General features: G+C 72.4%; 52 protein-coding genes (2 of these 52 running past the window's edge). 7 read left to right on the plus strand and 45 right to left on the minus strand.

The features are described from left to right. The 8 genes from argH to argC form a co-directional block, all read right to left on the minus strand. On the minus strand, nucleotides 1–173 hold the beginning of the coding sequence (gene argH, locus TBIS_RS10025) for an argininosuccinate lyase (protein WP_013132269.1). It extends 1,276 nt beyond the left edge of the window; the window shows 173 of its 1,449 coding nt (coding positions 1–173); it begins with the start codon at nucleotides 171–173; its stop codon lies beyond the left edge, outside the window. A gap of 182 nt (nucleotides 174–355) precedes the next feature. Next, nucleotides 356–1,555 (minus strand): argininosuccinate synthase, encoded by a 1,200-nt coding sequence (locus TBIS_RS10030; protein WP_013132270.1) that lies wholly within the window; start codon nucleotides 1,553–1,555, stop codon nucleotides 356–358. Next, entirely contained in the window at nucleotides 1,548–2,105 is a 558-nt protein-coding gene (locus TBIS_RS10035; RefSeq protein WP_013132271.1) for an arginine repressor, read from the minus strand. The genes TBIS_RS10030 and TBIS_RS10035 overlap by 8 nt, the downstream gene beginning before the upstream one ends. Further along, nucleotides 2,102–3,070: an ornithine carbamoyltransferase gene (gene argF / locus TBIS_RS10040; RefSeq protein ID WP_013132272.1), complete on the minus strand. Its 969-nt coding sequence runs from the start codon at nucleotides 3,068–3,070 to the stop codon at nucleotides 2,102–2,104. Before argF ends, TBIS_RS10035 begins: the two co-directional genes overlap by 4 nt. Continuing rightward, nucleotides 3,060–4,259, minus strand: coding sequence for an acetylornithine transaminase (locus tag TBIS_RS10045; RefSeq protein ID WP_013132273.1), 1,200 nt, complete (start codon nucleotides 4,257–4,259; stop codon nucleotides 3,060–3,062). The genes argF and TBIS_RS10045 overlap by 11 nt, the downstream gene beginning before the upstream one ends. Continuing rightward, a complete protein-coding gene (argB, locus tag TBIS_RS10050) occupies nucleotides 4,256–5,173 on the minus strand; it encodes an acetylglutamate kinase (RefSeq protein ID WP_013132274.1) in 918 nt (305 codons plus the stop codon). Before argB ends, TBIS_RS10045 begins: the two co-directional genes overlap by 4 nt. Further along, nucleotides 5,170–6,324 (minus strand): bifunctional glutamate N-acetyltransferase/amino-acid acetyltransferase ArgJ, encoded by a 1,155-nt coding sequence (argJ, locus tag TBIS_RS10055; protein ID WP_013132275.1) that lies wholly within the window; start codon nucleotides 6,322–6,324, stop codon nucleotides 5,170–5,172. The genes argB and argJ overlap by 4 nt, the downstream gene beginning before the upstream one ends. 55 nt (nucleotides 6,325–6,379) lie before the next feature. Continuing rightward, nucleotides 6,380–7,402 (minus strand): N-acetyl-gamma-glutamyl-phosphate reductase, encoded by a 1,023-nt coding sequence (gene argC, locus TBIS_RS10060; protein WP_013132276.1) that lies wholly within the window; start codon nucleotides 7,400–7,402, stop codon nucleotides 6,380–6,382. 176 nt (nucleotides 7,403–7,578) lie between these two features. Between argC and TBIS_RS10065 the strand changes: the two genes are divergently transcribed. Then, nucleotides 7,579–9,234, plus strand: coding sequence for a class I adenylate-forming enzyme family protein (locus tag TBIS_RS10065; protein ID WP_013132277.1), 1,656 nt, complete (start codon nucleotides 7,579–7,581; stop codon nucleotides 9,232–9,234). Between the two features lie 203 nt (nucleotides 9,235–9,437). On the opposite strand, the gene TBIS_RS10070 is transcribed toward TBIS_RS10065, so the two are convergent. Then, nucleotides 9,438–10,349 carry a MarR family winged helix-turn-helix transcriptional regulator gene (locus tag TBIS_RS10070; RefSeq protein ID WP_013132278.1) on the minus strand — a complete coding sequence of 304 codons (912 nt, stop codon included), beginning with the start codon at nucleotides 10,347–10,349 and terminating at the stop codon, nucleotides 9,438–9,440. A 130-nt stretch (nucleotides 10,350–10,479) separates the two neighbouring features. On the opposite strand from TBIS_RS10070, the gene TBIS_RS10075 reads away from it, so the two are divergent. Both TBIS_RS10075 and TBIS_RS10080 read left to right on the plus strand, forming a co-directional pair. Next, nucleotides 10,480–11,130 (plus strand): hemerythrin domain-containing protein, encoded by a 651-nt coding sequence (locus TBIS_RS10075; protein WP_013132279.1) that lies wholly within the window; start codon nucleotides 10,480–10,482, stop codon nucleotides 11,128–11,130. 268 nt (nucleotides 11,131–11,398) lie between these two features. After that, nucleotides 11,399–14,611, plus strand: coding sequence for a penicillin acylase family protein (locus TBIS_RS10080; protein ID WP_013132280.1), 3,213 nt, complete (start codon nucleotides 11,399–11,401; stop codon nucleotides 14,609–14,611). Between the two features lie 139 nt (nucleotides 14,612–14,750). Here the strand turns inward: TBIS_RS10080 and TBIS_RS10085 are convergent, their stop codons facing one another. From TBIS_RS10085 to TBIS_RS10160, 16 genes are all read right to left on the minus strand, one after another. Next, a complete protein-coding gene (locus tag TBIS_RS10085; protein WP_013132281.1) occupies nucleotides 14,751–17,330 on the minus strand; it encodes a phenylalanine--tRNA ligase subunit beta in 2,580 nt (859 codons plus the stop codon). Then, nucleotides 17,330–18,430 (minus strand): phenylalanine--tRNA ligase subunit alpha, encoded by a 1,101-nt coding sequence (gene pheS / locus TBIS_RS10090; RefSeq protein ID WP_013132282.1) that lies wholly within the window; start codon nucleotides 18,428–18,430, stop codon nucleotides 17,330–17,332. Before pheS ends, TBIS_RS10085 begins: the two co-directional genes overlap by 1 nt. A gap of 116 nt (nucleotides 18,431–18,546) precedes the next feature. Beyond that, the gene (locus TBIS_RS10095; protein WP_013132283.1) at nucleotides 18,547–19,638 is read right to left on the minus strand and encodes a sensor histidine kinase; all 1,092 of its coding nucleotides are present in this window, start codon (nucleotides 19,636–19,638) and stop codon (nucleotides 18,547–18,549) included. Between the two features lie 65 nt (nucleotides 19,639–19,703). Further along, nucleotides 19,704–20,537, minus strand: coding sequence for a TrmH family RNA methyltransferase (locus TBIS_RS10100; RefSeq protein WP_013132284.1), 834 nt, complete (start codon nucleotides 20,535–20,537; stop codon nucleotides 19,704–19,706). Between the two features lie 68 nt (nucleotides 20,538–20,605). Next, nucleotides 20,606–20,995, minus strand: coding sequence for a 50S ribosomal protein L20 (rplT, locus tag TBIS_RS10105; protein ID WP_013132285.1), 390 nt, complete (start codon nucleotides 20,993–20,995; stop codon nucleotides 20,606–20,608). An 18-nt stretch (nucleotides 20,996–21,013) separates the two neighbouring features. Beyond that, on the minus strand, nucleotides 21,014–21,208 hold the full coding sequence (rpmI, locus tag TBIS_RS10110; RefSeq protein ID WP_013132286.1) for a 50S ribosomal protein L35: 195 nt from the start codon (nucleotides 21,206–21,208) through the stop codon (nucleotides 21,014–21,016). A 162-nt stretch (nucleotides 21,209–21,370) separates the two neighbouring features. Further along, complete coding sequence (gene infC / locus TBIS_RS10115) at nucleotides 21,371–21,970, minus strand: translation initiation factor IF-3 (RefSeq protein WP_013132287.1); 600 nt, start codon at nucleotides 21,968–21,970, stop codon at nucleotides 21,371–21,373. A 320-nt stretch (nucleotides 21,971–22,290) separates the two neighbouring features. Next, nucleotides 22,291–23,118, minus strand: coding sequence for a shikimate dehydrogenase (locus tag TBIS_RS10120; RefSeq protein WP_013132288.1), 828 nt, complete (start codon nucleotides 23,116–23,118; stop codon nucleotides 22,291–22,293). Next, complete coding sequence (gene mltG, locus TBIS_RS10125) at nucleotides 23,115–24,272, minus strand: endolytic transglycosylase MltG (RefSeq protein WP_013132289.1); 1,158 nt, start codon at nucleotides 24,270–24,272, stop codon at nucleotides 23,115–23,117. The genes TBIS_RS10120 and mltG (TBIS_RS10125) overlap by 4 nt, the downstream gene beginning before the upstream one ends. 69 nt (nucleotides 24,273–24,341) lie before the next feature. Then, nucleotides 24,342–25,370: an endolytic transglycosylase MltG gene (gene mltG / locus TBIS_RS10130; RefSeq protein WP_013132290.1), complete on the minus strand. Its 1,029-nt coding sequence runs from the start codon at nucleotides 25,368–25,370 to the stop codon at nucleotides 24,342–24,344. Continuing rightward, the gene (gene ruvX, locus TBIS_RS10135; RefSeq protein WP_013132291.1) at nucleotides 25,367–25,858 is read right to left on the minus strand and encodes a Holliday junction resolvase RuvX; all 492 of its coding nucleotides are present in this window, start codon (nucleotides 25,856–25,858) and stop codon (nucleotides 25,367–25,369) included. The genes mltG (TBIS_RS10130) and ruvX overlap by 4 nt, the downstream gene beginning before the upstream one ends. A 25-nt stretch (nucleotides 25,859–25,883) precedes the next feature. Next, entirely contained in the window at nucleotides 25,884–28,553 is a 2,670-nt protein-coding gene (gene alaS, locus TBIS_RS10140) for an alanine--tRNA ligase (RefSeq protein WP_013132292.1), read from the minus strand. Nucleotide 28,554: 1 nt separating this feature from the next. Continuing rightward, nucleotides 28,555–28,818 carry a hypothetical protein gene (locus TBIS_RS10145; RefSeq protein ID WP_013132293.1) on the minus strand — a complete coding sequence of 88 codons (264 nt, stop codon included), beginning with the start codon at nucleotides 28,816–28,818 and terminating at the stop codon, nucleotides 28,555–28,557. Then, nucleotides 28,815–29,282: a DUF948 domain-containing protein gene (locus tag TBIS_RS10150; protein ID WP_013132294.1), complete on the minus strand. Its 468-nt coding sequence runs from the start codon at nucleotides 29,280–29,282 to the stop codon at nucleotides 28,815–28,817. The genes TBIS_RS10145 and TBIS_RS10150 overlap by 4 nt, the downstream gene beginning before the upstream one ends. A 231-nt stretch (nucleotides 29,283–29,513) precedes the next feature. Beyond that, on the minus strand, nucleotides 29,514–30,824 hold the full coding sequence (locus TBIS_RS10155; protein WP_013132295.1) for a replication-associated recombination protein A: 1,311 nt from the start codon (nucleotides 30,822–30,824) through the stop codon (nucleotides 29,514–29,516). A gap of 16 nt (nucleotides 30,825–30,840) precedes the next feature. Next, complete coding sequence (locus TBIS_RS10160; RefSeq protein WP_013132296.1) at nucleotides 30,841–31,314, minus strand: DUF2231 domain-containing protein; 474 nt, start codon at nucleotides 31,312–31,314, stop codon at nucleotides 30,841–30,843. A gap of 223 nt (nucleotides 31,315–31,537) precedes the next feature. Here TBIS_RS10160 and TBIS_RS19845 point away from each other — a divergent pair, with 223 nt between their 5' ends. Next, on the plus strand, nucleotides 31,538–32,455 hold the full coding sequence (locus TBIS_RS19845; protein WP_013132297.1) for a peptidylprolyl isomerase: 918 nt from the start codon (nucleotides 31,538–31,540) through the stop codon (nucleotides 32,453–32,455). 127 nt (nucleotides 32,456–32,582) lie between these two features. Here the strand turns inward: TBIS_RS19845 and aspS are convergent, their stop codons facing one another. Genes aspS through TBIS_RS10180 form a run of 3 tightly spaced genes read right to left on the minus strand, consistent with a single transcriptional unit; the run spans nucleotide 32,583 to nucleotide 36,279 of the window. Then, nucleotides 32,583–34,337, minus strand: coding sequence for an aspartate--tRNA ligase (gene aspS / locus TBIS_RS10170; RefSeq protein ID WP_013132298.1), 1,755 nt, complete (start codon nucleotides 34,335–34,337; stop codon nucleotides 32,583–32,585). Further along, nucleotides 34,334–35,590 (minus strand): histidine--tRNA ligase, encoded by a 1,257-nt coding sequence (gene hisS / locus TBIS_RS10175; RefSeq protein ID WP_013132299.1) that lies wholly within the window; start codon nucleotides 35,588–35,590, stop codon nucleotides 34,334–34,336. The genes aspS and hisS overlap by 4 nt, the downstream gene beginning before the upstream one ends. Next, on the minus strand, nucleotides 35,590–36,279 hold the full coding sequence (locus TBIS_RS10180) for an MBL fold metallo-hydrolase (protein ID WP_013132300.1): 690 nt from the start codon (nucleotides 36,277–36,279) through the stop codon (nucleotides 35,590–35,592). The genes hisS and TBIS_RS10180 overlap by 1 nt, the downstream gene beginning before the upstream one ends. A gap of 264 nt (nucleotides 36,280–36,543) precedes the next feature. Here TBIS_RS10180 and TBIS_RS10185 point away from each other — a divergent pair, with 264 nt between their 5' ends. Next, a complete protein-coding gene (locus tag TBIS_RS10185; protein WP_013132301.1) occupies nucleotides 36,544–37,383 on the plus strand; it encodes a peptidylprolyl isomerase in 840 nt (279 codons plus the stop codon). Nucleotides 37,384–37,443: 60 nt separating this feature from the next. Then, nucleotides 37,444–38,676, plus strand: a complete 1,233-nt coding sequence (locus TBIS_RS10190) for a DUF349 domain-containing protein (protein ID WP_041432151.1) — start codon at nucleotides 37,444–37,446, stop codon at nucleotides 38,674–38,676. A gap of 528 nt (nucleotides 38,677–39,204) precedes the next feature. On the opposite strand, the gene TBIS_RS10200 is transcribed toward TBIS_RS10190, so the two are convergent. From TBIS_RS10200 to pgsA, 17 genes are all read right to left on the minus strand, one after another. Further along, nucleotides 39,205–41,382, minus strand: a complete 2,178-nt coding sequence (locus TBIS_RS10200; protein WP_241019662.1) for a RelA/SpoT family protein — start codon at nucleotides 41,380–41,382, stop codon at nucleotides 39,205–39,207. A 291-nt stretch (nucleotides 41,383–41,673) separates the two neighbouring features. Beyond that, nucleotides 41,674–42,180, minus strand: coding sequence for an adenine phosphoribosyltransferase (locus tag TBIS_RS10205; protein WP_013132304.1), 507 nt, complete (start codon nucleotides 42,178–42,180; stop codon nucleotides 41,674–41,676). A 148-nt stretch (nucleotides 42,181–42,328) separates the two neighbouring features. Next, nucleotides 42,329–43,309 (minus strand): protein translocase subunit SecF, encoded by a 981-nt coding sequence (gene secF / locus TBIS_RS10210; protein WP_013132305.1) that lies wholly within the window; start codon nucleotides 43,307–43,309, stop codon nucleotides 42,329–42,331. Next, entirely contained in the window at nucleotides 43,309–44,952 is a 1,644-nt protein-coding gene (gene secD, locus TBIS_RS10215) for a protein translocase subunit SecD (protein ID WP_013132306.1), read from the minus strand. Before secD ends, secF begins: the two co-directional genes overlap by 1 nt. A 60-nt stretch (nucleotides 44,953–45,012) precedes the next feature. Beyond that, entirely contained in the window at nucleotides 45,013–45,354 is a 342-nt protein-coding gene (yajC, locus tag TBIS_RS10220; RefSeq protein ID WP_013132307.1) for a preprotein translocase subunit YajC, read from the minus strand. 210 nt (nucleotides 45,355–45,564) lie between these two features. Next, the gene (gene ruvB / locus TBIS_RS10225; RefSeq protein ID WP_013132308.1) at nucleotides 45,565–46,614 is read right to left on the minus strand and encodes a Holliday junction branch migration DNA helicase RuvB; all 1,050 of its coding nucleotides are present in this window, start codon (nucleotides 46,612–46,614) and stop codon (nucleotides 45,565–45,567) included. A 60-nt stretch (nucleotides 46,615–46,674) separates the two neighbouring features. Next, nucleotides 46,675–47,295 (minus strand): Holliday junction branch migration protein RuvA, encoded by a 621-nt coding sequence (gene ruvA / locus TBIS_RS10230; protein WP_013132309.1) that lies wholly within the window; start codon nucleotides 47,293–47,295, stop codon nucleotides 46,675–46,677. Beyond that, nucleotides 47,292–47,873 carry a crossover junction endodeoxyribonuclease RuvC gene (gene ruvC, locus TBIS_RS10235; protein WP_013132310.1) on the minus strand — a complete coding sequence of 194 codons (582 nt, stop codon included), beginning with the start codon at nucleotides 47,871–47,873 and terminating at the stop codon, nucleotides 47,292–47,294. Before ruvC ends, ruvA begins: the two co-directional genes overlap by 4 nt. Nucleotides 47,874–48,206: 333 nt before the next feature. Next, nucleotides 48,207–48,959, minus strand: coding sequence for a YebC/PmpR family DNA-binding transcriptional regulator (locus TBIS_RS10240; RefSeq protein ID WP_013132311.1), 753 nt, complete (start codon nucleotides 48,957–48,959; stop codon nucleotides 48,207–48,209). A 3-nt stretch (nucleotides 48,960–48,962) separates the two neighbouring features. Beyond that, nucleotides 48,963–49,553 (minus strand): pyridoxal 5'-phosphate synthase glutaminase subunit PdxT, encoded by a 591-nt coding sequence (pdxT, locus tag TBIS_RS10245; RefSeq protein WP_013132312.1) that lies wholly within the window; start codon nucleotides 49,551–49,553, stop codon nucleotides 48,963–48,965. A gap of 79 nt (nucleotides 49,554–49,632) precedes the next feature. Further along, nucleotides 49,633–50,061: a MarR family winged helix-turn-helix transcriptional regulator gene (locus tag TBIS_RS10250; RefSeq protein WP_013132313.1), complete on the minus strand. Its 429-nt coding sequence runs from the start codon at nucleotides 50,059–50,061 to the stop codon at nucleotides 49,633–49,635. Then, nucleotides 50,058–50,972 carry a pyridoxal 5'-phosphate synthase lyase subunit PdxS gene (gene pdxS, locus TBIS_RS10255; protein ID WP_013132314.1) on the minus strand — a complete coding sequence of 305 codons (915 nt, stop codon included), beginning with the start codon at nucleotides 50,970–50,972 and terminating at the stop codon, nucleotides 50,058–50,060. The genes TBIS_RS10250 and pdxS overlap by 4 nt, the downstream gene beginning before the upstream one ends. Nucleotides 50,973–51,146: 174 nt before the next feature. Next, the gene (locus tag TBIS_RS10260) at nucleotides 51,147–52,151 is read right to left on the minus strand and encodes a DUF3048 domain-containing protein (RefSeq protein ID WP_013132315.1); all 1,005 of its coding nucleotides are present in this window, start codon (nucleotides 52,149–52,151) and stop codon (nucleotides 51,147–51,149) included. A gap of 165 nt (nucleotides 52,152–52,316) precedes the next feature. Then, complete coding sequence (locus TBIS_RS10265; RefSeq protein WP_013132316.1) at nucleotides 52,317–52,862, minus strand: LemA family protein; 546 nt, start codon at nucleotides 52,860–52,862, stop codon at nucleotides 52,317–52,319. After that, on the minus strand, nucleotides 52,862–53,989 hold the full coding sequence (locus tag TBIS_RS10270) for a glycosyltransferase family 4 protein (RefSeq protein ID WP_013132317.1): 1,128 nt from the start codon (nucleotides 53,987–53,989) through the stop codon (nucleotides 52,862–52,864). The genes TBIS_RS10265 and TBIS_RS10270 overlap by 1 nt, the downstream gene beginning before the upstream one ends. Further along, on the minus strand, nucleotides 53,986–54,948 hold the full coding sequence (locus tag TBIS_RS10275) for a phosphatidylinositol mannoside acyltransferase (protein ID WP_013132318.1): 963 nt from the start codon (nucleotides 54,946–54,948) through the stop codon (nucleotides 53,986–53,988). Before TBIS_RS10275 ends, TBIS_RS10270 begins: the two co-directional genes overlap by 4 nt. Nucleotides 54,949–54,964: 16 nt before the next feature. Next, nucleotides 54,965–55,573: a phosphatidylinositol phosphate synthase gene (gene pgsA, locus TBIS_RS10280; protein WP_013132319.1), complete on the minus strand. Its 609-nt coding sequence runs from the start codon at nucleotides 55,571–55,573 to the stop codon at nucleotides 54,965–54,967. 251 nt (nucleotides 55,574–55,824) lie between these two features. Between pgsA and TBIS_RS10285 the strand changes: the two genes are divergently transcribed. Then, on the plus strand, nucleotides 55,825–57,671 hold the 5' portion of the coding sequence (locus TBIS_RS10285) for an elongation factor G-like protein EF-G2 (protein ID WP_013132320.1). It continues 280 nt past the right edge of the window; the window shows 1,847 of its 2,127 coding nt (coding positions 1–1,847); the start codon lies at nucleotides 55,825–55,827; its stop codon lies off the right edge, out of view.

The following is a 57,671-nucleotide window of genomic DNA, read 5'->3' on the forward strand; positions in this document are numbered from 1 at the left end:
TGGGTGAGCAGCCCGGCGCGATGGAGCACCCGGGCGTGCGCTCGTGACGCCAGCAGGTCGTAGGGGGCGAGGCGCCAGTCGAACTGCACGCTCACCGACAGGCGCGTGAGCGCGTCCGAGGGGGCGCCCTCGAACCTGCCGCCCCAGAGCCTCAACGGCTTGTTGTCCGCCACGGTCTTTCTCTCCCTCCGATCCGTTCAACCGGGACCTTAGCCGACGTACGCCCCGGCTCCGCGCACGGAACCGGGGCGTACGGCATCGCATGCGCCCGCGGTCACCGGCCTGTTCCGCGCTCCGCCGCGCCGGTGCGCGCGGCGGGGGCCTCAGGCCATGGCCGCGCCGCGGGCCTGCCGGGTCACGACCGGCGGGCGTCCCGGGCGGCCGCGATCTTGCTGGGCAGCGACCAGAGCTGGACGAAGCCCTTGGCCAGCGACTGGTCGAACGCGTCGCCGCTGTCGTAGGTGGCGAGCGAGTAGTCGTACAGCGAGTCCTCCGAGCGGCGGCCGGTCACCACGGCCCGCCCGCCGTGCAGGACCATCCGGATGTCCCCGGACACGTGCCGCTGGGTCTCGGCGATGAACGCGTCGAGGGCCCGCTTGAGCGGCGAGTACCACAGGCCGTCGTAGACCAGCTCGCCCCACCGCTGGTCGACGGTCCGCTTGAACCGGGCGAGGTCGCGCTCGACGGTGACGTTCTCCAGCTCCATGTGCGCGGTGATCAGCGCGATGGCGGCCGGCGCCTCGTACACCTCGCGCGACTTGATCCCGACGAGCCGGTCCTCGACCATGTCGAGCCGCCCGACGCCCTGCGCGCCCGCGCGCCGGTTGAGCTCGGCGATCAGCTCGTACGGCGACAGCTCCCGGCCGTCGAGCGCCACGGGGACGCCCTCGGAGAAGGTGATGACCACCTCGTCCGGCTCCCGCGGCACGGAGGGGTCGCTGGTGTAGGCGTACAGCTCCTCGGTGGGGGCGTTCCAGATGTCCTCCAGGAAGCCGGTCTCGACCGCGCGGCCCCAGAGGTTCTGGTCGATCGAGTACGGCGACTTCTTGGTGACGTCGATCGGGAGGCCCTTCTCCTCGGCGAAGGCGATGGCCTTGTCCCGGGTCCAGGCGAAGTCGCGGGCCGGGGCGACGACCTTGAGGTCGGGGTTGAGCGCGGCCAGGCCGGCCTCGAACCGCACCTGGTCGTTGCCCTTGCCGGTGCAGCCGTGCGCCACGTGGGTGCCCTTGTACTTCCGCGCGGCCTCGGCGAGGTGCTTGACGATCAGCGGCCGGGACAGGGCGCTGACCAGCGGGTAGCGGTCCATGTAGAGCGCGTTCGCCCGCAGGGCGGGGAAGCAGAAGTCCCGGGCGAACTCCTCCCGGGCGTCCACGACCACCGCCTCGACGGCGCCGCAGTCGAGGGCGCGCTTCCGGATGACCTCCATGTCCTCGCCGCCCTGGCCGACGTCGACGGCGACGGCGATGACCTCGGCCCCCATCTTCTCCGCGAGGTACGGGATGGCCACGGATGTGTCCAGACCGCCCGAGTAGGCGAGTACAACCCTGTCAGCCATTGTTCTCTTCTCCAATCGCACGATTACGTACGGCGTCGCCTGGGCGGCGGTTGGTGAGGTCGAGCAAGGCCTTGGCCAGGGCTTCGCCGCCCTGCGGATCCCTGCTGATGACGAGGATCGTGTCGTCCCCCGCCACGGTGCCGAGGATGGACTCCCAGTCGGCGTGGTCGATGGCGGACGCCAGGAACTGCGCGGCCCCCGGGGGCGTGCGCAGGATGACCAGGTTGGCGGAGGCCTCGGCCGAGACGAGGAGCTCCTCGGCGATCCGCCGGAGGCGCGCGTCCGGGTTCTCCGCCGTGCCGCTCCCCGTGCGGTAGAGCGGGATGCGGCCTCCGCCCTCCCCGGGGAGGGCGTACACCAGCGTGCCGTCGTCGGCCCGCAGCCGCAGCGCGCCCAGCTCGTCGAGGTCCCGGGAGAGCGTCGCCTGGGTGACCTCGACCCCCTGCTCCGCCAGGAGCCTGGCGAGCTCGGCCTGCGACCGGACCTTGTGCCGGGTCAGCAGTTCCACGATACGCGCCTGCCGGGCGGCCTTGGTGAGCGGGATGGTCACGTCTCCCCACCCCCGGTGAGCAGCCAGTGGAGCAGTGCCTTCTGCGCGTGCAGGCGGTTCTCCGCCTCGTCCCACACCACGCTCTGCGGCCCGTCGATCACCTCGGCGGTGATCTCCATGCCGCGGTAGGCGGGCAGGCAGTGCAGGACGATCGCGTCGGGCGCGGCGTGGCGGAGCAGCTCCGCGTTCACCTGGTACGGCCGGAACGCGGCGATCCGCTGCTCCTTGCCCTCCTGGCCCATGGAGACCCAGGTGTCGGTGGCGATCACCCCGGCCCCGGCCGCCGCGGCGACCGGGTCGTCGAGCACCGCGACCGACCCGCCGGTGGCCGCGGCGATCTCCTCGGCCCGGCGGAGGACCGCGGGGTCGGGCCGGTACCCGGCGGGCGCGGCGATCCGGACGTGCATCCCGGCCGTGGCCCCGCCGAGCAGGTAGGAGTGGGCCATGTTGTTGGCGCCGTCCCCGAGGTAGGTCAGGGTCTGCCCGGCGAGCGAGCCCCGGTGCTCCCGGATCGTGAGCAGGTCGGCGAGGACCTGGCAGGGGTGGAACTCGTCGGTGAGCGCGTTGATCACCGGCACGGTCGAGGCGGACGCCATCGCCTCGATCCGCTCCTGCCCCGCCGTGCGCCAGACGATCGCGGCGACCTGCCGGCACAGCACCCGGGCGGTGTCCTCGATCGGCTCGCCCCGGCCGAGCTGGGAGGTGCCCGCGTCGAGGATCAGGGGCGCCCCGCCGAGCTCGGTGATCGCGACGGCGAAGGAGACCCGGGTCCGGGTCGAGTGCTTGTCGAACAGCACGGCCACGGTCTTCGGGCCCTCCAGGGGGCGGTGGGTGAACCCCGCCCCGGCCGCGCGCTCCTTCTTCATCGCCGCGGCGAGGTCGAGCACGCGCGCCTGCTCCTGCGGGGTCAGGTCGTCGTCCCTGAGGAAGTGCCGCACCGGGCTCGCCCCGGTCCTACGCTCCATTGGCCGCCTCCAAGATGCCGGGAAGCGCGTCCAGGAAGGACGCCACCTCATCGCCGGTGATGACGAGCGGGGGCGCGAGCCGGATCGCGTCGGGCTGCACCGCGTTGACCAGGAAGCCCGCGTCCTGGGCCGCCGCCTGCACCCGGTCGGCGCACGGCCGGGCGAGCAGGACGGCCAGCCAGAGCCCTCTGCCCCGCACCCCCTTGAGCAGCGGATGCCGGATGGCCGCGATCCCGTCGGCGAGCCGGGCCCCGAGGGTCTTGGCCCGCTCGAGCAGGCCCTCCCGCTCGATCGTGTCGAGCACGGCGAGCGCGGCCGCGCAGGACACGGGGTTGCCGCCGAAGGTCGAGCCGTGGTCGCCCTTCGCGAAGACCGTCCCGGCCGGGCCGAGCCCGAGGCACGCGCCGATCGGGAGCCCGCCGCCGAGCCCCTTGGCGATGGTCACGATGTCCGGGACGACCCCCTCGGCCTGGTGGGCGAACCAGTGGCCGGTCCGGCCGATCCCCGACTGGATCTCGTCGACCACGAAGAGGGCGCCGGTCTCCGAGCAGATCCGCCGCGCCGCCGCGAAGTAGCCCTCGGGCGGGGGCACCACGCCGGCCTCGCCCTGCGTGGGCTCGAGGAAGACCGCGGCGCACCGGTCGGTCACCGCCTCGCGCAGCGCCGCGGCGTCGCCGTACGGGACGAACCTGACGTCGATGGGGAACGGCCCGAACTGGTCGCGGATCGACGGCTTGCCGGTGAGGGCGAGCGCGCCGAGCGTGCGCCCGTGGAAGCCCATCTCCGCGGCGACGACGTAGTCCCGGCCGTGCGCCTTGCCGTACTTGATGGCGATCTTCAGCGCCGCCTCGTTCGCCTCGGTGCCCGAGTTGGCGAGGAAGACCCGGCCGGGCGCGCCGAGCAGGCCGAGCAGCCGCTCGGCGAGCAGCACCTCGGGCTCGTGCAGGTAGAGGTTGGAGGTGTGGGCGAGCACGGCGACCTGGCGGGAGACCGCCTCGACCAGGGCGGGGTGCCCGTGGCCGAGCGAGCTGACCGCGATGCCGCCGATCAGGTCGAGGTAGCGCCGGCCGTCCACGTCCCAGACGGCGGTCCCCTCGCCCCGGGCGAGCGCCACGGGCGGCACGCCGTAGTTGGGCATGAACGCGGCCTCGTAGCGGGCGCGCAGGTCCTCGGTCCGCGTCGCGCTCATGGCCGCTCCCCCTCCCCGTCCGGGCCGTCATCGGGGACCACCATGGTCCCGATGCCCTCGTCGGTGAAGACCTCCAGCAGCAGCGCGTGCGGCACCCGGCCGTCGAGCACGTGCGCCTGGGGCACGCCGCCCTTCACCGCGGTGAGGCAGGCCTCCATCTTCGGCACCATCCCGCTGGTCAGGGACGGCAGCAGCGAGGTCAGCTCGGACGCGGTGATCCGGCTGATCACCTCGTCGCTGTTCGGCCAGTCGGCATAGAGGCCCTCCACGTCGGTGAGGACGATCAGCTTGGAGGCGTTGAGCGCGACGGCGAGCGCCGCGGCCGCGGTGTCGGCGTTGACGTTGTAGACCTGGGTGGGGTCCTCCTCGGCGCGGGCGATCGACGACACCACCGGGATCCGCCCGTCGTCGAGGAGCGCCCGCACGGCCCCGGTGTCGACCTGGACGATCTCCCCGACCTGGCCGAGATCGATCTCGGCCCCGTCGACCACCACGCGCTTGCGCCGCGCGGTGAACAGGTGCGCGTCCTCCCCGGACAGGCCGACGGCGAACGGGCCGTGCCGGTTGATCAGCCCGACCACGCCGCGGTTGACCTGGCCGACGAGGACCATCCGCACCACCTCCATCGCCTCGGGCGTGGTCACCCGCAGGCCGGAGACGAAGTGGCTCTCGATCCCGAGCCGGTCGAGGTGCGCCTGGATCTGCGGGCCGCCGCCGTGCACGATCACCGGCTTGAGCCCGGCGTAGCGGAGGAAGACCACGTCGTCGGCGAAGGTGGCGCGCAGCCGGTCGTCGGTCATCGCGTGCCCGCCGTACTTGATGACGACCGTGGCCCCGTGGAAGCGGGCCAGCCAGGGCAGCGCCTCGGTCAGCGTGCGGGCCTTGTCCAATGCCCCGTTCAGCCGTGTGGTCATGTCGAGTACGCCGAGTTCTCGTGGACGTAGGCCGCGGTCAGGTCCGTGGTGTGGACGGTGGCCGTGTGCGGCCCGGCGGACAGGTCGATGGTGATGGTGACGTCCCTGGGGCGCAGGTCCACCTTGGACCGGTCGTCCCCCGGGGCGCCGCCGCGGCAGATCCACACGCCGTTGATGGCCACGTTGATCCGGTCCGGCTCGAAGACCGCGTCGGTGGTGCCGACCGCGGCGACGACCCGGCCCCAGTTCGGGTCCTCCCCGTGGATCGCGCACTTGAGCAGGTTCGACCGGGCCACGGCGCGGCCCACGGTCACCGCGTCCTCCTCGGAGGCGGCGCCGATCACCTCGATCGCGATCGCCTTGGTCGCGCCCTCGGCGTCGACGAGGAGCTGCCGGCACAGGTCGGCGCAGACCCCGGTGACCACCTTGCCGAACTCCTCCAGGTCCGGCCGCACCCCGGTCGCCCCGCTCGCCAGGAGGAGCACGGTGTCGTTGGTGGACATGCACCCGTCGGTGTCGAGCCGGTCGAACGTCACCGCGACCGCCCGGCGGAGCACCGCGTCGAGGTCGGCGGGCTCCACCGCGGCGTCGGTGGTGAGCACGCAGAGCATGGTGGCGAGCGACGGGGCGAGCATGCCCGCGCCCTTGGCCATGCCGCCGACCATGTAGCCGCCCTCACCCCGGCGGAAGGAGATCTTGCTGACCGTGTCGGTGGTGCGGATGGCGTCGGCGGCGGCGAGCCCGCCGTCCCGGGAGAGCTGCCCGGCCGCGGTCTCGACCCCGGCGAGCAGGGCGTCCATCGGCAGGCGCTCGCCGATCAGCCCGGTGGAGCAGACCGCCACCTCACCGGCGGGCACCCCGAGGAGCTCGGCGGCCTTCTCCGCGGTGGCCTGCGCGTCCTCGAGGCCGGGGGCGCCGGTGCAGGCGTTGGCGCCGCCCGAGTTGAGCACCACCGCCCTGACCCGGCCGCCGCTCAGCACCTTGGTGGACCAGAGCACCGGGGCGGCCTTCACCCGGTTGCGGGTGAACACGCCCGCGGCAGCGTAGGAGGGGCCGTCGTTGACCACGAGGGCGACGTCGCGCGCACCGCTGTCCTTGATGCCGGCGGCGACCCCGGCCGCGCGGAAGCCCAGCGGCGCGGTGACGCTCATCCGTTCCCCCGATTCCCCGGGCCGGCGGCCCGGATCTCGTCGTGTCCGTGCTGGCTCATGGGGCGACTCCGTTGGTGGGAAGACCGAGTTCCTCCGGGAGGCCGAGGGCGAGGTTGGCGCTCTGGACCGCACCGCCGGCGGTTCCCTTGGTGAGGTTGTCGATGGCGGCGATCGCGACGATCCGCCCGGCCCGCTCGTCGAGCGCCACCTGGACGACGGCCGTGTTGGAGCCGACCGTCATGGCCGTGGCCGGCCAGACGCCCTCGGGCAGCAGACGGAGGAACGGCTCGTCCTTGACCGCGGCCTGGTACGCCTCCCGGAGCGCCGCCGGGGTGGCGCCCGGCGCCGCGGGAGCCGTACAGGTGGCGAGGATGCCCCGGCTCATCGGGGCGAGGGTGGGGGTGAACGAGACCCGGACGGGCGTGCCGGCGACCGCGGAGAGGTTCTGCTCCATCTCCGGGGTGTGCCGGTGGACCCCGCCCACGCCGTAGGCGCTCACCGAGCCCATGACCTCGCTGCCGAGCAGGTGGGGCTTGGGCGCCCGCCCCGCGCCCGAGGTGCCGCTCGCCGCGACCACGACCACGTCGGGCTCGGCGAGGCCGGCGGCGAAGGCCGGGAAGAGCGCCAGGGTCACCGCCGTGGGGTAGCACCCGGGGACCGCGATGCGGCGCGCGGTGCGCAGCACCGCGCGCTGGCCGGGCAGCTCGGGCAGGCCGTAGGGCCAGGTACCCGGGTGCGGGCCGCCGTAGAAGCGGGTCCAGTCCTCGGCCCGCTTGAGCCGGAAGTCCGCGCCGCAGTCGACGATCAGCGTGTCCTCGCCCAGCTCGGCGGCGATGGCGGCCGACTGCCCGTGCGGGAGGGCGAGGAAGACGATGTCGTGGCCGCGGAGCGTCTCCGGGGTGGTCTCCTCGATCACCCGGTCGGCGAGTGCGGGCAGGTGGGGGTGGTGGTCACCGAGCCGGGTGCCCGCGCTGGACCCGGCGGTGAGCGCCCCGATCTCGATGGCGGGGTGGCCGAGCAGCAGCCGCAGGAGCTCGCCTCCCGCGTACCCGCTCGCCCCGGCGATCGCCGCCCTCATCACTCACCACTCCTACATCTCTATGCAGTCAAGCTCATGAATTTGCAATGCTCAAGAGTATGCAGGACACAGCATGAACATGCAAGAGACGACCGGTCGGCGAAAGGGATCTAGCCGCCAAACCTACTGGTCGGTATCGTGCGGGCAAACCCACGGACCCGGGGAGCGACACGCTCATGACGATCTCGCACGAACAGGTTCAGGCTCAGCTCACCGCACCCGGCCAGCTCTTCGAGATGGAGGAGGTCGAGGCCGGCGGCCACCGCATCCGCGCGTGGAAGCACGCTCCGGCCACGTTCCGCGACATGCTGGAGCTGACCCGCCTCCACGGCAACAAGGACTTCCTCGTCTACGAGGACGAGCGGATCACCTTCGAGGAGCACTACCGCCTCGCCGCGACCCTGGCCCACCGGCTCGTGACCGACTACGGGGTCCGCAAGGGCGACCGGGTGGCCATCGCAATGCGGAACTACCCCGAATGGGTCATCTCGTTCTCCGCCGCGCTCGCGGCCGGGGCGATCGTCGTCCCGCTCAACGCGTGGTGGACCGACCGGGAGCTCGCGTACGGCCTCAGCGACTCGGGGGCCAAGGTCGTGATCGCCGACGGCGAGCGCGCCGAGCGCATGGCGGGCAGCGGCCTCCCCATGATCGTGACCCGGGCGGAGGGCGCGAACTGGTCCGAGGTGCTCGGCGAGGTCCGCGCCGACGTGACCCTGCCGGACGTGGGGCTCCGCCCCGAGGACCCGGCCACGATCTTCTACACCTCCGGCACCACCGGCCTGCCCAAGGGCGCGCTCGGCAGCCACCGCAACCTCTGCCAGGCGCCGATGACCGTGGCCTACGCCCTGCTGCAGGCCGTCGCGCTCGCCGGCGGGGACCCGAACGAGTCGGTCGGCATCCGGCGGATCACCCTGCTCACCGTCCCGCTGTTCCACGTGACCGGGTGCATGGCCGTGCTCATGGGCACCATGCTGAGCGGCGGCGGCCTGGTGCTCATGTACAAGTGGGACCCGCAGCGCGCGCTCGAGCTGATCGAGCGGGAGAAGATCACCGTGCTCAGCGGCGTGCCGACCAACGCCTGGCAGCTGCTCTCCCACCCGCGGCTGCACGAGTACGACATCTCCTCGCTCACCTCGATCTCGTACGGCGGCGCCCCCGCCCCGCCCAAGCTGCTGGAGCGGATCACCGAGCTGCTGCCCAACCGCACCCCGGCGAACGGGTACGGCATGACCGAGACGAGCGCGCTCGCGATCTACAACAGCGGCGACGACTACCGCCGGAAGCCGGACAGCGTGGGCCGCCCGCTGCCCGTGATCGACGTGAAGGTCTGCGACCCGGCCGGCAACGAGCTGCCCCGCGGCGAGGTGGGCGAGCTCCACATCCGCGGCCCCATCGTGATCATGGGCTACTGGAACCGGCCGGACGCCACCGCGGAGACGTTCAGCGGCGGCTGGGTCCGCACCGGCGACCTCGCCCGCATCGACGAGGAGGGGTTCGTCTACATCGTCGACCGGGCCAAGGACATGGTGATCCGGGGCGGCGAGAACGTGTACTGCGCCGAGGTCGAGGCGGCGATCTTCGAGCACCCCGCGGTCGACGACGCCGCCGTGATCGGCATCCCCGACGAGGAGCTCGGCGAGCAGGTCGGCGCGGTGGTCCGGCTCAAGCCGGGCGCGACGGCCACCGCCGAGGAGCTCCAGGAGTTCCTCCGCGGCCGGCTCGCCGCCTTCAAGGTGCCGACCAAGATCTGGTTCCGCGACGCCGAGCTGCCCCGCAACGCGGCCGGCAAGATCCTGAAGACCCGGCTCAAGGAGGAGACCCTGGGCCGGTGACCCGCTCGCGGGCGCCGCCTGAGCGCGGCGCCCGCGGTTCACCCCATTCCGTACGGGCACTCCGTACGGGCAGTCCGCACGGACGCGCCGGCGGCCGGGCCGGCCGTGGATCCGGCCGGCCGCGCCCGAACCTCGGCCCGGTCAGGGAGCGCGCGGACCGGGCCCCGGAGCCGGCCGGTGCGCGGGCCGGCCCGGGGCGCGGGTCAGGCCGCCGGCGCGCCCTCCTCCCGGGGCAGCAGCCGGAGCAGCAGGGCGCGCAGTTCCGCCTCGCCCTCCGCGCCGAGCGCGTCCACCACCATGCCCCGCAGCCGTTCCACCGCCTCCCGCACCCGGGTGAGCCGCTCCCGGCCGAGCTCGGTGAGCTCCAGCGCGTACCGCCGCCGGTCGTCCGCGTCCTGGCCGCGCGCCACGAGCCCGGCCCGGACCAGCTCGTCGACCACCTCGGCCGCGGCCGGTTCCGTGATCGCGAGGTGCCGGGCGAGCCGCTGCTGCGGGCACGGGCCCAGCCGCTCGAGGGCCGAGAGCGGGCCGTAGTGCCGGATCCGCAGGCCCACGTCGGAGAGCATCGCGTCGCCGACCCGCCGCATCCGCAGGTGCGCCTGGGCGACCAGGTACTCGACGCTCCGGATGGCCGGCCGCTCCGGCTCCTGCAGCAGCCGGCTCAGCAGCTCGGCGAGGCGCCGCCGTTCCCCTGGTGTGAGCGCGGCCGTGAGCCGGGCGTCCCGTTCGGCGACCGCCTCGCGCATCCCGGCGAGCGCGGCACGGCCGGCCTCGGTGAGCGACAGCACGTGAGAGCGGCGGTTGGCCGGGTTGCGCATCCGCCGCACCAGGCCGGCCTCCTCCAGCCGGTCGATGAGCCGGACCATGATCGTCCGGTTGATGCCGAGCCGTTCCGCGAGGTCCCGCTGGGAGCGCGCGTCGTGCTCCGCGAGCGCGTCGAGCACGACGAACTCCCGCGCGGGCGGCCCTTCCGGGGCCTTCTCGGCGCTGAACCGCGCGTACACCCGGCGCAGCAGGTAGCCGGGGTACGCGCGCAGCTCCTCGGGCGGGGCCGCGTCGAGCACCTCGGCCGACCGCTCACGGCACCCCTCGTCCTCGTCCTCCCGCCGCCGCACCGGCCCACCTCCGAGCGCTCAGCGTAGCAAGCGGAGATGGTTAGGCGAGTAATCAGTTGGAATGTTGACACTTAAGCAAGTTGACAATAGCCTCGGAGGCCCGCGAAGCAGGACGGAAGCGAGGAACACCATGGGAAACCGGCCCCACCGGCTCGACATGACGATGATGTACGCGGTGCACGACGCGCTCCGGCGGGAGGCGGAGCACATCGCCCGGCTCAGCGCGCGGGCGGGCGACGACCCGTGGCGGGTGCTGCGCACGGCCGCCGGCTGGGAGATGTTCAAGGCGTACCTGCGGGTGCACCACACCACCGAGGACGACGTGCTCTGGCCGGCGATGCACGAGGCCCTCACCGAGCGGCCGGACGGCCTCGCCCTGCTCGAGGTGATGGAGGCCGAGCACGCCGCCATCGACCCCCTGCTCCGGGGCATCGACGCGGCGCTCGCCGACCGCGACCGCGGGCCCGAGCTGCTCGGCGGGCTCACCGACGCGCTCGCCACCCTGCTCCACCGGCACCTCAAGCACGAGGAGGACGAGGCGCTGCCGCTGATCGACGCCACCCTCACCGAGGGGCACTGGCGGCGCTTCGGCGACGAGCACCGGACCCGGATCGGCGCGGACGCCCGCCGCTACCTCCCCTGGGTCCTCGACGGCGCGAGCCCGGAGCGCGTGGCGGCCGTCCTCGGCCGGCTGCCGGAGGAGCTGCGCGCCGCCTACGCGGACGAGTGGCGGCCCGCCTACGCCCGGCTCGACCGCTGGGGCGCCGGGGTCTCCGCCTGAGGCCGCCTCCCCTGACCCGGCCGGGCAGGCGCGCGGGCGGCCGGAACGCTCCGGCCGCGGCCCGGACCGGCCGGCCCGGCCGCACACCGCTCCCGGTGCCCCGCAACGTGGCCCGCCGCGCTCACTGATCGACGACCGCGCGGCTCACCCATTGATCAACTGGCGGGCAGGGCGTATCGTCCGAAGTTGAGTGCAGCTCATGTTACGCGCGTGACATGTCCTCATCTCTCCCCCTGCACCCTCCGTTATCGCGAAGGGACGTTCTCCCATGCACGCGCGTCTTCGACGGCTGGTCACCGCCGTCGCGCTGCTGGGTCTCGCCTGCGCCGGGCTCCCGGCGCAGGCGGCCTCGGCGGCGCCTGCGGCGGTGGAGACCACGGCGGACACCTCGTACTATCCGCCGGACGACTTCTGCCTCGGGGTGTGCTTCGACATCCTGCCCCCGGGCCAGAACGGCAACGCCACCCTGGTCGACATCCTCGGCAACCAGACCCTCGGCACCTACCCGCGGCACAGCAGGGACCAGCTCGACCGGTACGCGAGCCTGATCTCCGGATACACCGGGCTCACCGAGGAGCAGGTCGCCAAGTTCTTCAACGACGCCAGCTTCGGCGTGCCCCCGGGGCAGGTCGAGAGCACCACCCGGCCGCGCTCCGACGTCACGATCGTCCGGGACAAGGAGACCGGGGTGCCGCACATCACCGGGACCACCCGGGAGGGCACCATGTTCGGCGCCGGGTACGCGGGAGCCCAGGACCGCCTCTGGCTCATGGACGTGCTCCGGCACCTCGGCCGGGGTGAGCTCACCTCGTTCGTCGGCGGCGCTCCCGGCAACCGGGCGCTGGAGCAGAGCGTGTGGCGCAACTCCCCCTACACGGAGGAGGACCTCGAGGCGCAGATCGAGCGGCTCAGGAACTCCGGCCCGCGCGGCGCCCAGCTCTACTCCGACGTGCAGAACTACGTCGCCGGGATCAACGCGTACATCGACCACTGCATGGCCCACCGCAACTGCCCCGGCGAGTACGTGCTCACCGGGCACCTGGACGCGATCACCAACAAGGGCGGCCCGAAGAAGTTCAAGCCGGCCGACCTCATCGCGATCGCCGGCGTGATCGGCGGGCTGTTCGGCGGCGGTGGCGGCGCGGAGATGCAGTCCGCCCTCGTCCGGGTGGCCGCCCGCGCCAAGTACGGCACCGCCGAGGGCGACCGGGTGTGGGAGGCCTTCCGCTCGCAGAACGACCCGGAGACCGTGCTCACCCTGCACGACGGGCAGAGCTTCCCGTTCGGCCAGGCCCCGGCCGGGGCCACCGGGGTCGTGCTGCCCGACCCCGGAACGGCGCGGCCGGTCGACGTCACCGAGAACGAGGAGGGCTCGGCCCGGACCATGGAGGCCGCAGGGGCGGACCCGCTCGCCGGCCTCACCGTGGAGCCCAACCGGCCCGGCATGTCGAACGCGGTCGTGGTATCGGCCGCCAAGTCGGCCACCGGCCACCCGATCGCGGTCTTCGGGCCGCAGACCGGGTACTTCGCGCCGCAGCTCCTCATGCTCCAGGAGCTGTCCGGGCCGGGGATCCGGGCCCGCGGGGCCGCGTTCGCCGGGCTCAGCTTCTACGTGCTGCTCGGCCGCAGCACCGACTACGCGTGGAGCGCCACCTCGGCGACGGTGGACATCACCGACACCTACGCGGTCACCCTCTGTGAGCCGGGCGGCGGCACGCCGACGCTCTCGTCCGACCACTACCTGTACCGCGGCCAGTGCATCCCCATGGAGACGCTGCGGAAGCGGAACTCCTGGAAGCCCAACACGGCCGACCCCACGCCCGCCGGGTCGTACGACCTGGTGATCAAGCGCACCAAGTACGGCCTGGTGACCTGGCGGGGCATGGTCAACGGGGTGCCGACCGCGTTCACCACCCTCCGCTCGACCTACCTCCACGAGGCCGACTCGGCGATCGGCTTCCAGATGTTCAACGACCCCGACGAGATGGGGTCGGCGAGCGGCTTCATGAACGCCGCCTCCAAGATCGGATTCGCGTTCAACTGGTTCTACGTGAACTCCCGCGAGGCGGCGTACTTCACCTCGGCGGACATCCCGGTGCGCTCCCCGGTCTCGGACCCGAACCTGCCGATGGTGGCCGACGAGGCGCACGAGTGGGAGGGGTTCGACCCGGAGACCAACACCGCGACCTACCTCCCGGCGAGCGCCCACCCCCAGGCGGTGGACCAGGACTACTTCGTCAGCTGGAACAACAAGCAGGCGAAGGACTTCAGCGCCGCCGACGGCAACTTCAGCTTCGGCGCCGTCCACCGGGGCGACCTGCTCGACGCCCCGCTCCGGGACGCGCTCGCCCGGGGCCCGGTCGGCACCAGCGACGTGGTGAAGATCATGGCGGAGGCGGCGGTGACCGACCTGCGCGGCTGGAAGGTGCTCCCGCTGCTGCTCCGGGTGATCCAGAGCGCGCCGGTGACCGATCCGTCGCTCGCCTCGGCCGTGAGCAAGCTCTCCGCCTGGGCGCAGTCCGGGGCCAAGCGCGTGGAGACCTCGCCCGGCAGCAAGACCTACGCGCACGCCGACGCGATCCGGATCTTCGACGCCTGGTGGCCGAAGCTGGTGCGCGCCATGTTCCGGCCCGAGCTCGGCGACGAGCTCTACCAGGCGCTGGTCGACGCGCTCCAGATCAACGAGTCGCCCTCCGGCCACCAGCAGGGCGACGTGTCCGCGCTGCCCACGTCGGCCCAGGGCGGGCAGACGCACAAGGGCTCGGCGTTCCAGTTCGGCTGGTGGGGCTACGTGCACAAGGACCTGCGGTCCGTGCTCGGGGACCCGGTGGAGGCGCCGCTGCCGCGCCGGTTCTGCGGGCAGACCGTGGCCGACTGCCGGACCGTGCTGCTGGACAGCCTCGCCCAGTCGGTGGCCGAGCCGGCCTCGGTCACCTACCCGGGCGACGACCGGTGCAAGGCCGGGGACCAGTGGTGCGCCGACGCGCTGCTGCAGGCACCGCTCGGCGGCATCAAGCACCCGCTGATCTCCTGGCAGAACCGGCCGACCTACCAGCAGGTCGTGTCGTTCCCGGCCCACCGGGGCGACGACATCGGCAACCTCGCCCTCGGCGGCACGGCCACCGCGTCGAGCCGGCAGAGCTCCACGTACGCCCCGGCCAAGGCGATCGACGGCGACCCGACGACCCGGTGGGCGAGCCACTGGACCGACAACCAGTACCTCCAGGTCGACCTCGGCTCGCCACAGGAGATCTCCCGGGTGATCCTGCGCTGGGAGACCGCGTACGGGAAGGCGTACCGGATCGAGACCTCCACCGACGGGTCGAACTGGACCACTGTCTACGCCACCCAGAACGGGGACGGCGGGGTGGACAACGTGACCTTCGCCCCGGTCACCGCGCGCTACGTGCGCATGCAGGGCGTCAAACGCGGCACCGTGTACGGCTACTCGCTCTACGAGCTGGAGGTGTACCGGCACTGAGAGATCGCTGAGCGGCGCCCTCCCGCGGCGCCCGCCCCACGTCGGACGCCACCGCACATGACGAGAGGCGGGTCCCGCCGATCCACGGCGGGACCCGCCTCGTCACGTCGTCAGATCCGGCCCGGCTCCGGGCGCGGGCTCAGGCGCCGCGCAGCCGCGCCCCGGTCCGCTCGGCGGCGAGGGCCACGGCCGCGTCCCGGGCCGCCGTGGTCTCCTCGACCGTGAGCGTCCGGTCGGGCGCCCGGAACCGCAGGGTGTAGGCGAGCGACTTATTGCCCTCCCCCACCTGCGGGCCGGTGTACACGTCGAACAGCCGGACGGACTCGAGCAGCTCGCCGGCGCCCTCACGGAGCGCCGCCTCCACCTCGGCGACCGGCGTGTCCGCCGGGACGACCAGCGCCACGTCCTGGGTGGCCACCGGGTAGGTGGAGATGGCGGGCGCCTGCACCGGCCCGGACGGGCGGAGCAGCGACAGCTCCAGCTCCATGGCGGCGGTCCGCGGCGGCAGGCCGAACGCCTCCACGACCCGCGGGTGCAGCTCGCCGGCGTGGCCGACCACCACCGGCTCGCCGGAGGCCTCCCCGGCGACGCTGAGCTCGGCGCAGCGGCCCGGGTGCCACGGCGCGTGCTCCACGGCGCGCACCCGGAGCTCAACCCCGTACTCGCGGGCGACCACCCGGGCGGCCTGGATGGCGTCGGCCCAGGAGGCGCCGCGGCCCTGGCCCCACCACCCGGAGCGCTCGGCCTCCCCGGCGAGGACCACGGCCACCCGGAGCGGCTGCCGCGGCAGCGCGGCCTCGAGCCGGGCGAGCTCCTCGTCCGTCGGCCGGCGATCGACCGCGAGCACCGGCGCGATCTCGGGAGCGCCCTCCTGCGGCAGGAAGACCCGGCCGATCTCGAAGAGCGCCACGTCGGAGAAGCCGCGGCCCACGTTGCGCGCGAGCGTGCGCAGCAGCCCGGGCAGCAGCGTGGTCCGCATGAACGGCTCGTCCTCGCTGAGCGGGTTGAGCAGCCGGGTCGCCCGGCGCCGCGGATCGTCCGCGGGCAGCATCAGCCCGTCGAAGTCCTTGAGGCCGACGAACGGGTAGGAGAGCACCTCCACGTACCCGGTGTACGCCAGCGCCCGGCCGACCCGGCGGAGCGCCCGCTGCTCCTCGGTGAGGCCCGCCCCGGCCGGCGCGGGCGGCAGGATCGAGGGCAGGTGCTCGTACCCCTCGAGCCGGATGACCTCCTCGGCGAGGTCGTTCGGGTCGGTCAGGTCGGGACGCCATGACGGCGGGGTCACGGTGATCATGTCGTCACCGCGCACCGCGAGCTTGTCCGCGAGATCGCCGGTGGAGACGGTCCCGGTCGCGGCGACGCCGTGCCCGGCCCGCGGCCCGGCGTCCTGGGCGGGCACGCCCTCGGTCACCGTGCAGCCGATCTGCTCCAGCCTGCGGATCACGGTCTCCCGGGGGTACGGCACGCCGGCCACCCGGCCGGGGTAGTCGGCCGGGATGCTGATCGTGACCGGGCTGACCTCGACCTCGGCGTGGGTCACCCCCGGGTCGATGGTGGCCCGGCCCAGCTCGGCGAGGAGCTGCACCGCCCGCCACGAGGCGACCAGCGGCAGCTCCCGGTCGACGCCCCGCTCGAACCGGCGGGAGGCCTCGCTCACCAGGCCGTGCCGGCGCGACATCCGGGCCACCCCGGTGGCGGAGAAGTGCGCCGCCTCGATGACGATGTCCGTGGAGGCGTCGGAGATCTCGGTGTGCAGGCCGCCCATGGTCCCGGCGAGGCCGATCGGGCCCGAGGAGTCCGTGATGAGGATGTCCTCCTCGTGGAGCTCGCGGACCACGTGGTCGAGGGTCTCCAGGGTCTCCCCGGGGCGGGCCCGCCGGACCACGATCTCCCCGTTGAGGCGGGAGCGGTCGAACGCGTGGAGCGGCTGGCCGAGCTCGAGCATGACGTAGTTGGTCACGTCGACGGCGAGCGAGATCGACCGCATGCCCGCGCGGAACAGCCGGATCCGCATCCACGGCGGGGTCTCGGCCGAGGTGTCGAGCCCGGAGACGGAGCGGAGCACGAACCGGTCGCAGGCGGTCGGGTCGGCGATCGACGCGGGCCACGACGAGCCGGAGGTCTCCGGCACCTCGATGGCGGCCGGGTCACGGAACGGCGCGTCGAACGCGATCGCCACCTCGCGCGCCACCCCGCGGATGGAGAGCGCGTACCCGCGGTCGGGGGTGACCTCCAGCTCCAGCACGTCGTCGCGGAGGCCGAGCAGCTCCACGACGTCGGCGCCGATCGGCGAGTCCGGCGGGAGGAGCATGATCCCCGGGGACTTCTCGGCGATGCCCAGCTCGGCCTCGGAGCAGATCATGCCGTCCGAGATCCGCCCGTACACCTTCCGGGAGCTGATCTCGAACCCCCCGGGCAGGATGGCCCCGGGCAGGGCGACCGGGACCACGGCGCCGACGCCGAAGTTGGTGGCGCCGCAGATGATCTCCCGGGGCGCGTCCTCCCCCACCTCGACCCGGCAGTACCGGATGGGCTTCTTGAAGCCGGTGAGCTCCTCGATGCCGACCACGCGCCCGACGACCACGTTCTTGATCTCGTGGCCGTGGGGGATGAGGGCCTCGACCTTGAAGCCTGCGGCGGTGAGCCTGTCGGCGATCTCGCGCGCGGTGACCGCGGGGAGGTCGACGTACTCCCGCAGCCAGGAAAGCGGGACCTTCATCAGACCTCCATTCCGAACGGCAGGGTGAACCGGATGTCGCCCTCGACCATGTCACGCATGTCCTCGGCGTTGTGGCGGAACATGAGGGTGCGCTCGATGCCCATGCCGAAGGCGAAGCCGGAGTAGACGGTGGGGTCCACGCCGCAGGCGATCAGCACCCGCGGGTTGACCATGCCGCAGCCGCCCCACTCGATCCACCCCTCCGACTTGCAGGTCCGGCACGGGGGATTGCCCGGCACGGCGGACGCGCCGCGGCAGACGAAGCAGCGCAGGTCCATCTCCGCGGACGGCTCGGTGAACGGGAAGTAGTTGGGCCGGAACCGGGTGTCGATCCCCGGGCCGAACATGACCTCGGCGAACCGGTCGAGCGTGCCCTTCAGGTGCGCCATGGTCAGGCCCTTGTCGACCGCGAGCCCTTCGACCTGGTGGAAGACCGGGGAGTGGGTCGCGTCCAGCTCGTCGGTCCGGAAGACCTTGCCCGGCGACACCACGTACACGGGCAGCGGGCGGGACAGCAGCGCGCGGATCTGCACCGGCGAGGTCTGGGTGCGCAGCACCTTGCCGGTGTGCGGGCCCTCGACGAAGAACGTGTCGTGCTCGGAGCGGGCCGGGTGGTCGGGGGCGATGTTCAGCGCGTCGAAGTTGAACCACTCGCCTTCGAGCTCCGGCCCCTCGGCCACCTCGTAACCCATCGCGACGAACGCGTCGGCGATGCGCTCCTGTAGCGTGGTGAGCGGGTGCCGTGCGCCGAGCGGCGTCCGGTCCCAGGGCAGGGTGACGTCGACCGCCTCCTCGGCGAGCACCCGGGCGTCGCGCTCGGCCTCGAGCTCGGCCTGCCGCGCGGCGAGCGCCTCATTGATCGCCTTCCGCGCCGCGCCGATGCGCTTGCCCGCCTCCGCCCGTTCCCCGGGCGGGAGCGTGCCGATCCGGCGGTTGGCGAGGGCTATCGGAGAGCGGTCTCCGGCATGCGCGATCCGTACCTGCTTCAGCTCGTCAAGGTCGCGGGCCGCGGCGATGGCGGCGAGCGCTTCGGTCTGCGCCTGCGCCACCTCCTCCGGTGTCAGCGGCGTCACCGCGACCGGGTCATGGGTGTTCGACAAGGGAGAACTCCGTATCCAGGGCTGGCGAGCGCAGTGGCGCTCGGCGGGGTCGAGTCTAATGCGATCAGCCCACCGGCCCGTCCTCCGTGCCCGGTGTCCGTGGCGCGCGCACCGGGTCACGAGCCGGGATTCCCGGTGGGCAGGATAAATCGGAACTCCGCCCCCCCACCTGGGGCGCGCTGCACACCGATCGTGCCGCCGTGGGCCTCGACGAGGCCCTTGACGATGAAGAGGCCGAGCCCGGTGCCGCCCCGCCGGCGCTTGTTGCCGCGCCAGAACTGCCGGAAGACGCGGTCCGCCAGCTCGGGGGCGATCCCCTCACCCTGGTCACGCACCGACACGGCGACTCCCGATTCGACAGGCTCGACCACTATGGTCACGGTACCGCGTCCGTGACGTACCGCGTTCTCGACCAGGTTGGCGAGAATTTGGTCGATCTTGTCTTGGTCGAGCCAGGTCTCCGGCAGCTCACCGCGGACCTCCAGGCGGTACCGGTCCTCGGGCTCGCCCGCGGCCACCCGGCCGGCGATGATCCGGCGGGCGCGCGCGGGGATGTCGACGATCTGCCGGTGGATCTCCAGCCGGCCGGACTCGATCCGCGAGACGTCGAGCAGCTCCGTGATCAGGCGGGTGACCCGGTCGGCGTCCGCGTTCACCGTCTCCAGCATGACGAGCTTCTGCGCGTCGGTGAACCGGTCCCACTTGGCGAGCAGCGTCGCGGTGAAGCCCTTCACGCTGGTCAGCGGGGACCTGAGCTCATGGGCGACCGTGGAGACCAGGTCCGCGCGGCTGCGCTCGGCCCGGGAGCGCGCCGACGCGTCCCGCAGCGTGATCACCACGCGGATCACCCGGCCGCCGCGCGCCGGCCTGCGGATGAACCGGGCGGCGACGAACAGGTCATGGCGGCCCGGCAGGTGCAGCAGGCGCTCCGGCTGGCGTGAGCGGGTGGGCAGGCCGCCGTGCGGGTCGAGCAGCTTCCACCAGTCGCGCCCATCGGCGTCCCGCAGCGGGAGGACGTCGGTGACGTGCCGCCCGATCGCGGCCGGCCGGGCCACCCCGGTGAGCCGTTCGGCCGCCAGGTTCATCTGGAGCACGACGCCGTCGCCGTCCACCACCACGAGCCCGTCGGGAAGCTCGTCCACGCCGATGAACGCACTCCCGCCGACCCCTGCTCCCGACGTGCCGCCGGGGGTGCCATCACCTCGCACGAGACCGCCTCCTCGACCGTCGGATAAGGGCGACAATAGCGGGTTTCCTGCGATCGTCAGCAGTCTCAGCCCAGCGAGGTGGAGGGATCTTCCACGGGGTGGAGGCTCCGCCGCTGCGCGCGGGCCGAGGCGTACAGGCAGACCGCCGCCGCGGTGGCGAGGTTGAGGCTCTCGGCCCGCCCGTAGATCGGGACCCGCACCACCTCGTCCGCCAGCTCGAGCAGCTCGGGCGGCAGCCCCCACGCCTCGTTGCCGAAGACCCACGCGGTGGGCCGGCTCAGGTCGACCTCGTCGAGCGTCCGGGCGCCCGACGCGTCCGCGGCGAGGATCCGCAGCCCCGCCTCCCGGGCCTGCCGTACCGTCTCGGGGAACCGGGCGTTGATCGAGACGGGGAGGTGGAAGAGGCTGCCGGCGCTGGCCCGGACGCACTTGCCGTTGTACGGGTCGACGGAGGCGTCGGTGAACACCACGGCGTCCGCCCCCGCGGCGTCGGCGGTGCGCAGGACCGTGCCCGCGTTGCCCGGGTCCCGGACGTGGGCGAGGACGGCCACCAGCCGGGCGCCGGGGCGCACCGCCTCCTCCAGCGGGACGTGGACGAACCGGCAGACCGCGACCAGGCCCTGGGGCGTGACGGTCTGGGTCAGCTCGGCCATGACCTCACCGCTCGTGCGGTGCACGGGGACGCCGGCGTCACGCGCCGCCGCCACGATGTCCGGGTGGCGGGCCTCCGCCTCGGTGGTCGCGTACAGCTCGACCGTGACCCCTGGCGTCCGCAGGGCCTCGCGGATGGCCTGCGGCCCCTCGGCGAGGAACGCGCGATCCCGGTCCCGGAAGGCACGCTTGGTGAGCCGGCGGACCGCCTTGACGCGTGGCGACTTGACGTTGGTGATCTCGGCCATGCCTTCCCATCCCGGAACGTGATGAGGGCCCACCGGACGGTGCACGGCGGGCCCTCATCCCTGAAGCGCTACGCGACCGAGGCGGCCGGTGCGTTGACGTCGGACGGCAGCGCCTTCTTGGCGGACTCGACCAGGGTGGCGAACGTCTTCGCGTCGTTCACCGCGAGATCGGCGAGGATCTTGCGGTCCACCTCGATGCCGGCGAGGCGCAGGCCCTGGATGAACCGGTTGTAGGTCATGCCGTTGGCCCGGGCCGCAGCGTTGATGCGCTGGATCCACAGACGCCGGAACGCGCCCTTCCTGTCCTTGCGATCCCGGTACGCGTAGGTCATCGAGTGGAGCACCTGCTCCTTGGCCTTGCGGTACAGGCGCGACCGCTGGCCTCGGTAGCCGCTCGCCTGCTCGAGGATGACCCTGCGCTTCTTCTTGGCGTTGAGCGCCCGCTTGACGCGTGTCATGATGATCTATCCCCTCGATTACTTCGCGAGCAGCTTCCTGACCTTCTTGGTGTCGGCGGCGGACACGACCACCACACCCTGGAGACGGCGCGTACGGGTCGACGGCTTGTGCTCGAACAGGTGCTGCCGGTTGGCACGGCGGCGAATGATCTTGCCGGAACCGGTGAGCCGGAACCGCTTCTTCGCACCGCTGTGCGTCTTCATCTTCGGCATCTCAGCCGTCTCTCCCTTTCGTCCGTGCCGGCGGACAGGGGTTTCCCCACGCCGACGTGTCTGACTCCGCGAGACCGTCGTCCCGGTCTCGGCTTACCGATTCGTGTTCCGATCCGTGATCGGTCGGCGGTCCGGAGTGCCGTGCCGGTGCTCAGACGGAACTCACCGCGGCCGTGCGGCGGACTCCGCCGCCTTCTGGCCCGCCCCGCGCTGTGCCCTGGCCGCCAGCTTCTCGGCCCTCGCCTCGGCCTTCTTCTTATGCGGCCCGATCACCATGATCATGTTGCGGCCGTCCTGCTTGGGCTGGGACTCGACGTAGCCCAGCTCGGCGACGTCCTCGGCGAGGCGCTGCAGCAGCCGGTAGCCCAGTTCGGGCCGGGACTGCTCACGCCCGCGGAACATGATCGTGACCTTGACCTTGTCGCCCCCGCGGAGGAAGCGCTCGACGTGACCCTTCTTCGTCTCGTAGTCGTGCGGGTCGATCTTCGGCCGGAGCTTGATCTCCTTGACGACCGTCTGCGCCTGGTTGCGACGGGCCTCCCGCGCCTTCATCGCGGACTCGTACTTCCACTTGCCGTAGTCCATGAGCTTGCAGACGGGCGGGCGCGCCGTCGCGGCCACCTCGACCAGGTCGAGGTCGGCCTCCTGCGCCAGTCTCAGCGCATCGGCGATCGGAACGATCCCGACCTGTTCGCCGTTCGGACCGACCAGGCGAACCTCAGGCACGCGGATCCGTTCGTTGATGCGGGGCTCGGTGCTGATGGGACCTCCAAGTGTCTGTCGTTACCGTCTGTTCCGCCTAGTGCTCGACCGTGTGGGGAAAAACCAAAAACCCCGCACGGTACGCATGCGGGGTCACTGAGCTCTCCTGCCGAAAACTCTGGTGTTCCGTGACCCGTCCACCTTCCGGTGGACCAGGTGGGAGGCGGACCTCCGCTTGCGTATACCGGCTGGCATACCAGACCGATCGAGCACTCACCATACCACAAACCTGAAGGAACGCCCAGGTATTCCCTGGGCCCACCGGACCCGGCGCGGCACGCGACCTCTTCGCCGGGCCCGGTCCCTCCCCGGCCGGGCGCTCAGGCCGACCGCCGGGCCAGCTCGGCCTCGCCGGCGGCCCGCATCGCCTCGACCGGCACGTCCGTCCGGCCGGTCATCAGCTCCACCTGCCGGACCGCCTGGTGGAGCAGCATGGCGAAGCCGCCCACCACGGTCCGGCCCGCCTCCTGCACGGCCCGCGCCAGCGGGGTCGGCCAGGGCGCGTAGACCACGTCGAAGAGCGCGCCCTTCTCCGGCATCGCCGCGGCGAGCCGGTCGGCCAGGTGGTCGGCCGCGCCCGGCGGCAGCGTGGAGACCAGCAGATCCCCCACGTCGAACCGGTCGTACCCGCGGACCGTCACCGCGACGCCGAGCCGCTCGGCCGCGCGCAGCGTCTCCGCGGCCCGCGCCGGGCTCCGCACCACCACGGTCACCTCGGAGAGCCCGAGCTCGCGGAGCGCGGCGATCGCCGAGGCCGCCGTGGCCCCGCCGCCGAGGATCGTGGCGGCCGACGGCGTGCCGACCCCGGCCTCGGTGAGCGCCTGGACGATGCCGTAGACGTCGGTGTTGTCCCCGTGGCGCCGGCCGTCCCGGAACACCACGGTGTTCGCGCCGCCCACCGCGGCGGCGAGGTCGGAGACCGTGTCGAGCAGGGGCAGCACCGCGCGCTTGAGCGGCATGGTGAGGGACAGGCCCGCCCACTCCGGGCCCAGCCCGTCGAGGAGGGCGGGGAGGTCCTCCTCGCGGCACTCGATCGCGTCGTACCGCCACCCCTCCAGGCCGAGCACCTGGTACGCGGTGCGGTGCAGCACCGGGGAGAGCGAGTGGGCGATCGGGGAGCCGAGCACCGCCGCCCGGCGGCCGGTCACCCGCGGTTCCGGTTGAACTCCTCGCGAAGCTTCCAAAACTCCGACTCCTTGTCGGTGAACTTGGTGATGCCGCGCTTCGGGTCCACGGTCACGAACCACAGCCAGTTGCCGTCGGCGGGATTGAGCGCGGCCTCGATCGCGTGGTCGCCGGGGTTGCAGATCGGGCCCGGGGGCAGGCCGTACCGCCGGTAGGTGTTGTACGGGCTGTCGCTTTTGAGGTCCTCGTTGGTGGCGGCGATGCCGTACTTGCCGAGCCCGTACATGAGGGTGCTGTCCATCTCCAGCTTCATCGGCGGGTTCCGGCTCAGCCGGTTGTAGATCACCCGGGCGACCTTCGGCATGTCCTCGAGCCGTCCGGACTCGGCCTGGACGATGCTCGCGATGATCATTATCTGCCGGGGCGTGTAGCCGAGCTCCTTGGCCCGCCGCTCGAGATCGAGGCGCTCCGCGGTCTGCACGAACCGCTCGACCATCCGGGAGAGGATCGTCTTGGGGGTGTCCTTGGGGCTGATGTCATAGGTCGCCGGGAAGGCGAAGCCCTCGAGCCGGCCCTTGGCGTACGACGGGAGGCCGATGTCCTCCTTGGCCGCCTTCTGGAACTCCTCGACCGGCCTGCCGGTGGCCGTGGAGAGCTCGGTGAAGATCTTGCTCAGCCGCAGCCCTTCCCGGATGGTGACCCGGTTGACCACCTTGTTGCCCGGGTCGAGCATCGCTTTGAGGGCCGCCTCGGCCGACATGCCCTTGCGCAGCGTGTACACGCCGGGCTGGAGCGAGGAGGTCTTGCCCGCGGCGCCGATCACGTTGAGGAACGTCCGGGCGCTCGCCACGACGCCCTCCTTCTCCAGGAGCTGCGCGACGTCGGTCGCGGTCGCCCCTTCCTTGACCTCGACCTCCACCTCGCCATGCCCCTCGCCGGTGAAGTCCTTGGGGGTCAGCACCTCGCGCGCCACGTTGACGCCGTAGTACACGCCACCGCCGAGGACGCCGACGATGACGAGCATGGCGAAGACGGTCGCGATGTACCCCTTCCGGCGCTGCCGCCTGCGCCGCTTGCGGCTCCGGCGCTGCTGTACCCGGCTCCCGGGGGGACGACGCCGGGACGGGCGTTCGTCCTCCGCATCCCCGAGGAGGAAGTCCAAGTCAACGTCGTTCATAGTGCGCTGGTCCATCTCCCGGTACGGCCGTCCCAGCGCCCGAGCCAGGCCGAGCCGGGCGATCCATACCTAGTTACCTCTGAGATACCGGTTCAGCTCTTCCCGATATTTCCGGAATTCCGTCTCCTTGTCAGTAAATTTGGTGATTTTCCGTTCAGGGTCCGTGGTGACGAACCAGTACCAGTCGCCATCGGCCGGATGGAGCATCGCCTCGAGGGCGCGCTCCCCTGGATTGCAGATCGGCCCGGGCGGCAGACCGGGGTGAAGGTACGTGTTGTACGGCGAAGCGACCTTGGTGTCCTGTTCGGAGACCTTGAGGGTGTGCCGGCCCAGCGCGTAGTTGACCGTGCTGTCCATCTCCAGCTTCGCGCCGCGGCCGAGGCGATTGTAGATGACCCTCGCGATCTTGGGAAAGTCCGGGTCACGGCCGCCCTCGGCCTGCACGATGCTCGCCGCGGTCACCACCTCGAAGGGGGTGAGGCCGTGCCGTCCGGCCAGCTCCGTGAGCCGGAGCCGCTCCGCCGTCCGCTTGAACTCGGCCACCATCCGCCGGAGCAGCTCCCGGGCCGGCATGGCGGGCTCCAGCTCGTACGTCGCCGGGAAGAGGAACCCCTCCACCGTGCCCTTGGCGTACCCGGGCAGGCCGAGGGCATCCGGCCTGGCCACCGCGTCGGTGAACTCCCGCAGCGGCAGGCCGGTCGCCGACGCCAGCAGCGTGAGCACCTCGGAGAGCCGCTTCCCCTCCGGCACGGTGACCGTGCGCACCACCCGGGATGCCGGGGAGAGCATGAGATCGAGGGCCGACGCGGCCGCCATCTCCCGCCGCATGCGGTACCAGCCGGGCTGCAGGCTGCCTTCCTTCGACCGGGCCACCACCTCGGCCACGAACGCCTCGGTGCTGCCGACCACCCCCGCCTTCGCGAGGATCTCCCCGATCTCCTGCGCGCTCGCGCCCCGGCGGACCTCGACCACGACCGTGCCGTGGCCCGGGCCCCGGTAGTCCCGGACCTCCGGGGCGTCCCGCCGGAGCGCCTGCACGCCGAACACGGCGGCGGCGACGACCGTCACCCCGCCGGCGATCAGAGCCGGCCGCCTCACGCCCCGGTCCCGCCGTTCGGCTCCGCGCGCCCCTCCGGCACGTCGAGGCACTCCCCGGGAGGACGGCCGGTGGCCCGCTCACCGTCGAGCGCGGCCTGGAGCAGCTCGACGGCGGCCGCCTGGTCGATGATGTCGCGCTGCTGCCGCGCCCGGATGCCGCTCGACCGCAACCGCCGCTGGGCGGTGACCGTGGTGAGCCGCTCGTCGACCAAGCGGACCGGGATCGGGGCGAGGCGGGCGGCGAGCCGGGCGGCGTACTCCCGCGCCGCCTTGGCCGCGTGGCTCTCCCGGCCGGAGAGCGAGGTGGGGAGGCCGACGACCACCTCGATCGCCTCGTGCTCGGCGGCGATCTCGGCGATCCGGTCGAGGTCGTCCCGGCCGCGCCGTACCGTCTCGACCGGTACGGCGAGCACACCGGAGGGGTCGCTGCGGGCCACGCCGATCCGGACGGAGCCCACGTCGACCCCGATCCTCACCCCGCTCCGCATCGCACGGTCCCCGGAGGGCGGGCGGTCAGGACTGCGCGGAGGCGACGGCCGCCTCCACCGCGCGGAGGGCGTCCTCGATCGCCTCGGGGCGGGAACCGCCGCCCTGCGCCACGTCGTCCCTGCCGCCACCACCACCTCCCAGCGCCTTGGCGGCCACGCCGACGAGCTGCCCCGCCTTCACGCCCCGCTCGCGCGCGGCTTCGTTGGCCGCGACGACGACGACCGGACGGTTGGCCGGGACACCGGCGACAACGACCACGGCGGCGCGGTCGGCGGGGAACCGGCCACGTACGTCGAGAGCGAGTTTACGCAGGTCATCGGCGGTGGTGCCATCAGGCGCGCGGTGCGTGACCAGGGAGACGCCGTGCACGTCCCGCGCCCCGGCGGCGAGCTCGCCGGCGACGGCGAGCACCTGGGCCGACCGGAGCCGCTCGAGCTCCTTCTCCGCGGCGCGCAGCCGGCTGACGATGCCCTCGATCCGCTCGGGCAGCTCCTCGCGGCGGGCCTTGAGCTGCTCGCTGAGCTGGGAGACGAGCACGCTCTCCTTGGCGAGGAACCGGAAGGCGTCGAGGCCGACGAGGGCCTCCACCCGGCGGACGCCGGCGCCCACCGAGGACTCGCCGAGGATCTTGATGAGGCCGAGCTGGCCGGAGGTGGCCACGTGGGTGCCACCGCACAGCTCCCGGGAGTAGTCGCCGACCTCGACCACCCGGACCTCGTCGCCGTACTTCTCCCCGAACAGGGCGAGCGCGCCCATGGCGCGGGCCTCCGCCTGGCTGGTGTAGAACGCGCGCACCGGGAGGTCGTTGATGAGGACCGCGTTCACCTCGTCCTCCACGTCGCGCAGCACGCTCGGCGGCACCGCCCCGGCCGAGGTGAAGTCGAAGCGGAACCGGCCGGGCGAGTTCTCCGAGCCGGCCTGGGCCGCGGACTCGCCGAGCGCGTTGCGGAAGCCGCGGTGGACCATGTGGGTCGCGGTGTGGCTGCGGGAGATGGCGCGGCGCCGCTCCACGTCGATCTCGGCGTGCGCCTGGTCGCCGACGAGCACCTCACCGCTGCGCACCTTGCCCCGGTGCACGATCAGCCCGTCGATGGGCGACTGGACGTCGAGCACCTCGATCTCGGCGCCGCTCGTCCGGATCACGCCCTGGTCGGCGAGCTGCCCACCGCCCTCGGCGTAGAACGGGGTGCGGTCGAGCACGATCTCGAGCGAGGTGCCCTCCCCGGCCGCGGGGACGCTCACCCCGTTGACGATCAGGCCCACCACGGTGGCCTCGGCGGTCGTCCGGTCGTACCCGACGAAGTCGATCTTGCCGGCCTTCTCGAGGATGCCGCTGAAGACCGAGATGTCGGCGTGCCCGGTCTTCTTCGCCTTGGCGTCGGCCTTGGCCCGCTCCCGCTGCTCCTGCATGAGCCGGCGGAAGCCCTCCTCGTCGACCTTGAGCCCCTGCTCGGCCGCCATCTCCAGGGTCAGGTCGATCGGGAAGCCGTAGGTGTCGTGGAGCTGGAAGGCCTGCTCACCGCTGAGCACGGTGCCGCCCTTCCGCTTGGTCTCCGCGACCGCCGCGTCGAAGATCGCGGTTCCGGTGCGCAGCGTGCCGAGGAACGACGCCTCCTCGGCCTCGATGACCGTGTGGATCCGCGCCTCCTCGGTCTTGAGCTCGGGGTAGAGCCCGCTCATCGCCTCGATGGTGGTGGCGGTGAGCTCGCGCATGTAGCGCTCCTCCCCCGCGCCGAGCAGGCGGAGGTTGCGGATCGTCCGGCGGAGCATCCGGCGGAGCACGTAGCCGCGGCCCTCGTTCGACGGGAGCACGCCGTCGCCGACGAGCATCACGCCCGCCCGCATGTGGTCGGCCACCACGCGCAGGCAGATGTCCGAGCGCTCGTCCCGGCCGTACCTGGTCTCGGTGAGCTCGGCCGCCCGCTTGATGATCTTGGATGTGGTGTCGATCTCGTAGATGTTGTCGACGCCCTGCAGGATCGCGGCCATGCGCTCCAGGCCCATGCCGGTGTCGATGTTCTTCGCCGGCAGCGGGCCCGCCACGTCGAAGTCCGTCTTGCTGCGGACCGCGCTGAGCTGCTCCTGCATGAAGACGAGGTTCCAGACCTCGAGGTAGCGGTTCTCGTCGGCGATCGGCCCGCCCTCGCGGCCGTACTGCGGCCCGCGGTCGTAGTAGATCTCGGAGCAGGGCCCGCCGGGGCCCGGCACCCCCATGTGCCAGTAGTTGTCGGCCAGGCCGCGGCGCTGGATCCGCTCGGCCGGCACGCCGACCTTCCGCCAGATCTCCTGCGCCTCGTCGTCGTCGAGGTAGACGGTGACCCAGAGCCGGTCCTCAGGGAAGCCGAAGCCGCCCTCGGAGACGGGCCGGGTCAGCAGCTCCCAGGCGAAGGGGATCGCCCCCTCCTTGAAGTAGTCGCCGAAGGAGAAGTTGCCCAGCATCTGGAAGAAGCTGGCGTGCCTGGGCGTCTTGCCGACCTCGTCGATGTCGAGCGTGCGCACGCACTTCTGGAGGCTCGTGGCACGCCTGAACGGCGGCTTCTGCTGGCCGAGGAAGTACGGTTTGAACGGGACCATGCCCGCGTTGACCAGCAGCAGCGTCGGGTCCTCGGCGACCAGGCTGGCCGAGGGCACCACCGTGTGCCCGTTCTCTTCGAAGAAGCGCAGGAAGCGGCGGGCGATCTCTGCCGACTCCATCTCAGCGGCCATCCTTCACGTCGTCGTCTCTGCTGGCACCGGTTGCGTCAACCTTGTCGAGCCCGAACCCGGTTCGCAACTCGCTTTCCCTGATCGCCGAATGGTGGCGCACCTCGTCGGCGAAGTCCCTGAGCCGGTCGGCGAATCGCACCGTGCGGTCCACCGCACGCCTCGCCACATGGTCGGGCCGCAATGATTGAAGCTTACGCATCGACCAGACCGCGAGGCACGCTCCCACGGCCATGTAGAAGAGCCGCCGGATCACCCGCGCCCCCTCCCGATGGCGCGCCGCTCCGGGGCCCGCTCGGCCGACCGAAGTGAGCGGCCGGTACGGCCGGCCACGATCCGGTGGCCGTTCATCCGCAGCGCACCGGCCCGGCGCTCGCGGCGGGCCATGGCGACCCGCAGCCCGTGGCCGAGCGCGGAGATCTTGATCATCGGGCCGGCGAGCAGCGTGGACGCGACTCCGGTGATCTTCACCATGTTGCCGCTCACCTCGCGGACGTTGTCGGTGATCGCCTCCATGTCGGCCAGGCGGCGGTTGGTCTCGGAGACGGCCTTGTTCACGTCGTCGAGCAGCGGTGTCAGGCGCTCGCTCAGCTCGGCCACGGACTTGGTCGTCTCGGTGAGCAGCCTGGACAGCTTGACGAGCGCGACGGCCATGAAGCAGACCAGGATCGCCCAGAAGACGGCGATGAGCAGGCCCGCCAGCTCTCCCGCGGTAAGCATGTGCCGAACTCCCTCGATCACCCGAGCCGGAATGGCAAGACCCTACCGCGAACGGCGCGCGTCATGATTCACCGCGCACGGTCTTGTGGATCGGCCGCGCCGGCCGGGGATTCGGCACCGCCCGGTGGACCGTGTCCCCGCGCCCCGGACCGTGCCCGCGCCGGGGTCGCGCCCGCGCCCCGCGGCCGGGACCGCGGCCGCGCCCGGGCGCCGGTCGGCCGCCGGGCCGGGTCAGCCGCCGCGGAGGAACTCGCGGATCCGCGCCCACCGCTCGGCGAAGGTGGCCTCGGCGCCCCGGGTGGTCGGCTCGTAGTACCGGCGGTCCCGCACCGCGTCGGGGGCGTACTGCTGGCGGACCAGGCCGTGCTCGTGGTCGTGGGGGTACAGGTAGCCGACGCCGTGGCCGAGCTTGCGCGCCCCCGGGTAGTGGGCGTCCCGCAGGTGCGCGGGGACCGGCCCGAGCAGGCCGCGGCGCACGTCCGCGGTGGCCGCGCCGATCGCCTTCACCACCGCGTTCGACTTGGGGGCGAGCGCGCAGTGGATCACCGCCTGGGCGAGGTTGAGCCGCGCCTCCGGCAGCCCGACGAGCTCCACCGCCTGGGCGGCCGCCACCGCCACCTGCAGGCAGGTGGGGTCGGCCATGCCCACGTCCTCGGAGGCGAAGATGACGATGCGGCGGGCGATGAACCGGGGGTCCTCCCCCGCCTCGATCATCCGGGCGAGGTAGTGCAGTGCCGCGTCCACGTCCGAGCCGCGCATGCTCTTGATGAACGCGCTCACCACGTCGTAGTGCTGGTCGCCCTGCCGGTCGTAGCGGACGGCCGCCTTGTCCACGGCGCGCTCCACCACGTCCACGGTGATGTCCTCGGCGAGCAGGGCCGCGGCCTCCAGGTAGGTGAGCGACCGGCGCGCGTCGCCGCCGGCGAGCCGGATGAGCTGCTCGAGCGCCTCGGGCCGGAGCGTGACCCGGCCGGCGAGGCCGCGCTCGTCGGCCACGGCCCGCTCCAGCACCGTCCGGATCTCGTCATCGCTCAGCGGCTCCAGGGTGAGCAGGAGCGACCTCGAGAGCAGCGGGCTGACCACGGAGAAGAACGGGTTCTCCGTGGTGGCCCCGATGAAGGTGACCCAGCGGTTCTCCACCGCAGGCAGCAGCGCGTCCTGCTGCGCCTTGTTGAACCGGTGGACCTCGTCGACGAAGAGGACCGTCTGCCTGCCGGTCATCCCGAGCTCGCGGCGCGCCTGCTCGATCGCGGCGCGCACCTCCTTCACGCCCGCGGAGACCGCGGAGATCTCGACGAACCGGCGGGCGGTGGTGTTGCTCACCACGTAGGCGAGGGTGGTCTTGCCGGTGCCGGGCGGCCCCCACAGGATCAGCGACATCGGGGCGTCGCTCTCGACCAGCCGCCGCAGCGGGGTGTCCGGGCCCAGCAAGTGCCGCTGGCCGACCACCTCGTCGAGGGTGCGCGGCCGCATCCGGACGGCGAGCGGCTCCCGGACCCGGCGGGCCCCCGGTTCGGCCGCCGAATCGAACAAGCTCTCCACAACGCCGACACTACCGTCAGGCGCCCCATACCGACGTCGCACCGCTGTGCCCGGTCCGCACCGCGTAGTAGCCCACGGCGAGCGCGAGCAGTACGGCCACGGCGGAGACGAGCGCGGTGGCCGCCCGCGCCGCCTTGGACGGGCCGGTGGCGCGGCCGGGCCGGGTGAGGAGCACGAGCGCGAGGGCGGCGGCGCCGAGCAGCACGGTGAGCGGGACCAGGACACCGGCGAGGGCCGAGTGCTCCTCCACCGGGGCGGGGTACGGCCCGCCCCCGGTCATCCGGCGGGCGAGCGCCTCGCCGCTGAGCTTGGCCGCCACCGCGGAGACGGGCGCCGCGAACGCGGAGAGCGCCACGGCCCAGCCGATGCGGTCCCGGAGGCGGGGCACGGCGGCGTACGCGATCACGAGCGCCGCCAGCAGCGGGGTGAACACCACGGTCGCATGCACGATCAGTGGGTGGGCGGGGAGGTCCGCGATGCGGTCGAACACGTGCACAGCTCCTCGGGGGTCGGATCGATCCGGGGTCATGACGCCAGGGGTGTGGCGTTCAGCCATGCATACGGTTCCAGCCGGCAGATGGTTAACTGCGGGACGGTTGATCCCAAATTTTCGGTTGATACCCATGGAGCGGGTGTTTTACCCGGAACAGACGGGATCGCGGCTAGAGTGACGGTTCGCAATCGTCAGCGAAGGCACAAGGGAAGGCAAAGCGGTGACGGACAACGATCGGCACAAGCAGCCGGCGGCGACGGCACGCCCGGCGAGGACCACGGCCCGGGCCGGCTGGCGCGGTCGCCTCGGCGCCGGGCTCGGCATCCTCGCGCTCCTCGGTGGCCTCGCCGCCTGCGGCGGGGACGCGTCCGAGCCCACGGCCCAGTCGAGCCGGTCCGCCCCGGCCGCCTCGGCGGGCCCGGTGGCCCCCGAGTCGGCGAGCCCATCGGCCGAGCCCTCCGAGCTGCCGGAGCCGTCGCCGAGCGCACCCCCCTCCGACCTGCGGAAGGTCACCTGCGAGTACCGCAAGGACACCACGGGCGCCCCGGCCAAGTTCGTCGGCTACCCGCCGAAGAAGCTGCCCCCTGATGTGATCAAGGCGAAGACGATGACGATCAAGACCAACCACGGCGACATCGTCATCGACCTCGCCACCGGGCAGGCCCCGTGCACGGTGAACTCGTTCGCGTTCCTCGCCAAGAAGGACTTCTTCGACAACACGGTCTGCCACCGGCTCGCCACCCTGGAGACGAACGGCGTCGGGGTGCTGCAGTGCGGCGACCCGCAGGCCAAGGGCGACGGCCGGAACCCGACCGACGGGCTGGGCGGCCCCGGCTACCTGTTCAACGACGAGAACCTGGGTCCGCAGTACCTGCGCGGCGTGGTGTTCATGGCCCAGGGCCCGGAGGAGGCGAACTCCAACGGCAGCCAGTTCGCCATCTCGTTCACCGACGAGAACGCCCAGCTCCCCCAGGTCTACACGCCCTTCGGCCAGGTGCGGAAGGGCATGGACATCATCGACAAGATCGCTAAGGGCGGGGTGATCCTCTTCCCCGACAACGGCGACATCACCGGTGACAGCGGCGGCTCCAACGCCCCCAAGATCCGCGTGGTGATCAAGGACCTGATCATCTCCTGAGCCGAGCGGAAGCGGCCGCCGCCCGGCTCCGGGCGGCGGCCGCTTCCGTCATGACGTCCTCTCACCCACGGCGTGCCGGACCGGGCCCATGCCGGCACCCGGCGGGAGCGGGCGCCGGCCGGGCGCGTCAGCGGGCGGGCTCCGCCTTGGGCCGGGCGTCCACCCCGGCTTCCTTGCGCTGCTCCGGCGTGATCGGCGTGGGCGCCCCGGTGAGCGGGTCGTACCCGGACGCCGTCTTCGGGAAGGCGATCACGTCGCGGATCGACTCCCCGCCGGCGAGGAGCATGCAGATCCGGTCCCAGCCGAAGGCGATGCCGCCGTGCGGCGGCGGGCCGTACTTGAACGCCTCGAGCAGGAAGCCGAACTTGGTCTCCGCCTCCTCCTTGGAGATGCCGAGCACGTCGAAGACGCGCTGCTGCATCTCGGCGCGGTGGATACGGATCGAGCCGCCGCCGATCTCCATCCCGTTGCAGATCATGTCGTAGGCGCAGGCGAGCGCCTCACCCGGGTGGTCCTGGAAGTTGTCGGCCCACTCCGGCTTCGGCGCGGTGAACGGGTGGTGCACCGAGGTCCAGCCGATCTGCTCGCCGCGGTCGTCGTAGAGCGGCTCGAACATGGGCGCGTCGACCACCCACAGGAACGACCACTTGGACTCGTCGATCAGCCCGCACCGGCGGCCGATCTCCAGCCGGGCGGCGCCGAGCAGCTCCCGGGCCGCGGCCGGCTCGCCCGCGCTGAAGAAGATCGCGTCCCCCACCTGGGCGCCGGTGGCCGCGGTCAGCCCGGACAGCTCCCGCTCGGAGAGGTTCTTCGCCACCGGGCCGGCGAGGCCGTCCTCCTTCACCAGCACGTAGGCCAGGCCCCGGGCGCCCCGCGACCTCGCCCACTCCTGCCAGCCGTCCAGCTCCCGGCGGGTCTGCGACGCGCCGCCCGGCATCACCACGGCGCCCACGTACGGCGCCTGGAACACCCGGAACTCCGTGCCCTTGAAGTACTCGGTGAGGTCGACCAGCTCGACCCCGAACCGCAGGTCGGGCTTGTCCGTGCCGTACCGGGCCATCGCCTCGGCGTAGCTCATCCGCGGCAGCGGGGTGGGCAGCTCGTAGCCGAGGATCTCCTTCCAGATCCGGCCGATCAGCGTCTCGGCGACCGCGATGACGTCGTCCTCGTCCACGAACGACATCTCGGCGTCGATCTGGGTGAACTCCGGCTGCCGGTCGGCCCGCAGGTCCTCGTCGCGGAAGCAGCGGGCGAGCTGGTAGTAGCGCTCCAGGCCGCCCACCATGAGGAGCTGCTTGAAGAGCTGCGGCGACTGCGGGAGCGCGTACCAGTTGCCCGGCTGGAGCCGCACCGGGACGAGGAAGTCCCGCGCGCCCTCCGGGGTGGACCGGGTGAGGTTCGGCGTCTCCACGTAGACGAAGCCGTGCTCCCGCATCACCTCGTGGGCCAGGTAGGTGGCCCGGGAGCGGATCTTCAGCGCCTCGGCCACCTGCTGCCGGCGGAGGTCGAGGTAGCGGTACTTCAGCCGCGCCTCCTCCGACACGTTGACGGAGCCCTCGATGGGGAACGGCAGCGGGGCCGATTCGCTCAGCACCTCCACCTCGGAGGCGGCGACCTCGATGTCACCGGTGGGCAATTCGGGGTTCTCGTTGCCCTCGGGCCGGCGGCGCACCTCGCCCGTGACCTTCACGCAGTACTCGGCGCGCAGGTCGTGGGCGTGCTCCTCCTCCCGGAAGACCACCTGAACCGTGCCCGAGGCGTCGCGCAGGTCGATGAAGACCACGCCGCCGTGGTCGCGGCGGCGCGCCACCCATCCGGCCAGCGTCACCCGCTGGCCCACATGGTCGATGCGGAGCGTCCCTGCCTCATGGGTACGGATCACGAAAGTCTTCCCTTCAGGACGTCGACGACCTCGGCGAGCGGCACCGCGGTCTGTTCTCCTGTGGTCATGTCCTTGATCTGCGCGGCCCCCGCCTCGAGGTCGCGTTCGCCGAGGATGACGGCGTACCTCGCCCCGCTGCGGTCGGCCGCCTTCATCGCGCCCTTCACGCTCCGGCCCCCGAACGCCATGTCGACGGCGAGACCCGCCCGGCGGAGCCCGGTGACCAGCGGGAAGATGCGCCGCCGCGCCTCGTCGCCCAGGGGCACGGCGAACACGTCCACCCGCGTGGGCCGCTCGCTCAGCAGGCCCTCCGCCTCCATGGCGAGCACGGTGCGGTCCACCCCGAGCGCCCAGCCGACACCGGGCAGCGGCGGGCCGCCGATCATCTCGCTGAGGCCGTCGTAGCGCCCGCCCCCGCCGACCGAGGACTGGGCGCCCAGGCCGTCGTGGACGAACTCGAAGGTCGTGCGGGTGTAGTAGTCCAGGCCGCGGACGAGCTTGGGCTCGTCGATGTAGCTCACCCCGGCGGCGGAGAGCAGCCCGCGGACCTCCTCGTGGAACGCCTTGCACGCGCCGCACAGGTGGTCGATCACCAGCGGGGCGTCGGTGAGCTGGGCGCGGACCTCCTCGCGCTTGTCGTCGAGCACGCGCAGCGGGTTGATCTCGACCCGGTGCCGGGTGGCCTCGTCGAGGTCGAGCCCGCGCAGGAACTCCTGGAGCGCGGCCCGGTAGCCGGGGCGGCACTCCCGGCAGCCGAGGGAGTTGAGCAGCAGCCGCACCCGGCGCAGGCCGAGCGAGGCGTAGCCGTCGAGCGCGAGCACGATCAGCTCGGCGTCGATCGCCGGATCCTGGGCGCCCAGCGCCTCGGCCCCGACCTGGGAGAAGTGACGGTACCGGCCGGCCTGGGGGCGCTCGTAGCGGAAGTAGCTGCCCGAGTACCAGAGCTTGATCGGGAGCGGCCCGCCGTACAGGCCGTGCTCGAGCACGGCCCGCATCACGCTCGCCGTTCCCTCCGGGCGGAGGGTGAGCGACTGCCCGCCCTTGCTCTGGAACGTGTACATCTCCTTGGTGACGATGTCGGTCGACTCACCGACACCGCGCTGGAACAGCCGCGTGTCCTCGAAGATCGGCGTCTCGATATAGCTGTAACCCGCCCGGCGCACCGGCGCGGCGAGCGCGTCGCGGATGGCGAGCACCGACTCGGAGCGCGGCGGCATCCAGTCGAAGGTGCCCTTGGGCGCCTGAAATATCATCACAACCCCCTGGTCGGGCCGTGGGGCGGCACGATCTCCCTGAGGAAGGGGTTGGTCGCCCGCTCACGGCCGATGGTCGTCTGCGGTCCATGGCCGGGCAGGACCACGGTGTCGTCCGGCAGCCTCATCGTCTTGGCGAGGCTGCGCAGCATCGTGGGGTAGTCACCGCCCGGCAGGTCGGTCCTGCCGATGGAGCCGGCGAAGAGCAGGTCGCCCGAGAACAGCAGGAGGGTGTCCCGCTCCTGGTCGGGCGTCCGGAACGTCACCGACCCCGGAGTATGGCCGGGGGTATGATCAACCGTTATGTCCAGACCGGCCAGCCGCAGGGTCACGCCGTCGGTGAGCTCCCTGACGTCGTCCGGTTCGGTGAACTCCAGCCCGCCGAACAACTGCCTGGTCGGGGGCGGGAACCCCTTGGCGGGATCCGACAGCAGGTCACGGTCCTCGGGGTGGATCCAGGCGGGCACGTCGCGTGCGCCGCACACCGGCACGACCGACCAGATGTGATCGATGTGGCCATGGGTGAGCAGCACTGCCACGGGCTTGAGACGGTGCTCGCGCAGCAGCTCGTCGAGGCCCTCGACAGCGCCCTGACCTGGATCTATGACAACACACTCCTCGCCAGCGGCGGGAGCGACCACGTAGCAGTTGGCCTGAAACGACCCTGCGGGAAACCCGGCGACGAGCACGGAAACGGCACCTGCGTCTCGTGAGGATGTACCAAGGATTACGCGTGCGAATGTAACCGAAGGGTACCGGTGTGAGCTGCCCGGCTGCGAATCAAACCCCGTCTCCGGATACGATTCGCCCACCTCAATAGTCATTCTTGGCACAGTCGAGCCGGACGCGATACGACGGGTCACGGCCGGGGAGCGATCCGTCCCGCGGTGCCCGGGGCAGGGCCGGGCGCCCGACCATGGAGAATCCGGACGAGTCTGGAGGTCGAAGGCAAAGTGGTCACCGGCAAGGACCGGCGGAGGCAGCTTGCCAGGGAGCACTACCAGCGGCAGCTCAAGGCCCGCGCCGAGCGGCAGCGCAGAGCGCGCCGCAGGGCCATCATCGGGACCACGGCCACGGTCGTGGTGGTGATCGGCGGCGTGGTGGCGGCCACGGCCTTCCTCGGCAAGCCGGACGGGACCGCGGCGGCGCCCACGCCGACCGACCTGTCGGCCCCCGAGCCTCCCAAGCCGTACGACCCGGCGACCGGCAAGTGCGGGTACGTGCCGGACACCAGCGGCGCGCCGTCGAAGTTCGTCGGCATGCCGCCCGAGGAGGCGAGCACGGCGCCGGCCACGATGACGATCCGGACGAACCACGGCGTCATCCGGGTGCGGCTCGACGCCGAGAAGGCCCCCTGCACGGTGAACTCGTTCAAGTTCCTCGCCGAGAAGGACTACTTCGACAACACCAAGTGCCACCGGATGGGCACGAGCTTCCCGATCCTCCAGTGCGGCGACCCGCTGGCGAAGGCCGACGGCAAGAACCCGACCGACGGCATGGGCGGCCCCGGCTACCGGATCGTCGACGAGAACCTCAACGGCGCCAAGTACACCCGGGGCGTGGTCGCGATGGCGAACAGCGGCCCCAACACCAACGGCAGCCAGTTCTTCATCGTCTACGGCGACGTCGAGCTTCCCCCGCAGTACACGCCGTTCGGTACCGTTACCAGAGGACTCGACATCCTGGACAAGGTGGCCAAGAAGGGCGTCATTCAAGGGCCGAGTGGTGACGGCACGGGAGCGCCTAAGGAGCCGGTCATCATCAAAGACGTGACAATCACCAGCAAGAGCTGACGTAATACACCAACGGGCACATCGGGCCCTGGAGGCTGATTAAAAGTGCGGGAGGACACGGTGAGCACCGACCCGTGGGGCCGGGTAGACGAGGACGGCACCGTCTACGTGCGAACGGCTGAGGGAGAACGGGCGGTCGGGTCCTGGAAGGCCGGTGAGCCGGAGGAGGCCCTGGCCTACTTCCGCCGCAAGTACGACGAGCTCGCCGGACAGGTCCAGCTCCTTGAGCAGCGGGTGCACGGCACAGACCTGCCTCCCGCACAGGCCGAGGCGAGCATCGCGCGGCTGCGGGAGGCGGTGGCCACGGCCAAGGCGGTCGGCGACCTCGACGCGCTCCAGCACCGCCTCACGGCGCTGAGCGAGGTCGTCGCCAAGCGCCGCGAGGAGCTCAAGGCCGCCCGCGAGCGGGCCCGTGCCCAGGCCCGGGAGACCAAGGAGCGGATCGTCGCCGAGGCCGAGCGGATCGCCGCGGAGGCCACCCACTGGAAGTCGGGCGGCGAGCGCCTCCGCCAGCTCGTCGAGGAGTGGAAGGCCGCCGACCGCGCCGACCGGGCCACCGAGGCCGCGCTCTGGAAGCGCCTCTCCGCGGCGCGCACCGCCTTCGCCAAGCGGCGCAAGGCCTACTTCTCCTCCCTCGACAAGCAGCGGCAGGCGGCGCGCGAGGCCAAGGAGCGCATCGTCCGCGAGGCCGAGGAGCTCTCCACCTCGACCGACTGGAACGGCACGGCCGCGGCCTACCGGGAGCTGATGCGCCAGTGGAAGGCCGCCGGGCGGGCCACCCCCGAGGCCGAGGAGGAGCTGTGGGCGCGGTTCAAGGCCGCCCAGGACCGGTTCTTCCAGGCGCGGCAGGCGGTGTTCGCCGAGCGGGACGCCTCGCTCGCCGCGAACGCGGAGGCCAAGGAGGCGCTGCTCGCCGAGGCCCAGCGGCTCCTCCCGGTCACCGACGCCCGCGCCGCCCGGCGGGCGCTGCGGGGCATCCTCGAGCGCTGGGAGGAGATCGGGCCGGTGCCGCGGGACAAGCGGGACCGGCTGGAGGGCGGTCTCCGCAAGGTCGAGGACGCCATCCGCAAGGCCGAGGAAGAGGAGTGGCGGCGCAACAACCCCGAGGCCCGCGCCCGCGCCCAGAGCACCGTGGAGCAGCTCCGCAAGTCGATCCAGCAGCTCGAGGCGCGGCTCGCCGCGGCCCAGGCCGCCGGCAAGGAGAAGGAGATCAAGGAGACGGAGGAGGCGCTCGCCGCCCGCCGCTCCTGGCTCGAAGAGGCCGAGCGTACGCTGGCCGAGTTCACCTCCTGAGCGCCTCCTGAGCACGGCCGGTCACCGCGGCCGGGCGCCCAGGGCGGCCCGGCCGCGGGCGGGCCCGTGCGCGGCCGCCGGACGCCCTCACCCCGGCCGAGGGCATCCGAGGTGTGACCCGGACGCCGAGGGCACACGCCGCGGCTCACCGTGGGCGCCGTGCCGCGCACACCCCGGCCGGCGGCACGCACGCCGCGAGCCCGCGCTCACGGTGAACGTGCGGTCGCAGACGGGCGCTCACCCCGGACCCGGCGCCGTGGACACCCAGATGGACGCCCGGCGGCGGACACGCCGCCGGGCGCTCGCGCGCGTGCACCGGAGCGCGGACCGGCGCACGATCCGGCGGGCCGTCGGGCGCTCCGCCGGGAGCCGACAGGCGCTCACCGCGCGCCGATCTCCGGACGGGGCGACGGCGCTTGCCACCGTGGCCCGGCGGGTGGCCGGCAGGCGGTACCGCCGCACATCGGCCCCGGCGAAGGGCGACGGCGGACGCCCGCCGTGGAACCGGCGGGCGCTCGGGACGGTCCCTCAGTCGTGGACCCGGTAGACGTCGTACACGCCCGGGACGTTCCGCACCGCCCGGAGCACGTGGCCGAGGTGCTTGGGGTCGCCCATCTCGAAGGTGAACCTGCTCACCGCCACCCGGTCCCGGGACGTGGTCACCGTCGCCGACAGGATGTTCACGTGCTGGTCGGACAGGGTCCGGGTGACGTCGGAGAGCAGCCGCGGCCGGTCGAGCGCCTCCACCTGGATCGCCACCAGGAACACCGTGTCCTCGCCCGGCGCCCACGTGACGTCCACCAGGCGGTCCGGCTGCGAGCTGAGCTGGGCGACGTTGGGGCACTTCGTCCGGTGCACCGAGACGCCCTTCCCCCGGGTGACGAACCCGATGATCTCGTCGCCCGGGACCGGGGTGCAGCACCGCGACAGCCGTACCCACACGTCGGGGTCGCCGGCCACGATCACGCCCGAAGTGGACTTGCCCCGGTCCCGCCCGGTGAGCCGGGTCGGCACCGCGGCCTCGGCGATGTCCTCCTGGGCGCCCTCCACCCCGCCGAGGGACTGGACCAGCTTCTGGACCACGGATTGGGCGGAGATGTGGCCTTCGCCGACCGCGGCGTAGAGGGCGGACACGTCCGGGTAGCGCAGGTCCCGGGCGAGCGCGAGCAGCGCCTCACCGGACATCAGGCGCTGCAGCGGCAGGCCCTGCTTGCGCATGGCCCGGCCGATCGCCTCCTTGCCCGCCTCGATCGCGGTCTCCCGGCGCTCCTTGGAGAACCACTGGCGGATCTTGTTCCGGGCGCGCCCGCTCTTGACGAACTTCAGCCAGTCCCGGGACGGCCCGGCGCTCGGCGACTTGGAGGTGAAGATCTCCACGGTGTCGCCGTTGTTGAGCCGGGACTCCAGCGGCACCAGCCGGCCGTTCACCCGCGCCCCGATGCAGCGGTGCCCCACCTCGGTGTGCACCGCGTAGGCGAAGTCCACCGGGGTCGCGCCCTCGGGCAGGGCGATCACCTGGCCGCGCGGGGTGAAGACGTAGACCTCGGAGACCGACAGGTCGAACCGGAGCGACTCGAGGAACTCGCCCGGGTCGGTGCTCTCCTTCTGCCAGTCGAGGATCTGCCGCAGCCAGGCCATGTCGGCCTGCTTGCCCTTCGTCCCCCCGGAGGCGGTCATCTCCTCCTTGTACTTCCAGTGGGCGGCCACGCCGTACTCCGCGCGCTTGTGCATCGCGTGCGTGCGGATCTGCAGCTCGATCGGCTTGCCCTCCGGGCCGATGACCGTCGTGTGGAGGGACTGGTACATGTTGAACTTGGGCATCGCGATGTAGTCCTTGAACCGCCCCGGCACCGGCTTCCACCGCGCGTGGATCGTGCCGAGCGCCGCGTAGCAGTCCCGGACCGTGTCGACCAGGACGCGGATGCCCACGAGGTCGTAGATGTCGTCGAAGGCCAGGCCCTTGGCGATCATCTTCTGGTAGATCGAGTAGTAGTGCTTGGGCCGGCCCATGACGGTGGCCTTGATCTTGGCCTCGCGCAGGTCGGCGGAGACCTTCTCGATGACCTGCTGCAGGTACAGGTCCCGCCGCGGTGCGCGCTCGAACACCATCCGGGCGATCTCGTCGTACCGCTTCGGGTAGAGCATGGAGAACGCGAGGTCCTCCAGCTCCCACTTGATGGTGTTCATGCCGAGCCGGTGGGCGAGCGGAGCGAAGATCTCGAGGGTCTCCCGTGACTTCTGCTTCCGCTTCTCCTCCGGCATGTAGCGCATGGTGCGCATGTTGTGCAGCCGGTCGGCGAGCTTGATCACCAGCACCCGGATGTCGCGCGACATCGCGACGATCATCTTCCGGACCGTCTCGGCCTGCGCCGCGTCACCGTACTTGACCTTGTCGAGCTTGGTGACGCCGTCGACGAGCCGCGCGATGTTCTCGCCGAAGTCCGCTCTTAACTGCTCGAGGCTGTACTCGGTGTCCTCGACGGTGTCGTGGAGGAGCGCCGCGCACAGGGTCTCATCGTCCGTGCCCAGCTCGGCGAGGATCGTGGCCACGGCGAGCGGGTGCGTGATGTACGGGTCGCCGCTCTTGCGCTTCTGGCCGCGGTGGTAGTAGGCGGCGGTCTCGTAGGCCCGCTCGATCAGCCGCAGATCGGCCTTGGGATGTGTGGCGCGGACTGTCTTGAACAGCGGCTCCAGCACCGGGTTCATGGCACCCCATTGCCCTCCGAATCGGGGGAGTCGCCGCCGTGCCGCCGACGCCGGTCGCTCCTCGGTGCCCGGCGAGGTGTCGCGCGCCGGAACCGGCTGCGCGCCGGCCGGCGTCGGGGACTCGCGCGGGACCGGATCGCCCCCGGCCCGCGCACCCTCGGGTGCGACTACATCACGGGGCACACAGACTCCTCGGGTCGAGTCCTGTTATCTGAGTGTATCCGGGGACCGGACCACGGCTCCCCGGCGCCGCCTCCCCCGGGTCCGGGGCGTCGCCCGGCCGCCCCTCCGTCACATGGTGACCAAGGTACGGACGTCCACGCCGGCCAGCCGGTCACGGCCGGAGAGGTGGGACAGCTCCAGAAGGAACGACACCGAAACGACCTCGGCGCCCGCCTGCCGGACCAGCTCCACGGCCGCGCTGGCCGTACCGCCCGTGGCGAGCACGTCGTCGACGATCAATACCCGCTCGCCCGGGGCGAACGCGTCGGCGTGCACCTCCATGGCCGCGGTTCCGTACTCCAAATCATAGGATCTTTCGATCGTGGTGAAGGGAAGTTTGCCCTTTTTGCGAAGAGGCACGAAACCCGCCCCATAGCGGTACGCCACCGGGGCGGCGAGGATGAACCCCCTCGCCTCGATGCCGGCCACCTTGTCGAAGTCCAGGCCGTCGGCGAGCTCCTCGATGGCGCGGGCGAAGGCCGTGCGGTCCGCGAGCAGCGGGGTGATGTCCTTGAAGACGATGCCCGGCTTGGGGTAGTCGGGAATGTCCCTGATGTAGGTGCTCCAGTCGGTCACGTGCTCACCTTAAACCGCGGTAAATGCATCTCCGGATGGTCGTAAAGCGATCGGGGGAAGCGGCGACTCCGTACGCCCCGGCCACCGGAGGATGCCACACCCCGCCATGCCACCCGGCCACCGGGGTTGCCACACCCGGGCCCGCCGGCTACCTCCGGGCGGCCCGGGCCCTGGCCGCGGACGCCCGGCCGGCCGTCCCTCGCGCCGGGACGCGCCACCGCGGCTCGCGCTCCTTGAGCGTGACCAGGATCGGCGTGGCCACGCACAGGGACGAGTAGGTGCCGACGATCATGCCGGTGAACAGGGCGAGCGCCAGCTCCCTCAGCGTGCCCGCGCCGAGCAGCGTGGTGCCGACGAACAGGACCGCGGCCACGGGCAGGATCGCCACGAACGAGGTGTTCAGCGACCGGACCAGCGTGCGATTGAGCGCCGCGTTCGCCGCCCGCGCGTAGGTCATCCGGGCGGACCGGCCGGGCCCCGCGGTCACTTCCTTGATCATGTCGAAGACGACCACGGCGTCGTACAGCGAGTAGCCGAGGATCGTGAGGAAGCCGAGCACGGTCGCCGGGGTCACCTCGAACCCGGACCAGGCGTACACGCCGGCCGTGATGACCAGGTCGTGGCCGAGCGCGACGACGGCGGCGAGGGCCATCCGCCACTCGAAGGCGACGGAGAGGTAGAGCGTGATCGCCGCCAGGAACACGGCGAGGCCGAGCAGGGCGCGCCGCGACACCTCCCCGCCCCAGGTGGCGCCGATCACCTGCGTGCTCACCCGGTGCTCCGGCACCCCGAACCGCTCGGCCACCGCGCGCCGCACCGCGGCGATCTCCAGGCCGTCCAGGCTCTCGGTGGTGACCCGCCAGCCGGACCCCGCCGTCTGCACGATCACCCGGCCGGGGCCGGCCGCCTGCACGGCCTCGCGCACCTGCGCCACGGTGGCGCCCGGGGTACGGGGGAAGGTGAAGACCGAACCGCCCTCGAACTCGACCCCGAGGTTGAGGCCCCTGCCCACCAGGCCGGCGAGCGAGACGGCCAGCAGCACCGCGGACAGCCCGTACCAGAGCCGCCGCCTGCCGATGAAGTCCACCTCCGTGCCGCCCCGGAGGCGGCGGCCGAGGAATCCCGCCATCAGGCCTCCCCCACCGCCCGGCCGGCGGCGCCCGGCACCGGGCCCAGCCGCCCGGGGTCGAGCCCGGAGAGCCGGTGCCCCCGGGCGAAGAACCCCAGCCGCGCCGCGAGCGAGGTGACCGGCTTGGTGAACAGGACCACGACGATGAGGTCGATGAGCGTGGTGAGGCCCATCGCGAACGCGAACCCGGCGACCCCGCCCACCGCGAGGACGTAGAGCACCACGGCGGCGATGAACATCACGGTGTCCGCGATCAGGATGGTGCGCCGGGCGCGCCGCCAGGCGACCTCCACCGCCGGGCGCAGCGCCCGGCGTCCCCTCCGGAGCTCGTCGCGGATGCGCTCGAAGAAGACGATGAACGAGTCCGCGGTGACGCCGATCGACACCACCAGGCCGATCAGGTGCGGCAGCGAGAGCCGGAACCCGGCGTTGTGGCTGAGCAGCGCCACGGCCAGGTAGGTGATCACCCCGGCCACGCCGAGGCTCGCCACGCCGATCAGCCCGAGGCCCCGGTAGTAGCCGAGCAGGTACGGCACGACCAGGAGCAGGCCGAGCGCGCCCGCGAGGAGCCCGCCGCGGAGCTGGTCCTGGCCGAGGGTGGACGAGACCGAGACCACCGAGGCCGTCCGGAACGTGAGCGGCAGCGCGCCGTACTTGAGCTGCTCGGCCAGCTCGGTCGCGCTCCGCTGGGTGAGGTCGCCGAAGATCCGGGCGGTCCCGCCGGGGATGGCCTCCTTGATCGCCGGTGCGACGATCACCACCCCGTCGAGCACGCTCGCGAGCCGGTTGCGCGGGGCGGGGAGCCCGGAGATCCGCCGGGTGACCTCGGCGAGCTGCGCGGCGCCCCGGGGCTTGAACGAGACCTGCACGGCCCACTCGCCGATGGTCCGGTCCGCGCCCGCCGTGGCCCCGGCGATCTCGGTGCCCTGGACCGCGGCCTTGTCGAGGATGTACCGCAGCGACCCGTCCGCGCTGCAGGCCACGATCTGCCGGTCCGGGTCGTCCTGCGTGCCCTGCCCGCGGTTCCGCGCGGTGCAGTCGAGCGTGCGGAACCGGTCGAGCAGGGCGGGGTCGATGCCGGTGAGGTCCTGACCGGCGAGCGGGTCCGCTCCGGTGGGGGTGGGCGACGGTGACGCCGCCGGGGATCCGCGTCCCGGCTCGGCGCGCTCCCGTGCCCCGGCCGCCTGCGCGGCGGGGGTGGGGGCCGCGGTCGGCAGCGGGCCCTGGCCGGCAGCGGCGGTGGGCGCCGGGGTCGGCAACGGGCCCGGCCCGGGCCGGGCGGGGGCCACCGCCAGCACCGGGCGCATGCGCAGCTCGGCGGTGGTGGAGATGAGCTTGATCGCTTCCGGCCGGCCGGCACCCGGGATCGAGACGACGATGGTGTCGTTCACCTTGGCGACCTCCGCGTCGGTGATCCCGGTGCCGTTCACCCGGGCGCGGATGATGGCCACGGCCCGGTCGAGGCTCTCCTGCGAGGGCGATCCGCCGTCCGGGGTCACCGGCGAGAGCGTCACGGTGGTGCCGCCGGCGAGGTCGAGGCCGAACGCGGGGACGAACGCCTTCTGGAGCACGGCCGTGACGCCCATGGCGAGCACGAGCACCGCGAGCAGGAGGAGCGCGCGCCGGGGCGCCTTATCGTCCACGGGCGCTGGGGTGCCGCGTCACGCGGGCGCGGACCGGCTCGGAACCGGGCGCGGACCGGCTCAGGACTCGCTCCCCGGCTTGTCCTCCTGGGCGTCTCCCGTGCCGCCGGCCGGGCCCGGCTGGGCCTCGCCCTCCTCCGGCGGGACGATGCGGGCGATGGCCGCCTTGACCCAGCGCGTCTCCACGCCCGGCGCGACCTCGAGGATGACGTCGTCGCCGCGGAGCGCCACGACGGTGGCGAAGAGGCCGGTGCTCGTCATCACCCGCATCCCGGGGGTGAGCGAGTTCTGCATCTGGATGAGCTCCTGCTGGCGCTTGCGCTGCGGCCTGAGCAGCAGGAAGTAGAAGATCAGCAGCAGGAGGATGAGCGGCAGAAAAGTCCCAAGGGGGTTGTTACCCACGGGAGTCACCTTCCGTCAGTCGATGAACCGGTCAGTGCACCGGAGATGCTGCGCGCACACGGCCGTGGCCGAGCCCAGCCCAAGCCGCCGACCAAGCCACGCAGTGTATGCGTCAGCGGGTAACCCGGCAATGAGCACACGATTTCGTCTCTGCGAAAGTTCCCATTCCCGGCATCCGGGCGATATTCCGATGATGCCGGATCTCCCGCGTCACTGATCGTCGAACAGGCCAGGCCCCGCCTCCGCGCCGTACGCGCCGGGCGGCGGGGTGAGGCCGAAGTGCTTCCAGGCGAGGGCGGTCGCCACCCGGCCGCGGGGGGTGCGGGCGAGCAGCCCCTGCCGCACCAGGAACGGCTCGGCCACGATCTCCACGGTCTCGGGCTCCTCCCCCACGGCGACCGCGAGCGTGGACAGCCCGACCGGCCCGCCGCCGAACTTGCGCAGCAGCGCCTCCAGCACCGCCCGGTCGAGCCGGTCCAGGCCCTCGGCGTCCACCTCGTAGAGGTCGAGCGCGGCCGCGGCCACCTCCCGGGTGATCACCCCCTGGGCCCGCACCTCGGCGTAGTCGCGCACCCGCCGCAGCAGCCGGTTGGCGATCCGGGGGGTGCCGCGCGACCGCTTGGCGATCTCGTGGGCGCCGTCCTCGCGCAGGTCGGCGCCGAGCAGCCGCGCCGAGCGGTGGAGCACCTGCTCCAGCTCGGCGACCTCGTAGAAGTCCATGTGCGCGGTGAAGCCGAACCGGTCGCGCAGCGGCGCCGGGAGCAGCCCGGCCCGGGTGGTCGCGCCGACCAGGGTGAACGGCGCGATCTCCAGCGGGATCGACGTCGCCCCCGGCCCCTTGCCGACCACGACGTCGATCCGGAAGTCCTCCATGGCCAGGTAGAGCATCTCCTCGGCCGGCCGGGCCATGCGGTGGATCTCGTCGATGAAGAGGACCTCGCCCTCGGTGAGCGTGGACAGGATCGCCGCGAGGTCGCCGGCCCGCTCCAGGGCCGGGCCCGAGGTCATCCGGATCGGCGCCCCGAGCTCCGCCGCGATGATCAACGCCAGGGTGGTCTTGCCGAGGCCGGGGCCGCCGCTCATCAGCACGTGGTCCGGCGGGCGCCGCCGGCGCCGCGCGCTCTCCAGGACCAGCGAGAGCTGCTCGCGTACCCGCTGCTGCCCGATGAACTCGCTCAGCCGCTTGGGACGCAGCGTCGCCTCGATCACCGGCTCGTCGCCGACCGGCTCGGGCGACACCAGATCCCGCTCAACGCTCACGCGAACTCCCGAAGAACGATCTCAGCGCCGGGTGGCCGGCCAGGGCGGGGTGCGGGCCGCTCATCGGACGCTCAGCACCCGCAGCGCGGACTTCAGCAGGGCGGCGATCTCGGGCTCGCGCCCGGCCGCCTCCGCGGCCTCGGCCTCGTGGGCGATCGCGGCGATCGCCTCATCCGCGTCCCGGGCCGAGTATCCGAGGCCGACCAGGCCGGCGTGCACCTGCTCCCGCCAGGGGGACGGTCCGCCCCGGCCGTCGGGCATCCCGGCGGCGGTGGCCCGCGCCGGGCCGAGCCGGTCCCGCAGCTCCAGCATGATCCGCTGGGCGCTCTTCGGCCCGATGCCCGGGACCATGGTGAGCGCCTTGACGTCCCCGCTCGCCACCGCCGTCCGCAGCGCGTTCGGCGAGTGCACGGCGAGCATGGCGAGCGCGAGGCGCGGCCCGACGCCGTTCACCGTGAGCAGGCTCTCGAAGATCGCGCGCTCGTCGTCGGAGGCGAAGCCGTACAGGGTGAGGGAGTCCTCCCGGACGACGAGCGCCGTGGCGAGCCGGGCGGGCTCGCCGACGCGCAGCCCGGCCAGCGTCGCGGGGGTGCAGTGGACCAGGACGCCGAACCCGCCCACCTCGATGACCGCGGTCTCGGGGCCGATGGCCGCCACCTTCCCCGCCACGGATGCGATCACCGCGCGCTCCCTCCCCCGTCCGGGTCACCCGCCCATGCGGGCGCGGCCGGGCGCCGCGCCCGGGCCAGCGCCTCCGCGAGGCGGTGCTGCGCCCCGCCCCGCCAGACGTGGCAGATGGCGAGCGCGAGCGCGTCCGCGGCGTCGGCCGGCTTGGGCATGGCGTCGAGCCGGAGCAGCCGGGTGACCATCGCGCCCACCTGGCGCTTGCCGGCGTCGCCGTTGCCGGTGATGGCCGCCTTGACCTCGCTGGGCGTGTGCAGCGCGACGGGAAGTCCCCGGCGGGCGGCGCACACGATCGCGATCGCGGCCGCCTGCGCCGTCCCCATCACGGTCCGGACGTTGTGCTGGGCGAAGACCCGCTCCACCGCCACCGTGGACGGCCGCACCTCGTCGAGCCACCGCTCGATCTCCCGCTCGATGGCGAGCAGGCGGGTGCCGATGTCGTCATCGGCCGAGGTGCGCACCACCCCGGCGGCCACCAGCCGGAGCGGCGCCCCGGGCCGGCCTTCCACGGCGCCGAGGCCGCACCGGGTCAGGCCCGGATCCACACCCAGCACCCGCGCCTCGGGTGATCTCACGCACGCCTCCCTGGCTCGCCGCCCGGCGGCATGGCACCGCCGAACACCTGTTCGGCACCGCACTCTACCGCGATCAGGGGCCCGCGGTCGCCCCCCGTGGGCGATCGATCGGCGCGCGGGACGGCGGGACGCGGTCCCGGGAGGAAGGCGGCGCATGCCGGAGGAGGGGCCACCGGCGCCGCCCGGCCGGTGCGGAACCCGCCGGCCGGGCACGGTGACCGGAGCGGGGCCCGCGGCACGGCCGGTCGCACCGATCCCCGGAGGCCGGGCGCGGGGCGCGGCCACGGCCCACGGGCCGGCGCCGCGGGCGAGCGGCACGGGCGCGCACGGACGTCAGACCGCGAGCTTCTCCATGATCTCGTCGCTGACGTCGTAGTTCGCGTAGACGTTCTGGACGTCGTCGCTGTCCTCGAGCGCCTCGATCAGGCGGAACACCTTGCGGGCGCTCTCCTCGTCGAGCGGGACGCTCACCGTCGGCAGGAAGCTCACCTCGGCCGACTCGTACTCGATCCCCGCGTCCTGCAGCGCCTGGCGCACCGCGATGAGGTCGGAGGGCTCGCAGATGACCTCGAAGTTCTCACCGAGGTCGTTGACCTCCTCGGCCCCGGCGTCGACCACGGCCATGAGCACGTCGTCCTCGGTGCGCGACCCCTTGGGAACGATCACCACGCCCTTGCGCTTGAACATGTACGACACCGAGCCGGGGTCGGCGAGGGACCCGCCGTTCCTGGTGAGGGCGACGCGGACCTCGGAGGCGGCGCGGTTGCGGTTGTCGGTGAGGCACTCGATGAGGATCGCGACGCCGCCGGGGCCGTACCCCTCGTACATGATGGTCTGCCAGTCGGCGCCGCCCGCCTCGAGCCCGCCGCCGCGCTTGCGCGCCCGCTCGATGTTCTCGAGCGGCACGGAGTTCTTCCGCGCCTTGAGGATCGCGTCGTACAGCGTCGGGTTGGCGTCCGGATCGGGCCCGCCGAGCCTGGCGGCGACCTCGATGTTCTTGATGAGCTTGGCGAACAGCTTGCCGCGCCGGGAGTCCAGCACGGCCTTCTTGTGCTTCGTCGTCGCCCATTTGGAGTGGCCGGCCATCGCCTAGTGCTCCCTCACCATTTCCACGAAGTACGAGTGGACCCGCGCGTCACCGGTCAGCTCCGGATGGAAGGATGTCGCGAGCAGAGATCCTTGGCGGACCGCGACGATCCTATCCTCAGGTCCGACCCTGCCCAGGACTTCCACGTCAGGGCCGACGGACTCGACCCACGGCGCCCGGATGAAGACGGCCCGGATGGTCCCCCGGCCGGCGAACTCGAGGTCGGTCTCGAAGGAGTCGACCTGGCGGCCGAAGGCGTTGCGCCGGACCAGCATGTCGATGCCGCCGAAGGTCTGCTGGCCTTCGATCCCACCCTCGATGCGGTCGGCGAGCATGATCATTCCTGCGCAGGAGCCGTACGCGGGCATGCCGTCCTTGATACGCAGCCGCAGCGGTTCGAACAGGTCGAACGCCACCGCCAGCTTCCAGATCGTGGTGGACTCGCCACCGGGGATGACCAGACCGTCGACCGCGTCGAGCTCCGCCTTCCGGCGCACGGGCACGGCGCGGGCCCCCGCGGCCTCCAATGCGCGGATGTGCTCGCGGACGTCGCCCTGCAGGGCGAGCACGCCGATCGTCGGCGCAGCGGTCACGGTGCACCCCTTCTGATGGATCCGTTCTGGCCGCTTAAGAGTACGGCGCATGCGGCGGTTGCCCCAAACCGCCGGGCGTTCAGCCGCGGCCCAGCTTGGCGAGGGCGGGGAGGGCGACGGCGATGGCCTGCCGTTCCTCCGGCGTGAGGGCCTCCAGGCACCGGGCGAGGTAGCCGATCCGGGCCCGGCGCACGGCGATCAGGCGGGCCCGGCCCTCACCGGTGAGCTCGACCGTGCGGACCCGGGCGTCCGCCGGGTCGAAGCCCCGGGCGACCAGGCCCGCCTCCTCGAGCCGGTTGATCTGCACGCTGATCGTGGGGAGCTGCACGCCGTGCTCCTCGGCGAGGTCGGTCATCCGGCGCGGGCCCGCTTCGAGGGAGCCGAGCACGGCGTACTGCTGGGCGGTCACCGGCTGCCCGGCGCTCGCCCGGCGCAGCAGCATGACGAGATGACGCAGCTCGCGCGAGAGTGCGGCGGCGAGCTCCTGGACGTCCCCTGTGCCGGTCACCAGCCCCGCTCGGCAAGGCGATGGGAGGCGGGAATCTCGCTCACGTTGATGCCGACCATGGCCTCGCCGAGGCCGCGCGACACCTTGGCGATCACGTCGGGGTCGTCGTAGTAGGTGACGGCCTTGACGATCGCGGCGGCGCGCTTGGCCGGGTCGCCGGACTTGAAGATGCCGGAGCCGACGAAGACGCCGTCGGCGCCGAGCTGCATCATCATCGCGGCGTCGGCGGGGGTGGCGATGCCGCCCGCGGTGAACAGCACGACGGGCAGCCTGCCGGTCCGGGCCACCTCGGCGACCAGCTCGTACGGCGCCCGCAGCTCCTTGGCGGCGACGTACAGCTCGTCCTCGGGGAGCGCGGAGAGCCGCTTGATCTCGCTGCGGATCTTGCGCATGTGGGTGACGGCGTTGGACACGTCGCCGGTGCCCGCCTCACCCTTGGAGCGGATCATCGCGGCGCCCTCGGCGATCCGGCGCAGCGCCTCCCCGAGGTTGGTCGCCCCGCAGACGAAGGGCACCGTGAACTTCCACTTGTCGATGTGGTTCTCGTAGTCGGCCGGGGTGAGGACCTCGGACTCGTCGATGTAGTCGACGCCGAGCGCCTGGAGGACCTGAGCCTCGACGAAGTGGCCGATCCGGACCTTGGCCATGACCGGGATCGACACCGCGTCCATGATCTTCTCGATCAGCTCGGGGTCGCTCATGCGGGCCACGCCGCCCTGTGCGCGGATGTCGGCCGGAACCCGCTCCAGCGCCATGACGGCGACCGCCCCGGCGTCCTCGGCGATCTTGGCCTGCTCCGGGGTGACGACGTCCATGATGACCCCACCCTTGAGCATCTCGGCCATCCCGCGCTTGACGCGGGGGGTGCCCACGGTGGTGGTCTCGTTGGCTTCGGGGGTGCTGCTGGACACGTTGCTCCCTACGACGGCGGGGCTGTGGACGATTTCGACTCCATGGTAGGCGCTCGCCGGAAGCGCTCCTCACGCGCCACGGTGTCGCGGTGACCGATGTGACTTGTCCACTCCGGAGTGGCGCCGTGCGGGCGGTCAGGCACCGTCCGCGCGGTCAGGCGCAGTGCGCGCGGCTCAGGGGACGACGGGCTTGCGCGAGGCGAGCACGATCCAGACCTGGCCTCGGGCGAACGGCATGGGCGTGCCGTCGGCGAGCGTGTAGACGGTGCCCTCCTCCTTGGAGGCGCGCGACCACCGCACCCGGTAGGCCTTGCCGTCGCGCAGCACGATCCCGGTGCCCTTGCCGACCGTGTGGAGGAGCGGGGTGTAGGCGCCGTTGACGTCGTGGAACTCCGAGCGGGTCGTCTTGACCCACTGGATCACGATGGTGGGCGCGCCCTGCTGGCCGCCCTCCGCGGCCATGTTCTTGGCCCCGTCCTGGGAGATGAGCCAGCGCTTCTGCCGCTCCGACCAGGTGAAGGTGAACCGGGCGGACGGGTAGCGCACGGTCACGGAGCGCCGCTCGGTGCCGCCGGGCGGCGGCTCGTCGGAGAAGACGAAGCCGATGTCCTTGGCCTTGCTCGCCTGGGGCGCCCGCGCGAGCAGCTTCCGCGGGCTGGCGAACAGGTTGTACGGCGCGACCCGGCCGGGCATCCGGCGGTACGCGTCGGGCGCCGCCGAGTCGGAGACGTCGTACAGCGGGGCCCGCTGGACGTACGGGATCATCTTGGTCTGCACGCCGGAGTAGGCGAGCGCGGGCTTGCCGAACATCGGCAGGAGGTACAGGTCGGAGATCCGGGCGCTCCGCACCGGCCCCACCTGGGCGGGGAGCTTCGACGAGAAGATCGCCATGAGCCGGGTCAGCCCGCCCTCGACCTGCTGGACGTAGACGATGTCCGCGCTGCGCAGGCCCATCTGCGGCTTGCCGGCCGGGGTGTTCTCGATCTTGACGGCGAGCACCGGGCGGAGGGTGGAGGCCGGCAGGCCGGTGAACGGGTGCTCGGGAGGCGGCTCGGGGGACGGTGAGGGTGATACCACGGCCTGGCCCGGCTGAGCCTGGGCCTTGGACCCGTCGCCGGAGCAGGCCGCTCCGGCGAGCACCACCGCCGTCGCCAGCGCGAAACGGATCACTGCCCGCACCGTGAGCTCCTCCCGTGGAAGCAGCGCGGACGGCGTGCGGCGTCCATGTCTCGTTCAGGATCCGCCGGTCCGTCCTCGAGAAACAGCACGAGCTTACCGGCGAATCCCAAAAAACGACCTAAAACGATTTACAAACCGTTGAGATCCCGGTCACCGGGGCGCCCGCTAGGAGCCGCCGCTGAGAGAGCGCGGCGGCTCGTCGTCGATCTCGAAGTACCGCGGCATCTCGGTGCGGCCGGCGAGCCGGAGGGTGCGGGCGAGCCAGCGCTGCCGGGCGGTCCGGGTCACCTCGACCGCGTTGTTGTAGAACCGGCGGGAGTAGACGACCTTGGCGACGGCCGTGTCGAGCTCCTCCAGCAGGGTGCGGCCCGCCGGGTGCTCGGCGAGCTTCTCCTTGAACCGCTCCTGGTCGACGACGGCGCGCAGCGTCTTGGAGAGGTCGCTCTCGGCGTGCTCCCGCTCCTCCGGCCCGGCGATCCGGGCCTCGTGCGCGGCCGCGGCGAGCACGAGCGAGGTGGCCGGGTCGAGGATCCGGGACCCGGCGAGCTCCAGGCAGACCGCGGCCCGGCGGAGCAGCGCGGCGTCGAGGGCCGCGTACGCGCCCTCGAGCCGGATGTGCAGCCGGTCGAGCCGGCCGGCCCGCCAGGAGATGTAGACCGCGGTGAGCACGAGCACGAGCAGCACGAGGACGACGGTCAGCCAGGTGGTCATCACACGTCCTCCACCACGCCGGTGGCCGCCTCGGTGACGGTCTCGTACACCCGGAGCACCTCACGGGCGACGATCGACCAGTCGTACTTGCGGACCGCCAGCCGCGCCTCCTCCGAGAGCTTGGCCCGCAGGTCCGGGTCGTCGAGCAGCCGCGCCGCCTCGGCCGCGAGCGCGGCCGGGTCGCCGGTGGTGAAGAGCGCCCCCGCCTGGCCCTCGCCGAGCACGTGCCGGAACGCCGGGATGTCGCTGGCGAGGATCGGGGCCCCGGCGGCCATGGCCTCGGCGAGGACGATCCCGAAGCTCTCCCCGCCCAGGTTGGGGGCGCAGAAGATGTCGACCGAGTGGTACGCGCGGATCTTGTCCTCCTCGCTCACCATGCCGAGCACGCCGACCCGGTCGTGGAACTCCGCGGGCACCCGGTCGAACACCTCGCCGGGGTCGCCGGGGCCGGCGATGAGCAGCCGCAGCGCGGGCCGTTCCGGGGCGAGCAGCGCGAACGCCTCCAGCAGGACGGGCAGCCCCTTGCGCGGCTCGTCCATCCGGCCGAGGAAGCCGATCACGTTGCCGTCCGGCCCCCAGCCGGGCAGCGGCTCGCCTTCGGCGTACCGGCTCACCGTCACCCCGTTGGGGATCAGCACCGCGTCGCCGCCGAAGTGCTCCACCAGCGTCTTGCGCGCCGCGTCGGAGACCGCGATCCGGCCGGTGATCTTCTCGAGGATGCTCTGCAGCACCGGCGCGGCCATGGCCATCGCCCGGGAGCGCTCCAGCGAGGCGTGGAACGTGGCGACGATCGGGCCGCGCGCCGCCCAGCAGGCGAGCATGCTCAGCGACGGCACGGCCGGCTCGTGCACGTGCAGCACGTCGAACCGGCCCTCCCGGATCCACTTGCGCACCCGGTTCGCCGAGAGGAAGCCGAACGCGAGCCGGGCCACCGACCCGTTGTACGGCACGGGCACGGCCCGGCCGGCCGAGGTCACGTACGGCGGCAGCTCGGCGTCGTCGGCCGCGGGGGCGATGACGGAGACGTGGCAGCCGTGGGCGATGAGCGCCTCGGCGAGGTCGCGGATGTGCGCCTGGACCCCGCCGGGGACCTCCCAGGTGTAGGGGCAGACGATGCCGACCCTCACGGCACTCCCCCGCGCGTGGGCTCGAAATCGTCGAGCCACACTCTCTGGAGCATGTGCCAGTCCTCCGGGTGCTCGGCGATGCCCTGCTCGAACGCCTCCGCCATGCGCTGGGTCATGATCGCGATCTTCTCCTTGCGGGTGCCCTCGGCGGGGACGGGGATCTCGTCGTAGACCCGGCCGCCCCACCCGTCGCCCTCGAACCAGAGCACGGCCGGCAGGAGCGCCGCGCCGGTCTGGACGGCGAGCGCCGCGGGGCCGGGGGCCATCCGGGTCTTCGCGCCGAAGAACACCACCTCGACGCCGGAGTCGGTCAGGTCGCGCTCGGCCGGCAGGCAGACCGGGCGTCCCTCGCGCAGCCGCCGGGCGAGGGTGGCGAAGGCCCGGGCGCTCCCCCCGTCCCGGTTGGTGAGCGGCAGCACCTCCATGCCGAGGCTCTCCCGGTAGGCGACGAACCGCTCGAAGAGCGACTCGGGGCGCAGCCGCTCGGCGACCGTGGTGAACGGGTGCCCCATGTGCACCAGCCAGGCGCCGGCCAGGTCGTAGTTGCCGGTGTGGGGCAAGGCCACCACGACCCCCCGGCCGGAGGCGAGCGTCTCGAAGATGGCCTCCACCCCGATGATGCGGGTGCCCGCGCGGATGCGCTCCGGGCTCATCGCGGGGAGGCGGAACATCTCCATCCAGTACCGGAAGTAGGAGCGCATGCCGGCGCGGCTGAGCTCCCGCACCGCGGGGTCGGCGGGGTCCTTGCCGACCACCCGGGCGAGGTTCGCCTCCAGGCGCCGCACCGAGGTGCCGCGCCGGCGCCAGAGCAGGTCGGCGAGGGTGCGGAAGAACCAGGCGGCGAGCCGCTCGGGCACCCGGCGCACCAGCGCCCAGCCCAGGGTTAAGCACGCCGCGATGATCCGGTCGGCGAGCGGGAGGCGTTCGGGCCGGTTGCGCGCGCCGGGCCTGCCGCTCATACGACCACCGCCTGACTCATTCGTCGACCACCGCCTGCCGGTACACGTGGACCATCCGCTGGACGACCGTGATCGCGCTCGCCACGGCGAGCAGCCAGAGCCCGATCGCCAGCACGTACGGCACGCCGAGGCCGGAGAGCCCGGCCGCCACGAGCACGATCACCAGGCGCTCGCCGCGCTCGGCGATGCCGACGTTCGCGGTCATGCCGAGGCCCTCGGCGCGGGCCTTGGCGTAGGACACCAATGCTCCCGCGACGAGGCAGAAGAGCGCGACGATCGCGAGGACGATCTCCGGCTGGTCCTTGAGGAGGAGGTACAGGATCAACCCGGAGAAGATCGCGGCGTCACCGACCCGGTCGAGCGTGGAGTCCAGGAACGCACCCCACTTGCTCTTCCTGCCGATCATCCGGGCGAGCACGCCGTCGAGGAGATCGGCGATCCCGAAGAACGCGATGATCATCGAGCCGAGGAAGAGCCGGCCGCTCGGGTAGCAGGTGAGCGCGGCGGTCACCACGCCGGCCGTGCCGACCGTGGTGATGACGTCCGGTGAAACTCCCATCCGGGCGAGGGTCCGGCCCACGGGGGCCAGGACCCGGGAGACGGCGGGGCGCAAGACGTTCAACATCGCCGTTGATGGTAGGCCATCCGTCCTGACCACATGATGGTCACCACATTGGGCAGATAGGTCTTGTGCGATCCGGCGCGTGGGTAAAGGGTGAAAACACACGCCTGCATCACAGCGGGCGGGAGATCATGCGGCCTCGCCGCCCGCTGGGCCAGCGCGGGCCCAGGCGTGGGACAGCGACGGCTTGAACGGCCGGCGCGGAGCGCGGCCACGTGCCCCTCGCCGGTCGTTCGGAGACCTCGGGAGGCGATGTGGCCGAGAGATCAACCGGGGCGACCCAAGGGGCCGCGGGCAGGGCACCCACGGCCGACCGGCCGGACATGGTGCGCAATGTCGTGCTGGTCGGCCATTCCGGATCCGGCAAGACGACACTGGTCGAGGCGCTGCTCGCCGAGACGGGGGTGATCCAGCGTCCCGGCCGGGTGGAGGACGGCACGACGGTCAGCGACTACGACGAGGTGGAGGTGCGCCAGAAGCGCTCCGTCAATCTCGCCGTCGCTCCCACCGTCTTCAACGGTATAAAGATCAACCTTCTCGACACTCCAGGATACGCGGACTTCATCGGTGACCTGCGCGCCGGGTTGCGGGCGGCCGACGCCGCGCTGTTCGTGATCTCGGCGGCCGACGGGGTGGACGGCCTCACCAAGATGCTCTGGGAGGAGTGCGCGCTCGTCGGCATGCCGCGGGCCGTGGTCATCTCCAAGATCGACCATCAGCGGGCCGACTTCGACGGGACCCTCGCCCAGTGCCGGGACGGGTTCGGGGAGGGCATCGCCCCCGTCTACCTGCCCGTCGACGGAACCGGCCTGCTCAGCCTGGTGTCCCGGCGGTTCATCGACTACTCCGGCGGGACCCGCACCGAGCGGGACCCCGACCCCGGCCAGCTCGACCTGATCGAGCGGTACCGCGGCGACCTGATCGAGCAGATCATCCAGGAGAGCGAGGACGAGTCCCTGATGGACCGCTACCTCGCCGGGGAGGAGATCGACGACGAGTCGCTCATCACCGACCTGGAGAAGGCGGTGGCCAGGGGCAGCTTCTACCCGGTGCTGGCGGCGGCGCCCGGTGTCGGCATGCAGGAGATCCTCGAGCTGATCACCAAGGGGTTCCCCTCGCCGCTCGAGCACCCGCTGCCGGAGATCACCACGATCGACGGCCGGCCGGTGGAGGGGCTCACCGCCGACCCCGAGGGCCCGCTGGTGGCCGAGGTCGTCAAGACCACGAGCGACCCGTACGTGGGACGGATCAGCCTGGTCCGCGTGTTCTCCGGCACGCTCCGGCCGGACATGACCGTGCACGTCTCCGGGCACGGCCTCGCCGACCGCGGGCACGAGGACCACGACGTGGACGAGCGGATCGGCACGCTGAGCTCGCCGCTGGGCAAGACGCAGCGGACGATCGGCAAGTGCGTGGCCGGCGACATCTGCGCGATCGCCAAGCTGTCCCGGGCGGAGACCGGTGACACGCTCTCCGCCAAGGACCGGCCGCTGCTCATGGCCCCGTGGCAGATGCCCGAGCCGCTGCTGCCGGTCGCGATCGAGCCGCGGTCCAAGGCGGACGAGGACAAGCTCGGCCAGGCGCTCTCCCGGCTCGTGGCGGAGGACCCGACGCTGCGGCTGGAGCACAACGCGGAGACCCACCAGCTCGTGCTGTGGTGCATGGGCGAGGCCCACTCCGACGTGCTGCTCGACCGGCTCTCCCGGCGGTACGGCGTGCAGGTCGACCGGACCGAGGTGCGGGTGCCGCTGCGGGAGACGTTCGCCGGCAAGGCCCAGGGCATGGGACGGAACGTCAAGCAGACCGGCGGCCACGGCCAGTACGCGATCTGCCACATCGAGGTCGAGCCGCTGCCGGCCGGGAGCGGGTTCGAGTTCATCGACAAGATCGTCGGCGGGGTGATCCCGCGGCAGTTCATCCCGTCCGTGGAGAAGGGCATCCGGGCGCAGATGGAGCGCGGCGTGCTCGCCGGGTACCCGATGGTCGACATCCAGGTGACCCTCTACGACGGCAAGTCGCACCCGGTCGACTCCTCGGACATGGCGTTCCAGATCGCCGGGCAGCTCGCGCTGAAGGACGCCGCGTCCAAGACCCAGGTGAT

This window comes from Thermobispora bispora DSM 43833 (assembly GCF_000092645.1).
Classification (GTDB): domain Bacteria; phylum Actinomycetota; class Actinomycetes; order Streptosporangiales; family Streptosporangiaceae; genus Thermobispora; species Thermobispora bispora.

Bases quoted from the DNA above. Each gene is read 5' to 3' on its own strand.
- TBIS_RS10240 (WP_013132311.1), bottom strand. From the start codon at position 48,959: ATGGCCGGCCACTCCAAATGGGCGACGACGAAGCACAAGAAGGCCGTG.
- argB (WP_013132274.1), bottom strand. From the start codon at position 5,173: ATGACCACACGGCTGAACGGGGCATTGGACAAGGCCCGCACGCTGACC.
- mltG (WP_013132289.1), bottom strand. From the start codon at position 24,272: ATGAACGACGTTGACTTGGACTTCCTCCTCGGGGATGCGGAGGACGAA.
- rpmI (WP_013132286.1), bottom strand. From the start codon at position 21,208: ATGCCGAAGATGAAGACGCACAGCGGTGCGAAGAAGCGGTTCCGGCTC.
- TBIS_RS10265 (WP_013132316.1), bottom strand. From the start codon at position 52,862: ATGACCACCTGGCTGACCGTCGTCCTCGTGCTGCTCGTGCTCGTGCTC.
- TBIS_RS10065 (WP_013132277.1), top strand. From the start codon at position 7,579: ATGACGATCTCGCACGAACAGGTTCAGGCTCAGCTCACCGCACCCGGC.
- rplT (WP_013132285.1), bottom strand. From the start codon at position 20,995: ATGACACGCGTCAAGCGGGCGCTCAACGCCAAGAAGAAGCGCAGGGTC.
- secF (WP_013132305.1), bottom strand. From the start codon at position 43,309: ATGGCGGGATTCCTCGGCCGCCGCCTCCGGGGCGGCACGGAGGTGGAC.
- argJ (WP_013132275.1), bottom strand. From the start codon at position 6,324: ATGAGCGTCACCGCGCCGCTGGGCTTCCGCGCGGCCGGGGTCGCCGCC.
- hisS (WP_013132299.1), bottom strand. From the start codon at position 35,590: ATGATATTTCAGGCGCCCAAGGGCACCTTCGACTGGATGCCGCCGCGC.
- TBIS_RS10200 (WP_241019662.1), bottom strand. From the start codon at position 41,382: ATGAACCCGGTGCTGGAGCCGCTGTTCAAGACAGTCCGCGCCACACAT.
- TBIS_RS10085 (WP_013132281.1), bottom strand. From the start codon at position 17,330: ATGAAGGTCCCGCTTTCCTGGCTGCGGGAGTACGTCGACCTCCCCGCG.
- ruvX (WP_013132291.1), bottom strand. From the start codon at position 25,858: ATGCGGAGCGGGGTGAGGATCGGGGTCGACGTGGGCTCCGTCCGGATC.
- pgsA (WP_013132319.1), bottom strand. From the start codon at position 55,573: ATGTTGAACGTCTTGCGCCCCGCCGTCTCCCGGGTCCTGGCCCCCGTG.
- alaS (WP_013132292.1), bottom strand. From the start codon at position 28,553: ATGGAGTCGGCAGAGATCGCCCGCCGCTTCCTGCGCTTCTTCGAAGAG.
- TBIS_RS10150 (WP_013132294.1), bottom strand. From the start codon at position 29,282: ATGCTTACCGCGGGAGAGCTGGCGGGCCTGCTCATCGCCGTCTTCTGG.
- TBIS_RS10275 (WP_013132318.1), bottom strand. From the start codon at position 54,948: ATGAGCGGCAGGCCCGGCGCGCGCAACCGGCCCGAACGCCTCCCGCTC.
- TBIS_RS10080 (WP_013132280.1), top strand. From the start codon at position 11,399: ATGCACGCGCGTCTTCGACGGCTGGTCACCGCCGTCGCGCTGCTGGGT.
- TBIS_RS10075 (WP_013132279.1), top strand. From the start codon at position 10,480: ATGGGAAACCGGCCCCACCGGCTCGACATGACGATGATGTACGCGGTG.
- argF (WP_013132272.1), bottom strand. From the start codon at position 3,070: ATGGAGCGTAGGACCGGGGCGAGCCCGGTGCGGCACTTCCTCAGGGAC.
- argC (WP_013132276.1), bottom strand. From the start codon at position 7,402: ATGAGGGCGGCGATCGCCGGGGCGAGCGGGTACGCGGGAGGCGAGCTC.
- TBIS_RS10100 (WP_013132284.1), bottom strand. From the start codon at position 20,537: ATGGCCGAGATCACCAACGTCAAGTCGCCACGCGTCAAGGCGGTCCGC.
- TBIS_RS10045 (WP_013132273.1), bottom strand. From the start codon at position 4,259: ATGAGCGCGACGCGGACCGAGGACCTGCGCGCCCGCTACGAGGCCGCG.
- TBIS_RS10030 (WP_013132270.1), bottom strand. From the start codon at position 1,555: ATGGCTGACAGGGTTGTACTCGCCTACTCGGGCGGTCTGGACACATCC.